Source organism: Rhizobium sp. H4 (assembly GCF_003013335.1).
Lineage (GTDB): Bacteria > Pseudomonadota > Alphaproteobacteria > Rhizobiales > Rhizobiaceae > Rhizobium > Rhizobium sophoriradicis.
Genome location: NZ_PSOW01000024.1, coordinates 1 through 57671, shown reverse-complemented (window position 1 = coordinate 57671; position 57671 = coordinate 1). Strand labels below are relative to the sequence as shown.

The following is a 57671-nucleotide window of genomic DNA, read 5'->3' as shown; positions in this document are numbered from 1 at the left end:
GTTCGGGAAAGATGCCTGCCGCGATCGTTGCCAGCCTGCCGGACTCGCCGGCGAAATTGCGCTCCACCATCTGTCGCCTGGCAAGCCGCCGGCCCTCTTCGGGATCAGCCGCCTCGCCGGCGAGGCCGCGATAGGCATCATCCAATATGCGCAGTCCGCCAGCGTCGATGAAGAGCTCGCTCAGCGCGGCGATGAATTCATATCCTGTCGTGCCGGCGACCGGCCAGCTCTCCGGCAGGACCTCGCCCGCCCCGAGGATCTTTTCCACGACGATATAGATATCGGCTCCGACCGCTGCCCTCAGTCTGTCGAGATAGGCCCTGGGTTCGGCGAGCCCGTCGACGTGGTCGATGCGCAGCCCCTGCACTTTGCCCTGGCGCACCAGCTCGAGCACCAGCCGATGCAGATCTTCGAACACCGGGGGATCTTCGACGCGGGTGCCGACCAGTCCGGTCACCTCGAAAAAACGGCGGTAGCTCAGATGCCGCGCCGCCTCCTTCCAATGGGTCAGGCGCCAATGCTGTTCCTCATGCAGGCTTTTGAGAAAGTCATGATCGGACGAGACGTCCTCGAGTTTTTGCCGGAGAATCGCCCGATCGCCGCCTTCGAAGAGGATATCGCGCAGCGCGCGGGCAAAATCCTCGCCCGACGTCACGGCCACCTCGGCCATTCGCATGGCGACCGGATCGTCGAGGCGGTTGGCGAGCGCGCCGTAGCTGGCGGGGTTCAGCGGCAACAAGGTCTGGAAGTAAGCCAAGGCGAAGTTGCCGTGCGTTTCGTCGAGCACAAGACGCAGTTCGCCTGCAGCCAGCGCCTCTTCGAAGTCCCGGCCGAGCTGCGGCAGGGTCAGCGGCTCGCGCCAATCGATGTCGAAGTGGCCGGCATAGGCGCTTTGCCGGCCGAATGTCAGCACGTCGCGCCACCAAGCGTTATCTGGCGAGGCGGCCATATGGTTCGGAACGATGTCGAGAACCAATCCCATGCCGGCGGCAGCAAGTCTTTCCGTCAGCCGGTTGAAGCCTGCCCGGCCGCCAAGTGCGGGGTCGATGTCGTTGGCGTCGGTGACGTCATAGCCATGGGTCGAACCGCTGACGGCGGTGAAGATGGGTGAGGCGTAAAGGTGGCTGATGCCGAGCGTCTTGAGATAGGGAATGAGGCCGCAGGCGCGATCGAAGGTCATGCCGTTGCGGAACTGTATCCGGTAGGTCGCGGTCGGAAATGTCATGAGGCCGTCTGACGTTGGAGGGAGACCCTTTTCAACGGTTGTGGCCGGGTTTTTGTTCCCTCATGGCGCCGCGTGTCTTGTGCGCTAATGCATGTCGTCCGGAAGTGTGCAGCGGTTCCGGGACAACGACATGCATCAAAACAAAGGGCTTTAGTCGATGAAGACGCCGACGCTCGCGGCTCGTCCGGCGGAGTCGATGACGGTCAGCTTCGAATAGCCGCCGCCGTCGGGCTGCCATTGCTGCGTGCGCCGACGCGAAAGGTCGGGCAGCGGCTTGCCGTTGGCAAGCCAGCGGAAGGGCGCGCGGCCACCCTGCAGCTTCAGCATCAACGGCGACAGATCGCCGCCTTTTGCTCCGAGATCGATGTGAGCGCCTTCGGGCGGATAGACAATCTGTGGTGCGGGTTCGCGCCCGGAGGCGACGAGCAGGCCGCTGGCATTCAGCGCAAAACGCCGCTGGCTGATCGGAAGCTCCGATTGGGCGATGCGCACAGCCCCGGCCGGAGGTCGCGGCAAGGGGGTCGTGGCGATGCCTGACTTGGCGAAAGCCTCGAACAGGATCGGTGCTGCGGTGCCATAGCCGGTCAGGCCGGGCACGGCGCTGTTGTCGGGCCGGCCAACCCAGACGCCGAGCACATAGCGTCCGTCATAGCCGACCGACCAGGCGTCGCGATAGCCGTAGCTGGTGCCGGTCTTGTAGGCGATGCCGCGCTGCGGTGCGCCGGCGGGAGGGATGACGCCGGAGAGAATATCGGCGACGTTCCAGACCGCCACCGGCTCGAGCAGCGGTTCGCCGTCGAGCTTGCCAGGTGTGCCGGTGATGCCGTCGCCGAGCCTTGCCGGCTGACCGCGATTGGCGAGCGCCGTATAGAGCTGCACCAGATCCTTCAGCGTGATGCCGACGCCGCCAAGACCGATCGCAAGCCCCGGCGTCTCGTTCGGCGGCAGGGCCGGACGCACTTCGGCGCGGCGGAAGCGTACCAGCAGCCGCGACGGCCCGACGGCGTCGAGCAGCTTGACGGCCGGAACATTCAAGGAGAGTTGCAAGGCCTCGCGCACGGTGACGTCGCCCTGGTAGCTCATGTCGAAATTGCGCGGCCGGTAGCCGAAGAAATCGGCCGGCCGGTCTTCGATGATCGTCTCCTGAGAGACGAGGCCCTGCTCGAAGGCAAGTCCGTAGATGAAGGGCTTCAGGGTCGAGCCGGGCGAGCGGTTGACGCGCGTCATGTCGATCCAGCCGGAGCGGCTGGCGTCGAAATAATCGGCCGAGCCGACCTCGCCGACGATCGCCCCGGTCTGGGCATCGGCCATCACCATGGCGAGCGAAAGCTTCGGCCCGAGCTTCATGGCCGCGGCCCGGGCGACCGCTTCCAGCCCTTGCTGCACCGGCTTCTTCAGGGTCGTCTGATGCTTGAGCACATCAGGCTGCTTGCGCAGCGCGGCTTCGGCCACATGGGCGGCCAATGCCGGCAGCTGCATGCGCCGCATGGGGATCGCGACAGCTTCGGCCCGCTCCGCCTCGCCATCGCCGACGGCCTCGGCCACCGCGGCGCGCTCGAGCACGCGCTTGCGCGCCTCTTGCGCCGCCTGGAGATTGCGGTCCGGCCGGCGCCGTTCCGGCAATTGCGGCAGGGCGACGAGCAGGGCGGCTTCGGCGACCGTCAGGCGGCGCGGCTCCTTGCCGAAATAGGCGAGGCTTGCGGCGCGCACGCCTTCCAGATTGCCGCCATAGGGCGCATGGGTGAGATAGAGATCGAGAATCTCTTCCTTCGACAGCCGCCGTTCGATCTGCACGGCGCGGGCGAGCTGCAGCAGTTTTGCCGCAAACGAACGTTCCGCTCGCGGCTCGATCAGCCGCGCCACCTGCATCGACAGCGTCGAGGCGCCGGAGACAATGCGGCCATTGCGGACGAATTGCAGGCTGGCCCGCCCGAGGGCCCAGACGTCGACGCCGCCGTGATCGTAAAAACGCTGATCCTCATAGGCAACAAGCATGCGCAGGAATTGCGGATCGACATCGGCGACTCCAGTCTTCAGCCGCCAGCGGCCTTCGGCCGTCGCGAAGGCGCGCAACAACTGCCCGTCGGCATCCAGCACTTCCGGGGAAAGCATATCCGCCTTGTCGAGCGGCGGCGGAAAGGCCTTGTCGGCGGCGTTGAGCGCGAAGAGGGCCGCGCCGGCAAGAAGAATGCCGGCGGCGGACCCGATCGCAAACTTGTGCCATCGTCTCATTGTTGCGCCGCTACGACCTCCATCTTGCCGGTCGCCGTGCGGGCCGAAAACTCCGGCCGATACATATCCTCGACGCTTACTGCCGGATGGTCGTAGGTGCCGGGGGTGACGGCGCGCACGACATAGGCGACGTTGAATTCACGATTGTCGCCGGCCGCACGGTTGAAAGCGGCGACGAAGCGGTCGTAGCGGAATTCGGTATGGGCGGCGGAGATTTCGCCGATCCAGTCGAAATTCGTCATCTGGGCGCTGTCGACGAGGTTCGGATTGTCGATCTCGAAACCGGCCGGCAGGAGATCGGTGATGACGATGCGCGACGGCCAGTCGTTGGTCTCGCGCACGTGGATGACGACGACATAGCGTTCGTTCTGCTTGGCCTCGCTGACATTCGCCTGCTCGCCGTCGAGCGTGTAATAGCTGCGCTCGATGAGGAAGCCGTCGCCGCCGGCCGGCAGCGGCACGGTCGGAGCGGCAACGGTGGTGACGATGGCCGAGACCGCGTCGTTCGTCTGGTTGGTCAGCGTCAGCGGATGGCCGGCGAGCGCCTCGCCGGTCATCCGGGCCATATAGGCGCCGGTGTGCGCCGCGCCGTTGACGTCGACCTTCAACCCGTCGTCACCGCCCTGGATGGCGCGGGCGGCCAGCAGCATCCAGGTTTCTTCCTGGGTGCTCTTGTATTTGCTGCGACCCCATTCCTTGGCAACGGCCTTGGCAAGATCCGGGATGACAGGCGGCACCGGCCGGCTTTCGGCGGCAAGCGCCAGGATCGCCGCGCCGTCGCGCAGGATCGTGCCGTAATCGGTACGCGACAGGTTCACGCGCGACACCATCGACTGCTGCGACATCTGCAGCGCGTCGAGGAAGATGTTCTTCGAGCGCTGGGCGTCGCCGTAAAGCGCCAATGCGGCGGCGATATGCGCCTTGGCGAGCGGCGTCGGGAAGTCGTTGATCATCGTATCGGCGTAATAACGCAGATCGCTGATCGCGGCCTTCTTGTTGCGGGCCAGCACATAGACGGCATAGGCGATCTGGTCGCCCTGGCCCTTGATGTCGGTGGTGTAGGAGAGGGTATTCTGCAGGTTTTCGAGCGCCTGCACGAAGGCCCTTTCCGGCACGTCATATTTCATTTCGCGGGCTCGCGTCAGGAAATCGGTGACGTAGGAATCGAGCCAGACGTCGCCCGAATCCGGCCCCCAGAGGCCGAAGCTGCCGGCCGAGGCCTGATAGGAGAGCACGCGGTAGATCGCGTCCTGCACGCGCTTGTGCACGTCGGCGTCGTTTTCGATGCCGGCCTGCTTCGCCACTTCGGCGAAGTAGAGCAGCGGCAGCGCCCGGCTGGTGGTTTGCTCGGCGCAGCCGAAGGGATAGCGGTCGAGCGTCATCAAGAGTGCCGGAATGTCGAAGGCGGCCGAACGGGTAACGTTGACGCTGATTGCCGCCCCGGGCAGCAAGCTGTCTGCAAGCAAGTTCTTGTCGACGGTGAGTTTTGCCCCCGGCTTCAGCGCCAGCACCCTCCGTTGGGTGATCGGCAGGGCTGCCGGGCGTACCGGCACGTCGACGGTCTGGTCGAGCGACAGGCCGGAGGCGTCGGAGAGGTTGATCGAGACGCTGCCTGCGCCCGGCTGCTTGCCGATGAGCGAAAGCGTCAGTTCCGTCTTTGCGCCGGCCGCGAGGCTGATCGTCTGCGCGGCCGAGGCCTGCTCGATGCCGACCGCCTCATCGCCGGTCAGCTGCAGTTTGAAGTCGCCGGCCGGCGCATCGGTATTGGCAATGTCGAGGCGCAGATCGGCCTTGTCGCCGGGGGCCAGGAATTTCGGCAGGCTCGCGGTGACGACGACGGGATCACGGATGATGACATCCTTGACGCCGTGGCCGACACCGGTCTTCGACCATGCCACAGCCATGACGCGCGCCGTACCGTTGAATTGCGGGATATCGAAGGAGACGTTGGCCTTGCCTTCGGCGTCGAGCTTCACCGGGCCGGAGAAGAAGGCAACGAGCTTCTGCGTCGGCGGGCTTGCCTGCAGCGCAATGGCGCCGCCGTCGCCGCCGGTCCTGAGCTTGCCGGTCGCACCCAGTGAACCGTCGATCAGCCGGCCATAGAGGTCGCGGATCTCAAGGCCGAGCTGGCGCTGGCCGAAATACCAGTTCTCCGGATTCGGCGGTTCGTAGCGCGTCAGGTTGAGAATGCCGACATCGACGGCGGCAACCGTGACATAGGCATCCTCATTGGCGCCCGCACCAGCCACCTGCAGGCCGATGTTCAACGGTCCGCGCGGCAGCATCTTTTCCGGTGTGTCGAGTTTGACCTGCAGAGCGCGCTGTTCGGGATCGACCTTCAGCCATTGGATGCCGATCGAGCGCATCGGCATGTGGCTGTCCTGCGCGTCGCCGGGACGGAAGAGGGTCGCGGTCACATAGGCGCCGGCGCCCCAGTCTGATGTGACGGGGATGTCGACCTCGCCGCCGCTCTCGCCGATCGTCGCATTCTGCACGGCGACGAGCTTTTCGGTTCCTGATGTTACCATCAACTCGCCGCCGTAGCGCGAGGTGACTTTCAGCTTGGCCGTCTCGCCGATCTTGTAGCTGTCCTTGTCGAGGGCGATTTCCAGCCCGTCCGGCGTTTCGGTCGAGGTCGAGGCGACGAACCAGCCGGCGTCGAATTCGACGCTCGAGGTCGGGCCGTCGGCATCCGGGCTTTCCACTTCGAGGCGATAACGGCCCCATGTTACCGGCACGGAGATCTTGCCGCCGTCCAGTGTCGCATCGACGCTGCCGTTGGAAATCTGCTCGGCGGTATAGACCGGCTCGTATTTCCACGCCGTTCCCTCGCGATACCATTGGTATTCGCGGTTGAGGCTGTAGAATTTCCAGCGCAGGCCCTTGCTCTCCTGCTTCTTGCCATCGGCGCTGACGCCGATCACCGTGAAGTTGGCGATCGAATTCTCGGGCAGTTCGTCGGAAAATTCCGGCTTGATGCCGATCGAAGCGCGCTCGTTCTTCACCGGAATGACAAGCGAGCGTTCGATGGCGCGTCCGCCCGCTTCCTGCATCCTGATATAGACGGTGGCGTTGAGCAGCTGCGTCGTCGCCGGCAGCTCGCCGACGGTGAGATCGGTCGAAGCTTGCCCGTTTTCGTCGAGCCCCGGCAGACCGTCGATCGGCAGGCGGGAATCTTCGCTCGCCTCTTCGTCGGCGAGACCGAACAGAAAGCCCTTATAGGCGGCGTTCTCACGCGTCGGTTTGACGACGACATCGCCTTCAAGCGTCAGGCCGGCGGCCGGGGCGCCATAGAGATACTTGCCCGAAATGGTGACATTCGCCGGCGTATCCGGGCCGATTTCCTTGGCCTCGGTCTTGATCTCCATGTCGGTGCGATCGGGCACGAAATCATCGACGAGGAAACTCTTGCTGGCGATCGCACTGCCCTTGGGATCGGTATAGATGTTCATCGTCCAGGTGCCGCGCATGGCGTTTTCCTGGGTGGCGAAATCGATGGAATAACCGCCGAGGTTGCTGGTCTGGCTGACGATCCGCCGGTCTTCGACGCCGTCCGGGCGGCTGAAAATGAAGGTGAGCGGCAGGTTTTCGATGGCGTTGCCGTCGGTGTCGCGGGCAAGCGCCTGGGCATGCACCGTTTCGCCGGCCCGGTAGATGCCGCGTTCGGTGAAGGTCAAGACGTCGATCGCGCCGGGTGCGGCGCGACCGGTGACGCCGCGGTCGGAGAGGTCGAAGCCGGCCCGGGTCATATCGAGGAAGACATAGTCCGACGTGCCGTTCCTGGCGGCGATGACGGCGGGCGTCAGCGCCGCCGTGCCGCGGATCAGGCCGGCGGTGAAAGTGGCGCGGCCGTTTTCGTCTGTTGTCGCGGTGCCGAGCACTTCATTGTTCTTGGCAAGCAGCTGCAATTCGACGCCTGACATCGGCTTGGCCGAGGCAAGCGAGCGGGCGAAGACGTTGAGCCCGTCCGTGCCGGCATAGGTGGTGATGCCGATATCGGAGACGAGGAACCATTGCGTCGCCTGCGAATTCCACTCCTGCGCCGGGCCGTTCGGCGCCGTTGCCGTCATGACGTAGATGCCGGGCTTGCGCTCCGGCAGCGCCTCGTCGACCGGGAAGCTGGTGACGATGTCCTTGTTCAGCTCGTTGGCGATCTCGATCGAGCCCTGCCAGACGAGTTCGCCGCTCTGGTCCTGGATGTTCTGGGCGCTGTAGCCGTCGAGCTGGCTGAGGAACTGCGAGTTCGTCAACAGCGGCGCAATGGCGCGATCGCCGATGCGGTAGAGCTTGAGGTTGGCCGACGTCATGTTGACCGAGACGATCGGGATGCCGCGGCGCGCCGTCGAGGGCAGCACGAAGCTGTCGCCGGTAAACCGCACCATCTGACTGCGGTCCTTGATATAGACGTCCACGGTGACAGGTGCGTCGAGGGTCTCGTCGACGGACGACGGCAGCCCGGTGCGGAAGGCGATCTTGTAGGTCTCGCCATGCGTCAGTCCTTCGACGCAGATCTGCTTGTCTTTGGTTTCCAGCGCCTTGGGGGCCGCGCCGTTGAGCGTCACAAAGGGCGTATAGTCGGTGGTCTTGACGAGCGCTTCGGAGAAGGTGGCGCAGGCGCGCGGCGTGGCGCTGTCGGCGTCGACCGTGTGTTCGGTGATGCGGAAGCCCTGCGTCGCCTTCAGCTGCAGATAGGCCGCCTGCACATCGTCGGAGGCAACGAGCGCCAGGCTCGCCTTGTAGGCGTAGAGGGCAGGGCGGTAATTGGCGTTTCGGTCCAGGGCGTCGGCGAGCACGGCGAGCGCCTCGGCGCGCTTAGGCTTGGTGCGGGTCAGCTCGTAGCCGTTCAGCGCGTCGAGCACGGCCTGGCCGCTCGTGCCGGTCTGGGCGCTGCCGAGCGTAGCGGCGGCGCGGGCGGTTTCGAGCCAGAGATCGGCATCCCCGGGCGTGATCGACAGTGCGCCATGAAAGGCGATCAGCGCGTCGGTCAGATTGTTGGCGGTCATGTCGAGACGGGCGCCGGCCGTCAGGCTGTCGACGCTCTGGCCCTGCTGGGCGTCGGTTAGGGCAAGATTGTCCCTGAAGTCGTGGGCCTGCTGGATCAGGTCGTCGGCCAGGAAGGTCAGCCGCGGCGCCGCGCCGATATCCGGCTCCTTCTGGGCGGCGGTCTCAACGATCTTGCCGGCGATGGCGCCGGGGAAGGCGTTCATCGTCTTGAAATCGGATTTCAGGAAGCACCATTTCACCTTGGGATTGTAAGTGAAGGCCTTGCAGCTCTTGTCGCCGATGCAGGAGGTCTTGCACTGATCGAGCGAGACGTTCTGCTCGGTGCGAAGATCGAAGCCGAAGAAATCGGCGTCCTTGATCGTCTGGATGTCACGCTTGGTTTCCGCAGCGGCGGCTGGAAAACTGACGGCGATCATCGACAAAAATGCGATGCTGGCGAAAGCGAAGAACGAGCGCACGGACATAGGTTCCCCCCAAAGGATACAGGCGATGCTGGCTCTGACTGGCCGCACTCTCCTCACTCCTCACGAGATTGTCAACTCAACTTGAGGGTTGTTTCACCTTCGCACAGGGGGCTTTCTTCGAGCTGTCACATCGGCGTGAGCAACCGCTTTGTGATTTGCCGCATTTGCAAGGGTGAGCAAGGATTTGGGCGACCCTTTGGAGGTAGCCCGATGTCCATCTCTTCCAACCGTCGGCGCCTCGCCACGTTCCTTGCCGTCGCGGCCGTTTTGCTCGGTGCGGATGTAGCCGCCGCTGCCGAAGAGGCGGTCGTGATCCCGCCGCCTGCTATCGACGAAGCCCCCGGTTCGGGCACGCAGACCGCCATTTTCGCCGGCGGCTGCTTCTGGGGCGTCCAGGGCGTCTTCCAGCATGTGAAGGGTGTCGAAAGCGCCGTCTCCGGTTATGCCGGCGGCACGGCCAAAACGGCGCAGTACGAAATCGTCAGCACCGGCTCGACAGGCCATGCCGAAGCCGTCGAGGTGAAGTTCGATCCGAAACAGGTCAGCTACGGCAGGTTGCTGCAGATTTTCTTCTCCGTGGCGCATAACCCGACGCAGCTGAACTTCCAGGGACCGGACCGGGGCACCCAATATCGCTCGGCGCTGTTCGTCCTCGATCCGCAGCAGCGCAAGGTCGCCGAGCGTTATATCGATCAGCTCGACAAGGCGCATGTCTTCCCGCGGCCGATCGTCACCAAAGTGTCTGAAACCACCGGCTTCTATCCTGCCGAAGCCTATCATCAGGATTTCCTGACGCTCAACCCGACCTATCCCTATATCGTCTATAACGACCTGCCGAAAATCGAGAACCTGAAGTCGCTGTTTCCCGCCGACTACCGCAGCCAGCCGGTCCTCGTCGGCAAGACCAGGGGCTGATTGACCCGTCAGGGCATGATGTCGATGGGTGTACGGTCGGGGACGCGAGCCCAGATATCGCGCATTTCCGCATTGGTGACGGCAATACAGCCATCGGTCCAATCCCAAAGGCGATGGGCTTCGCCAAGCAGGCCCCAGCCATTGGGCAGCCCGTGAATCATGATGTTGCCGCCGGGCGGAAAGCCGTTCACATTCGCCGCGCGCTGCTCTTCCGGCTTCGGATAGGAAATATGCAGGCTCAGATGCGCCATCGATTTCGGATTGCGCCAATCTATTTCGTAGCGCCCTTCAGGCGTCTTCTCGTCGCCTTCGCGTTGTTTGGGGCCTGCATCGGCAGCACTGCCCAGAGAAATTTGATAGGTCGCGATGGGAGCGTCGCCTTTAAGGAGAACCATGCGGCGTTCGGATTTATAAACGCGAATAAGATCGGCGCGCTGGTCCACCGGTGCGTCCGGAGGCGGCGAGCCTGAGCCGATGCTGGCCATCACCTTGGTATAGGCGAAAAGGCCAACGGCCACGATCGCCAGCACGACAACCTTGTTTCTCAAGCCGATCCTCAATCATCGAGCCAATGAATAATCATATCGTGTCATCGCGCCCTCAACTAGAGGTGCGCGCCCAAGATCGGCAATTGTTTTTTGCCTTGCCGGCGGCCTGTTAAGAATTCATCAACGTTAACAATATGTTAAATCAGGAAAATCGCGTTTCACTGCGGAACATATCTGCAAGTTCCTCGTTTCGACAATGAGCTTCGGGCAGGCACAGCGGCCGGAGCGGATCCTTCTTTCGAAGTATGTGCGTAACAAGGGGACGGTATCATGGCCACCAATGTCGTGCGGCGCTGGCAGCGAGATGATCTCATGAACCAGCGCGTCTTGATCGTCGAAGATGAATTCCTCATCGCACTCGATCTCGGCGCGACGGTGGAAGGCATGGGCATGCAGGTCGCCGGCTTGGCGAATGATCGCGAACAGGCGCTGCGGCTGGCGCCGTCGGCCGATATCGCCTTCGTCGACGTCAATCTTGCCGATGGCCCGACAGGTCCCGAGCTCGGCAGGCGGCTGGCGGAAGAGCATGGCATCGCCGTCGTGTTCATGACCGGCAATCCCGAGACCGTCGCCGACGGCGTCAAGGGCGCGGTCGGGGTCGTCCAGAAGCCGGTCATGCCTTCGGTTGTCGAACAGCTGGTGAAATATCTTGCCGCGCGCCGCGCCGGAATGTTCGCCGTCGTGCCGGCGCAGATGACGGTTTTTGGCTGATCAGCCGGATACGGCTGCCAGTTGCGGCTGAGCGCCGGACTTGTTCGCCGCCGGTCGGCCATAGGCCCTGAGAAAAGTACGAACGGCATTGCGGGCCGCCTTTTCCAGCTCCGCGTCGGTTGGTGTTCCCCCGAAAAGCGTCAACATCTGCAGGTCGGCATTGCCGAGCGCGACGAACTGCCGGGCGGCGACGTCGAAATCGTCGATGACGAGCGCTCCTTTTTGCGCCAGCCGCGCGAGAAGCGCGGAAAGCGCGGTGGTCAGCTTGCCGGGCCCCTGCTGGCGCCAGCTTTCGAAGAGATGCGGGTATCGCTCTCCCTCCGTCTGCACCAGCTTGCGCAGGAATTTTCCGTCCTGATTGCAGATGCAATTCTTGTTGAGGCGCACGACGAAGGCGGTCAGGTCGTCCTCCAGATTATCGGCGTCATCAGGGAAGGCCGACAAGACGGAGAAGAGCATGGCATTGGCGCGGTTCATCACGTCCTCGACGACGGCGACGAACAGCGTTTCCTTCTCGCGGTAATGATTGTAGATCGTCTGGCGGGAGACACAGGCGACGGCGGCGATCTCGTCGATGCTGGCTGCGGCGAAACCCTGTCGGCAGAAAACGTCGGCTGCGGCATCGAGGATTGACATGCGCTTGGCACATTGCCCGCGCTGGCTATGCCCCGTCATCCGGACTGCCGGTGTCATGCGATCTTTCATGAGAGCGAAGATAAGACGTCTTGACGTTTTAGACAATGGCGTCTAGTTTTACATCAGTGTCCAAATTTATTGACACTCCTGCTTCCCAGCTGAAGATGTGAGCTCCCAACTTCGTCTTCGCGCGAACAATCATCATTGAACCCTAAGAGCACTGCGGCGAAACGACGATCCGGCGTCTTTGCTGCGCTTTTATGAAAGATCACCATTATGACGGCTTCCTTCTTCCGCATTGCCCTCATTCTCGGCCTTTTATCGGCCATCGGCCCCTTTGCCATCGACATGTATCTGCCTGCGCTGCCTTCGATCGGCCAGGATCTTCATGCCGACAATAACGTCACCCAGCTGACCCTTCTCGCCTTCTTCATCTCCTTTGCGCTCTCCCAGCTCGTCTACGGTCCGATCTCGGACATGTGGGGCCGCAAGCTGCCGCTCTATCTCGGCATCGGCCTTTTCGCGCTCGCCTCGATCGGCTGTGCGCTTGCGACGGATATCGAGACGCTGATCGCCTTCCGTTTCATCCAGGGCATCGGCGGTGCGGCCGGCATGGTCATTCCGCGCGCCATCGTCCGCGACATGCATACCGGCGTTCAGGCGGCGCGCCTGATGTCGCTGCTCATGCTGGTCTTCTCGATCTCGCCGATCCTGGCGCCGCTGACCGGCAGCGCCGTCATCGAGTTTTACGGCTGGCGCGGCGTGTTCTGGGCCGTGACAATGGCGGCCTTGATCGGCCTCGTCCTGCTCTCCACCCAGCTTGACGAGACCCGCCCGGCCACTGAGCGCAGCGGCAGCGGTCTCGGGAGCGCCATGGCCGCCTACCGGCTGCTGCTTTCCGACCGCAATTTCCTGACGCTGACCTTCATCGGCGGCCTCGGCATTTCGAGCTTCCTCGTCTATCTCGCCAACTCGCCCTTCGTGCTGATCCAGCATTACGGGCTGACGCCGACGCAATACAGCTTCGCCTTCTCGATCAACGCTGTGTCCTTCTTCGCGGTATCGCAGGCGACGGGCTGGCTCGGCGAGCGTTTCGGCCTGGTGCGCGTCATGCGGCTTGCCGTCAGCGCTTTCGCGCTGGCCATGATCGTCATGGCCATAGTGATGGCCTCAGGCTTCAACCAGCTGCCGGTTATGGCGACCTTCCTGTTCATCGGCTACGGCTTCCTCGGCCTCGTCATCCCGACGAGCGCGGTGCTTGCCCTTGAGGATCACGGCGCAATCGCCGGCACCGCCTCGTCGCTGATGGGCACGCTGCATTTCGTCATCGCCGCCGTCGCCATGGTGATCTCGAGCCTGTTCTTCGACGGCACCGCCGTTCCGATGGCCGCCGGCATCGCCGTCTGCGCCTTCTTGGCCTTCGTGCTAACCCAGGCAACGATCGGCCGCCGTGCCGCCGTCGCCGCTGCCGAATAGTCAAAGACCAGCCGCACCCGATCACCCGGGTGCGGCCACTAATCTGGGTTGTGGCATCGGAGAAAATACCTCGCTTAATTGAACATTGGCGGCCGGCGCTATCTACGTGCGCTGGATCAAGGATGAGTGCGGCAGCATGATCGCGCCGATGTTCTTCCTGGCTGCCTGCCTTGCGGCCGGCGCCCTGCTGGTCTTCTTCGTGACGCGTCAGCTGTCGAGCCGGGAAGCTGCGGCGGCACCGAGCCGGATTTGAGGCGCCTCTTCAGGACGTCAGCGTGAAGGCGTCGCTTTCGCCGGGAACCAGCTCCATCGGCCAGATCCTGTTGCGGGCGCCCTGCGGATAGTGCTCGGCATAGGCCGGCATGGTGGCGAGCAGGGTTTCGCCGAGCTGGGCGCCGAGATCGCGCAGCGACATGCGGAAGGAGGTCAGCGTCGGCTGCAGGAAATGCGTGCGCGACTCCTCGCGGAAGCCGACGACGGCGAGGTCGCGGCCGGGCAGGATGCCGGCCTCGGCCAGCCTGCGGTAAAGTCCGATCGCCATCAGCTCGTGGATCAGGATGATCGCCGTCGGCCGGTCTTCGATCATCAGCAGTTCGTGGCCGGCCTGATAGCCGCCCTGTTCGCTCGACTTGACCCGGATGACCAGCGCCGGGTCGAAGGCAAGGCCGTGGCGCTGCAGCGCCTGGCGGTAGCTGTCGAGGAAGATGTAGCCGAGATTGATGTCGGAGGAGGGGGCCGCCACCGCAATCCGCCGATGGCCCTTGGCGACGAGCCGGTCGACGCCGCGTGCCGCCACGCCTTCGAAATCGAGGTCCATCCAGGTATAGCTGCCGCCGGACGCGCTCCGGCCGAGCGCCACGAAGGGGATGCGGGCCTTTTCCAGAAGCTCGATGCGCCGGTCGGTGCGCCGTGTCGCCGAGATGATCAGCGCATCGACGAGGCGTCGCGCCACCATGCGCTTCAGATATTCGTGCGGATCCTCGTCGTCGGGGCAGGGCAGCATGACCAGATCGAGCTTGTGGCGGGAAAAGACGCTCTGCAGCCCGTCGGTGACGCCGAGGAAGAAGTCGTCGCTGTTTTCGACCGTCTCGCGGCTGACCTCGAGCATCAGCCCGATGACATTGGTCATGCCCTGGCGCAGGCTGCGGCCCGACTGGTTGGCGACGTAGCCAAGCTCTTCGGCGGCGGCGAGCACCCGCCGGCGCGTTTCCTCATTGACGTCGGGCTTGCCGTTCAGCGCGCGGGACACGGTTCCGATCGAAATGTCGAGATGCTCGGCGAGCTGGCGAATTCCCTTCATCTCTGGCGATCTTCCTCCCTTGCAGCGCCGCGCGTCATCGCCCTTCTTGCCACAGGACGGCGTCTGCGAAAAGCCGTGGGGGAAGAGGTTGCGGTCTGAAGCTCTGGCGGATGACGAGTTCGGGAATGACGCGTTCGTAAGCCGGCGGCGAATCCGGGTTTTCCAGCCGCCGTTCCAACAGCGCGACGGCGCGTTGCGCCATGATCAGCGGGTCCTGGCGGAAGGTGGTCAGCTGATAGCTCAGCCAGGCGGATTCCGGCACGTCGTCGAAGCCGATGACGGCGACATCCTCGGGGATGCGCAGCTGCGCTTCCCGGCGCAGGACATCCATCAGCCCGAAGGCGATCTGGTCATTGGCGCAGAAGACGGCGTCGGGCTTTGTTTTTTCCGCAAGCAGCGCGCGCCCGGCGGTGACACCGCCGTCATAATCGGAATCGCCGCCGCGGGCGAGGGTGACGGGTGCACCAAGCGTCTCCGCCGCCGAAAGGAAGGCGCTTTCGCGTTCGACGATCGCAGGCGTTCCCGTATTGGAGCCGATGACCGCCAGCCGCCGCCGGCCGCTGTCGTAAAACGCCGTCGCCGCCTTGCGTGAGGCTTCGGAGTTGCCGGCGCGCACGTGGTCGGCGCCGGGCTCCGACCGGCCGATGACGACGAGCGGCTGGCCGTTTCGCTGTGCGAGATCGAGGAAGCTTGCCGGCGGCGAACCGGAGAGAATGATGATGGCCTCGGCGCGGTGACCGATCAGCATCTTCTGGGCTGCGAGCAGTTCCTCTTCCGTCTGACCGGTGTTGATGAGGATCGGAATGCTGCCGCGCCGAATCAGCGATTTGGCAAGGGCTGCGGCGAGATGTGCGCGAAAGCCGACTTCCGGCCGGGTCGCGACGATGCCGACGAGGCGGCTCTGATTGGCGAGCACGCCGCGCGCGAGATCATTGACGTGGTAGCCGAGTTCGTCAGCCGCCCGCAGCACCTTTTCGCGCGTGGTCGGGGCGACGCTTGCGCCCGGCGTGAAGGTGCGCGAGACCGCCGAGCGTGAGACGCCCGCCAATTGCGCCACCTGCTCGGCGCTGACGAAGCGCATGCGTTCTTTTTTCGGCGCTTTGCCGGCATTCACGGGACCATCGTTCATCGGCCCTCAGCTATTGCGCGTCTCTGACAGGCAGATGACAGACGGCGGTGCGGCGGGCGGAATTTTTGCTGAGAAAAACCGAGGCTGCAGGATTTTGGGAGATGGCGGCTCGCCCCTCATCCGCCTGCCGGCACCTTCTCCCCGCTCGCGGGGCGAAGGGGTCAAGCTGCGAGCTTTCCGTTCCCCACAGACCTCTCACAGGGCACGTCCCCTCGCCCCGCTTTACGGGGAGAGGGTTAGGGTGAGGGGCAAATCGCAGTAAAGCGGCGATACATCGGATCAAAACCGCTGCAAAAACTTCAGGTCTACTCGCAGACCCGTACGGTTTCAGTATGATAGCCGCCGTCATAGCGGTTGCGGACGTCACGGTCCTCATACCAGCATCTCGGAGCCGGCTCGACATAACGAGGACCATCGACATAGCGCGGGCCTTCATCAACGTAACGCGGGCCGCCATTGGCGATTGCGCCGCCAATCAGGCCGCCGACGACACCTGCGGCTACGCCGCCGGCGATGATGCGGCCGGTATCGTCGTGATGACGGTCACGCGCGGCAGCGGGCTGAATGGCGGATCCAACAAGGGCCGTCGCGATCAACAGGCTGCTAATAATTCTCTTCATGACATTCTCCTCAGTGGCACTCGCCCTCCGGATAAAAGAGAAATGCGGCATCAAATCGTTGGTTCGTTCAAACTTTGCGACAGGCGTTAATGCATCATCCCATATCAGGTCGCCGACTCCGTCGCCGTCGTCTCCTCCAGCACATCTTCGGGAATATCGTCGAAAGAGGCATAGTTGAGGTTGTAGAGCCTGGAATACAGCTTGCCGTTCTTCATCAGCTGGCGATGGTCGCCGCTCTCGATAATTTCGCCGTTCTGCAGCACGATGATGCGGTCGGCCTCGCGGATCGTTGCCAGGCGATGAGCGATGACCAGGCCGGTGCGGTTTTCCAAGAGCTTCACCAGCGCCTTCTGGATCAGCATCTCCGTATAGCTGTCGATATTGGCCGTCGCCTCGTCGAGCACCAGGATCTTCGCGTCCGCCACCAGCGCACGGGCAAAGCTCAAAAGCTGGCGCTGGCCGAGCGAAAGATTGCCGCCGCGCTCCCCGAGAATGCTGTCGTAGCCATCGGGCAGGCGCATGATGAAATCATGGGCGCCGACGGCCTTCGCCGCCTCGATCACCTGTTCGCGCGTCGCCTCAAGCTTGTGGTAACGGATGTTTTCGAAGACGGTGCCGGTGAACAGGAAAGGCTCCTGCAGCACCATGGCGATCTGCGCCCCGAGCGAATCCTGCGTCAGGTCACGCACATCGTGGCCGCCGACCAGCACCTGGCCCTGCTGCACGTCGTAGAAGCGGTGGATCAGCGACATGCAGCTGGATTTTCCGGAGCCCGTCGGCCCGACCAGCGCCACGGTCTCCCCGGGATTGACCTTGAAGCTCACATGTTTCAGCACCGGATGCTTCGGATTGTAGCCGAAGACGACATCCTTGAATTCCACCGAGCCGTCCATGTCGCGCGACAGGGTCTTGGCGTCGGGCGCGTCCTTGATGTCAACAGGCACGTCGAGCACTTCGGTCAGCCGCTGACCCGACGCCATGGCCCGCTGCATCACCGAATATTGCAGGGTCAGCGACCGGATCGGGTCGAAGAAACGCTGGATGTAGAACAGGAAAGCCACGAGCACGCCGACGTCGAGCGCCTGGTTGAGAACGCGGGCGCCGCCGACGACGATAACGAGCGCCATTGCCACACCGGTCAGGCTGTCGACGATCGGCACCATCACCTGCGCATAACGCGCCGCCGTCAAATGCGTCCTGAGGTTGGCATGCGCCTTGTCGTCGTAGAGCGTGAAGTTGACGCCCTGCCTGTCCATGCTCTGGACGGCGCGCACGCCGTGGATGGCTTCGGCGAGCGCGCCGTTCGCCACCGAATTGGTCTCGTGCGCAGCCATGAAGGACTTGCGGGCGAGCGGCAGCCAGAACAGCCGGACGATGAACAGCACCGGCAGCACCGAAAGCGTCAGCAGCCCCAGCTTGAAATCGAGATAGAGCATCACGAAAACGATGCCGAAGAGCAGCACGATGTCGCCGACCGAGAGCACCGAGGTTTCGAGGAATTCCTGCATCGAGTTGACGTCGCCCTGCAGGCGCGACATCAACCGCCCCACTTCGGTCTTGTCCATGAAGGAGAGCGAGACGCGCTGGAGATGCGAAAACATTGCCTTGCGGATGTCGAAGAGCACCTCTTCCGCGACATTGCCGACCAGCGTCTCCTGCGCGTAGCTCGCCGCATAATTGACAAGGATGGCGATGGCGAAGGCGGCGATCGCCGACATCAGCGCCGAAGCATTGCCGCCCGGCGACATGCCGTGGTCGATGGCGTAACGGATGATCAGCGGGATCAGCAATTGCATCGTCGTGAAGGTCAGGACCGCAACGATCGCCCAGAGGACCTGGGTGCGGTAGGGATGGACGAAAGCCCAGATGCGCTTGACGATGTTGCCGTCGAAGGCCTTGCCGAACATCTCCTCCTCGACGCGGTGCGAACCGACCACGGCCCGCGGCGGGCGGCGGCCATCCTCGCGAACGTCGGGACGCTCGGTTTCCAGTTCCTCGGCCATCACATTCCTCCTGCGGCCTCACATCGGGTGGCCCGCACATCAATTGCTTGTCCACTTCTCCCCAGCGGGGAGAAGGTGCCCGAAGGGCGGATGAGCTACACGGCACGCCCTCATTTGCCCTTGGCTTCCGCTCAGCGCACTCGTCGCTATCGCTCCTCGCCCCCTCATCGCCTCGCTCTGCTCGCACTTCTCCCCGACGGGGAGAAGTGGGGCGTTACGCACTCAGCACTTCATCGCCCGGCCGTACCTGCAGGTCGTAGAGCGCCTTGTACCGCCCGCCGAGCGCAAGCAGCGCCTGATGGGTGCCCCGCTCGACGATCCTTCCGTCTTCGACGAACAGGATCTGGTCGGCATGCATCAGTGAGCTCAGGCGATGGGCGACGATGATCGTCACGCGATCGGCGGCATAGCGGCGCATGGCGCTGCGGATGCGCTGTTCGGTGGCGGCATCGATCGCTGCGGTGGAATCGTCGAACACCATCACCGCCGGCTTCAGCATCAGGGCGCGGGCGATCGAAAGACGCTGCCGCTGACCGCCGGACAGCGACACGCCACGCTCGCCGACGACGGTGCCGTAACCGGTGGGCAGGCCGAGCACGTAATTGTGCAGCTGGGCGCTTTCGCTGGCGCGTTCGATACGGCTTTCCTTGGCCCAGGGGTCGCCATAGGCGATGTTGTTTTCGATCGTCGTCGTGAACAGGAAGGAATCCTGCTGCACGACGGCAACGGCGCGGCGCAGCGACTGCAAAGTCGCCTTGCGGATATCCTGGCCGTCGATGGTAATCCTGCCGCCGCTGACGTCGTAGAAGCGCGGAATCAGATGGGCGATCGTCGACTTGCCGCTGCCGGGAGGGCCGACGATGCCGATCGTCTGGCCGCGCTGGGCTTCGAAAGAGACATCGTGCAGCACGGTGCGCTTTTCCGAGCCGGGATAGGCGAAGCTGACATTCTCGAAGCGCAGCACGCCGTCGGTCACAGCCAGCTCCCTGGCATCCGGCGCGTCCTTGATTGCGATGTCGAGGTCGAGCAGGTTGAAGAGCCGGGTGCCGCAGGTGGAGGCGCGGGCAAAGGCATTGACCATCAGGCCGAGCTGGCGCACCGGCATCTGCAGGATGGTCATGAAGGTCAGGAACGAGGCGAGTGTGCCAACGGTGATCTCGCCCGACATGACTTTGCCGCCGCCGATCCAGAGCACCAGGCCCATTGCCGCGAAGAAGGAGAAGGTCATGGCGCTGGTATTGGTGACGCGGATGCCGACGCGCTGATGGGCGAGCGCCAGCGCGTTCTTCGAGGCTGCCTCGAATTTCGTCAACTCGTGCTCCTGCGCGGCAAAGGCGCGCACGACGCGGATGCCGCCGAGATTCTCCTCCATGATGCGGGTCAGCACCGACAGTCGTTCCTGCAGGTCGAGCCAGGTGGCGCGCAGCTTGAGCTGCGTCACCGACGAGCGCCAGCCGACGAAGGGCACGAAGGAGAGCGCCAGAAGCCCGAGCACGACATCGGTCGACAGCAGCATATAGGCGCCGATTCCGATCAGGATCGTGAGCAGGATCATGCGGACCAGCGCGGTGGAAAAATACATGCGCACCCCTTCGAGATCGAGCATGCCGACGGTGATCAGATCGCCGGAATGGACCGTGTCGTGAAAGCTGAAGGAGAGACGCTGGATTTTTTCGTAGCAGGCCAGGCGCAGCTCGTAGCCCATGTGGTGGCCGACGGCTTCGCTGTAGTAGTTCTGCACCATGGTGAAGAGGCCGCGCAGCACGCTGGCGCCGAGCAGGAGCAGCGCCGTCGTCAGCAGCGCGTCCTGCGCCGCCTGGCCCGCCGTACCGCCGCCCATCGCCATCTGCGTGTGGTCGACGGCCTCGCCGAGAAGGCGGGGGATCATCAGCTGGAAGGTCGAGGCGACGAGCGTGGCGCCGATCGCAAAACCGGCCTGCCAGGGGTGGCGGAAGGCCATCACGGTGATGCGCACCAGTGTATAGAGGCCTCGGCCCCAGCCTGCCGCAGTTGCAAGCGCCATCGAAGCCGAAGGCTTCGTCGCGCGGGTTGACGCTTCGCTGCTCACGGTATTTTTTCCAATAGATGTTTGCTCGGACGCTGGCCCGAAAAGACGGCAAATCCATGAAGGGATTGAAAGCACCGTCAGTTTTGCCGATTCCAATTGGCGGTTCAAGTAAAGAATTCACCAACTGGTTATTTTTGCGTGAGGCCGCCTCGCATGCCCTGAACGATGTCGGCCTCACCTCCCGGCCAATCGCCTATTGGGTTGGAGAGGCGATGGGCTCCACCAATTTCGTCGATCTCGCCAAGGTGCCGAAGCTGGCACGAAAAGCAATATTTGGGCGAGGGCAGCTGAGACCGCGTTGCTCCGGAGTGCTCAAGTTCTCCTATTATTCAATAGCTTGCCCCAAGAGACAACAAAACTCTTGCCAGGCGCGCCATTTGGCGCTTTCATACACGACAAGATTGATAGACTAATGGCGAGGGTGATTATTCCTCTCGTTCTGGGTTCGCCTGATCGAACCCCGATGCTGCGGCAGCTGTCGTGAATGGCCGCATGACCCTCATCAACGCGTGACCCGATGTTCATGCGTTGAAACCTCGATCGACCCCAGGGTGCTGATGAAGCCGCAAAGGAGTTGCGATGACGGTTCAGGGACTTTTTTCCGGAAGGGCCAATGCGGCGGCGCAGATATCAGTCGTCCCGCGCGTTGCAATCGTCGGGCGCGGCTTCTCCGGCATGATGACGGCCATCGCGCTGATGAAGACGGTGCGCGCACCCTTCCACCTGCAGCTGTTCGATCCGAATTCGTCGGTCAGCGGCGGCCAGGCACTGGCCTCTGCCCGCGCCTCGACGATCCTCAATACCCGCGTGCGCGATCTCTCGGTCGCAGTCGGCGACAGCGATGATTTCAACGACTGGCTCTGTAGCAACGCCGCCTTCCGCGCTGCCGTGCCGGCTGCCATTCCGGGTTTCCGGCAGATCTTCGTGCCGAAGGAAATCTTCAGCGATTACGTCTACCAGCGCTTTTCCGAAGCGCTGGCGGCGCGCCGGGACATCACCGTTCAGGTCTGCAACGATCCTGTCGTGGCGATCCGCCGAAGCCACGGCAACCGCTTACTGCTCGAAAGCGCCAATCCGGCCAATCCGCTGTTCGATACGGTGATCCTCGCCACCGGCTACGGCCTCAGCGATCCGCATGCTGAGGAGCCGGATGTTTCGCCGATCCGCGCCCAGCGCCTTGTCGCGCGGCCGCATGCCGTGCTGCTCGGCAGCGGCATCCGCGTCGTCGATCAATTGCTGCAGCTTCGCGATTCCGGCTATGCCGGCCAGGTGACGATCATTTCCCGGCACGGGTTTCTGCCGCAGAGCCATACACCGAATTCCGCCGATCCGGTGTTTCCGGCCGAAGCGCTGCCGGAGGGCCTGCCCGACATCATGCGCTTCATCCGCCGGGCCTGTCGCGAGGCGGAAGAGCAAGGGCGAAGCTGGCAATCAGTGATGAACGGCCTGAGGAAGCATGCCCGCTCGCTCTGGCGCTCTCTGCCGGCCCGCGACAAACATCAATTCAATCGGCATTTGCGAGCGATCTACGACAGCCATCGCAACCGCTTGCCGGAGGCCATGCACCTGCGACTGCAGCGCGAGCTTGCCAAAGGCCGTACCGTGCTGCGCCGCGGCCGGGCCGGCCGCCGGGGCCTGAGCGGCCTGTTTTTCACACCGGCGGGATCCTCTGCCGAAGAGGTCCTCCATGCCGAGCGGATCATCGATTGCCGCTGCCAGGCGCCGGATCTTTCCACGCCGCTGATGGAGAGCCTGTTTTCCTCAGGCCTCGCCATGCCGGACGAACTGTCGCTCGGGCTGGCGGTCACTGCGCGCGGCGAGCCCTTCCTAGAGGACGGTTCGACGGTTGTCGGGCTCTTTGCCGTCGGCCCGCTCGGCCTCGGCAGCCTGCCCGATATCGATCTGGTGCCCGAAATCGTCTCACAGGCCTATGCGGCGGCCGAACGGATCGGCGAGCGCTTCTATCCGCAGGTCAGGGCCGTCTGAAAAAGTGTGATCTTTTCGGAACCATCTCCGCCCCGTCGCGTTAACAGCGCTGGTGACCAAGAGGGGCAGATGGAAGTGCTGGATCGACATGTTACGTCTCTTAGCGAAGAGGGACGCTTTCGTCTTCTGGTCGATGCCATCACCGACTACGCCATCTACATGCTGAGCCCCGAAGGCATCGTCACCAGCTGGAATACCGGCGCTCAGCGCTTCAAAGGCTACAAGCCTTCGGAAATTCTCGGCGAGCATTTTTCCCGTTTTTATGTCGAAGAGGATCGCGCGGCCGGGATTCCCGAGCGCGCGCTTGCCACGGCACTCGAGCAGGGACGGTTCGAGGGGGAGGGCTGGCGCCAGCGCAAGGACGGCAGCCGCTTCTGGGCGCATGTCGTCATCGATCCGATTCGCCGCCCCTCCGGCGAGCTCATCGGCTTTGCCAAGATCACCCGCGATCTGACCGAACGCAGGGCAGCCGAAAACGCGATCCGTCAGAGTGAGGAACAGTTCCGCCGGCTTGTCCAGGGCGTCTCTGACTACGCGATCTACATGCTCGATCCCAATGGCAATGTCAGCAGCTGGAATTCCGGCGCCGAGCGGATCAAGGGCTATCGGCCGGATGAAATCATCGGCCGGCATTTCTCGACCTTCTATACGCCGGAGGACCGCGCCGACGGCCTGCCGGAGACGGCGCTCCGCATCGCCCGCGCCGAGGGCCGGTTCGAGCGGGAAGGCTGGCGTGTCCGCAAGGACGGCACCCGCTTCTGGGCCAGCATCGTCGTCGACGTCATCCGCGGCGATGACGGCGAGGTGCTCGGTTTTGCCAAGATCACCCGCGATATCACCGAGAAGATGGAGACGCAGCGGGCGCTGGAGCAGGCGCGCGAAGAGCTTTTCCAATCGCAGAAGATGGAGGCGATCGGTCAGCTGACCGGCGGTATCGCCCATGATTTCAACAATCTGCTGATGGCCGTGCTCGGCAGCCTGGAGATCCTGAAGAAACGCATGCCGCAGGATCTGTCGCTGACATCGCTGGTCGACAACGCAATGCAGGGCGCCCAGCGCGGTGCTGCCTTGACACAGCGCATGCTGGCCTTCTCCCGCCGGCAGGAATTGCACATGGAGCCGATCGACGTCTCCGGCCTGGTGCGTGGGATGATGGATATTCTGAGCCGTTCGCTCGGCCCCCTCACCACGATCGAGACTTCCTATCCCGTCCGGCTGCCGACCATCCTCACCGATCCGAACCAGCTGGAAATGGCGATCCTCAACCTCGTCGTCAACGCGCGCGACGCAATGCCGTCGGGCGGCCGCATCGTGCTGCGCGCCTCCGAGGAATCGATAGCCGCGGGCAAGGGGCCACTGTCGGCCGGCCGCTATGTCAGGATCGCCATAATCGATGAAGGCGAGGGGATGGATACAAAGACGCTGGAGCAGGCCGTCACGCCGTTCTTCACCACCAAGGGTGTCGGCAAGGGCACCGGTCTCGGCCTTTCGATGGTACAAGGTCTTGCCACACAATCCGGCGGCCGGCTCATCCTGAAAAGCCGCCCCGGCGAAGGAACGACCGCGGAATTATGGTTCCCGATCGCAGCCGTCGAGCAGCGGGTCGTGGCAACGGCCGACGTGCCGCAACCGGATAGCGATGCACAGCGCCGGCTGCGGATCGTCGCCGTCGATGACGACGGCCTGGTCCTGATGAACACGACGCTGATGCTGGAGGATCTCGGCCACACCGTTTTCGAGGCGATGGCCGGTCCCGAGGCGCTCGACATCCTGCGCAAGGAGCCGGTCGATCTGGTCATCTGCGATCACGCCATGCCGCGCATGACCGGGGCGCAGCTCGCCGAGGCGATCCGCAGCGAGTGGCCCGAGATGCCGATCATCCTCGCCACCGGTTACGCCGATCTGCCCGACGGCGCCGGCGCCGCCAATCTGCCCCGGCTCGGCAAACCCTTCTCGCAGGCGCAGCTCGCCGATGCGATCAGCCGGATCGCTTCTCAATGACCGGAGCGGCTGGCGGTGCCGGGTTACCGGATGCACTCGGTCAGCGAAGTTTCACGAGCCTTGGCGTTACGCCCGAAGCTTCTCGTCACCATCATCCTGAATGACCGTGCGGCCGGTTTTCTCCCGGAGGTCGGCCGCCGGGGCTGAAGCTGCGCCGCCGAGGAGGCGCTTCTCGGTCTCTTGCAGGTCAAGGATCGCCCGTTCGATCCGCTCAGCCGGAGCCTGGCGCGAGACCAGACGCCACCGTTGATGCTGCCACAAGGTGACGAGCAGCCGCCGGCTCGGGACTTCTATCGTTTCATGCAGGAACCATGCTCCGCCGATCGCAACGAAAAGCGCTGCCGCGATCAGCGCCGGCTCAGGCAGCAGCGCTTCAAAACTCCGATGGACAAGGAACATGATGGGGACGTGGAAAAGATAGAGCGAGAAGCTGATCGTGCCGAGAAACCTGAGCGGTGCAGCGGCGAAGAAATGGCCTGCGATGGGCGGTTGTCGCGCGACCAGTGCGACGATGACGGCGGCGGCGGCCGCGCTTTGCAAACCCCAAAATTCAGGCGAGAAATTCGGCAGGACATGCCTGTAGGTAAAGAACACCGCCAGCAGCAACAGCGTGAAAATTCCCATGAGGTCGGATGGCGTCCATCTTTCCAAATGAGAATGCATCCCACCGGCAAGTGCGCCGAAGAGAAAGTAGGGGAGCTTGGACAGGAGCATGATTCCGGGCCCCGGCAATTCGAGCAGGCCGTCTACGGCGACAACAATGGCGAAGCCTGCGATCAGGCCGCTATAGCGGTGCGGCCGGGCCAGGCAGAGCCACAGGATCGGGAACAGCAGATAGAACTGAATTTCGGGTGGGATAGACCAGAAAACGCCGCTCGAGCCGAGAAGAAACACATGGCGCACAAAGTCCATACCGCCGGCGATCGGCTGAAGGAAGTTCAGACTCGGCATGCCGGACAGCATCGCCACGAGCAGGACGGCAACCAGATAGACCGGATAGATGCGGGCAAAGCGGCTCACCAGGAAATCCAGGACGTTTTCCCGGGTCACCGGCCGTGAACCGTAGAGATGGGCCATCAGGAAGCCGCTGAGGGCAAAGAACAAGCCGACGGCTTCGCTGCCCACAGTCACCAGATGCAAGGTCGTGCTTGGAAAGATAAGGCCGATATGGGCTTGCACGACCAGCAGCGCGGCAATGCCGCGCAGGCCATCGAGACTGGGGATGTAATCCGGCCGGCTCATGTGCAGCTTTTTTCTGTTCGGTTCCGGCAAGCAGTAGCCGACATCGCTTTAGAAGATATTAATCCGCCGCGCTGAAGCCACGGCGGCGCAACTGCTTGCCGGAACTCGTATTATTCGCGGCCGCCTCTTCCGATCTCGCCGCGGAGGATGAATACCAGCAGTGCCAGCGCCATCGCCGCCAGCGCGTACCAGGTGATCGCATAGACGAGATGGTTGTTGGGGAAATGGATGACCGTCAGGCCGCCGACGGGCAGACCGCCGGGATTGGCGGTCGCGTCGGCGTCGATGAAATAGGGCGCGACCGCACCGACGCCGCGCTTCTGTGCGATTGCCGCGACATCGCGCGAATACCAACGGTCGGCGCCGACATCGTTGGATTGCAGCAGCGATCCCTTCGGCTCTGTCATCCGCATCAGCCCGGTGATTTCGACGGGTCCCGCCAGCTGGCCTTCGCGGCGCGTGGCCGGGTCGCGCCTGTCGGTCGGCACGAAACCGCGGTTGATGAGGATGGCGGTGCCGTCGGCAAGCATCAGCGGCGTCATTACCCAATAACCCGGGCCGAGCGCCGTCGAGGCATAGACCAGCGTCTCTTTGTCGTTGGCGAGCGTACCGGCGACGCTCACCCGGCGATATTCGTCATCGCCGGCATTGACCTTGTCCCAATCGGCCCGTGCCGGGGCTGGCACGGCTGCGGCATGCACACGCTGGTCGACGCGGACGATGAGATCGCGCTTCCAGGCGAGCCGCTGCACCTGCCAGGTGCCGAGGGCTGCGAGCGCTGCCGCAATGAGCGCCAGGCAGACGGCAAAGCCGACGCGTTTTACAGGCGAACGCCGTTTTTCCGCTTTTTCGGGGGGAGCTTCGCTCATGGCGTGAATCGCTTCGGGCGGCGGTGCCGCCGCCCTTTCGATGCCGTCACGGCATGTTCTTCATCATCTCGGGGCTCATCGGCATCATGTTGGTGTTGAGATGATGCATGACCCAGAGGGAGCCGGAGAGCGCGATGGCGACGATGATGATGGTGAAGATCAGCGCCATCATCGTCCAGCCGCCCTCGCTGCGGGGGTTCATGTGCAGGAAGAAGACCATATGGACGACGATCTGGATCGCCCCGATGGCCATCACCAGCACCGCCGTCACCGCCGCGCTTTCGAAGACGCCTGCCATGACCAGCCAGAAGGGAATGGCGGTCAGGATGACGGAGAGCGCGAAGCCCGTCATATAGCTGCGGAAGGTGCCGTGGCCGGCCTGATGGCCGTGGCTGTGGCCGTGATGCGCCTCGTGGGCATCCTCATGTGCGGGTGCTTGCGAACTCATCCGAGAACTCCCAAGAGATAGACGAAGGAAAAGACGCCGATCCAGACGACGTCGAGGAAGTGCCAGAACATCGAGAGGCACATCAGTCGGCGGCGGTTGGCCTCGATCAAGCCGTGCATCGACACCTGCACCATCAGCGTGATCAGCCAGATGATGCCGAAGGTGACGTGCAGGCCGTGCGTTCCGACCAGCGTGAAGAAGGAGGAGAGGAAGGCGCTGCGCGTCGGCCCGGCGCCCTCGTGGATCAGGTGGATGAACTCGTAGAGCTCGAGCCCGATGAAGGCGGCGCCGAACAGGCCGGTGACCCCAAGCCAGAACAGCGTTTCCGCCTTGGCGTTCCGCTCCATCTGCAGCATGGCGAAGCCATAGGTGATCGAGGAGAGCAGCAGCATCGACGTGTTGAGGGCAACGATCGGCAGATCGAAGAGATCGGCCGGCGACGGCCCCGCGGCATAATTGCGGCCGAGCACGCCGTGCGTTGCAAACAGCACCGCGAAGATCAGGCAGTCGCTCATCAGATAGAGCCAGAAGCCGAGATTGGTGCTGTTCTCCGGATGATGATCTTCCGTCAGGTAGAATTCGGGCTTTTCGGCCGTATCGACAGTGTGATCGCTCATGGTCGTTACACCTGCTCGGCAAGCAGAGTGGTGCGCTTGCCTTCCGTTTCGATGACGTCTTCTGCGGGGATGTAGAAGTCGCGTTTGTAGTTGAACGTATGGCCGATCGCCACGACGATCAGGGCGACGAAGGAGACGACGACCAGCCACCACATGTACCAGATCAGGCCGAAGGCGAGTGCGACGCTGATGGCCGACAGGATCGCGCCGGTGCCGGTATTCTTCGGCATGTGGATCGGCTTGAAGCCGCCGAGCGGACGCTCGTAGCCGCGCCTCTTCATGTCGTACCAGCTGTCATGATCGTGGACGACGGGCGTGAAGGCGAAGTTGTAGTCCGGCGGCGGCGAAGCGGTCGACCATTCCAGCGTGCGGCCGTCCCAGGGATCGCCGCCGTCGTCGCGCAGTTCCTCGCGCTTCATGAAGCTGACGACGATCTGGATCAGGAAGGCGGCGATGCCGAGCGCGATCAGGCCGACGCCGAAAGCGGCGATGATGAACCAGATCTGCAGCGACGGGTCCTCGAACTGGCTCATGCGGCGCGTGACGCCCATCAGGCCGAGCACATAGAGCGGCATGAAGGCGAACCAGAAGCCGATCTGCCAGAACCAGAAGCTCATCTTGCCCCAGAAGGGATCGAGCTTGAAGCCGAAGGCCTTCGGGAACCAGTAGTTCACGCCGGCGAACATGCCGAAGAGCACGCCGCCGATGATGACGTTGTGGAAATGAGCGATGAGGAAGAGCGAATTGTGCAGCACGAAATCGGCAGGAGGGACCGCAAGCATGACGCCCGTCATGCCGCCGATGACGAAGGTCACCATGAAGCCGACCGTCCACAGCATCGGCACCTCGTAGCGGATGCGGCCGCGATACATGGTGAAGAGCCAGTTGAAGATCTTCGCCCCTGTCGGGATCGAGATGATCATCGTGGTGATGCCGAAGAAGGAGTTGACGGATGCACCCGAGCCCATGGTGAAGAAGTGGTGCAGCCAGACGATGTAGGACAGGATCATGATCACGCAGGTGGCGTAGACCATGGAGGCGTAGCCGAAGAGGCGTTTGCCGGAGAAGGTGGCGACGACTTCGGAGAAGATGCCGAAGGCCGGCAGCACCAGGATGTAGACCTCCGGATGGCCCCAGATCCAGATGAGGTTGATGTACATCATCGGATTGCCGCCGAGGTCGTTGGTGAAGAAGTTCGTTCCGGCGTAGCGGTCGAGCGACAACAGCACGAGCGTTGCCGTCAGGATCGGGAAGGAGGCGACGATCAGCACGTTGGTGCAGAGTGCCGTCCAGGTGAAGACCGGCATCTTCATGAAGGTCATGCCCGGCGCGCGCATCTTGACGATGGTGGCGATCAGGTTGATGCCGGAGAGCGTCGTGCCGACACCGGCCACTTGCAGGCCCCAGATATAATAGTCGACGCCGACGCCCGGACTATAGGCCGCGCCCGACAGCGGCGGGTAGGCGAGCCAGCCGGTCTGGGCGAATTCGCCGATGAACAGCGACAGCATGATGACGATCGCGCCGGCGGTGGTCATCCAGAAGGAGAAATTGTTCAAGAAGGGGAACGACACGTCGCGCGCGCCGATCTGCAGCGGCACCACGAAGTTCATCAGGCCGGTGACGAAGGGCATCGCCACGAAGAAGATCATGATGACGCCGTGGGCAGTGAAGATCTGATCGTAATGGTGCGGCGGCAGGTAGCCTTCGGATCCGTTGAAGGCGATCGCCTGCTGGATGCGCATCAGGATCGCATCGGAGAAGCCGCGCAACAGCATGATCACGGCCAGGATCACATACATGATGCCGATCTTCTTGTGATCGACGCTGCAGATCCAGTCGTGCCAGAGCGGGCCCCAGAACTTGAAATAGGTGATGGCGCCGAGCACGGCGAGACCGCCGATGACGACGCCGATGAAGGTCACGACCAGGATCGGCTCGTGATAGGGGATGGCGTCGAGGGTCAACCGGCCGAAGATGAACTTCAGGAGGTCAGGATTGGAAAACATGGAACAACCCGTTCATTATGTCTTGCGACGCAAAGCGCCAGGTTAATTGTTGTTGTTGAGCTGCGCAGGCGCCGGATCGGTGCCGTTGCTCATGCCGGGCATGGAATGGCCGTCGTGCTGCATGCTGTTGCCATCAGTGCTTCTGTCTGGCTCGCTGCTTGCCGGAGCCCCCGTTGCCGGCACGGTGGCGGCAGGCGCCACGACGCCTTCGCCGGCATGGCGATTGTCATATTGCAGCTTCTCGCGATTCTCGGCGCTTTCCTTGCCGCCGCCGCCCATCATGTCGATGTGCATCATCTCGTTCATGCACATCTTGCCTGGCGTGGCGCACATGTTGAGGATGGCGGCGTAGAGATCGGCATCGGCGCCGGCATAATAACGCACCGGCTCCTTCTCGCTCGGCTTCTCGAGCTTCAGATAGGCGTCGCGGTTGAGCATCGTGCCCTGCTGCTTGACCTTGGCCACCCAGGCATCGAAGCCTTCGTGGGTAAGGCCATGGAACTTGAAGCGCATGTGCGAGAAGCCGGCGCCGCTGTAATTGGCCGAGAAGCCTTCATACTCGCCTTCTTTGTTGATGACGGCGTGCAGCTTCGTCTCCATGCCGGGCATGGCGTAGATCTGGCCGGCCAGGGCCGGGATGTAGAAGGAGTTCATCACTGAGGAAGCGGTGATCTTGAAATTGATCGGTTGATCCACCGGCGCGGCCATCTCGTTGACGGTGGCAATGCCGAGTTCGGGATAGAAGAACAGCCACTTCCAGTCGAGCGCCACGACTTCGACGGTCAGCGGCTTGGTATCGGCCGGAATGGCGCGCTCCGCATCGAGGCGGTCGAGCGGGCGGTAGGGATCGAGCTTGTGCGTGGAAATCCAGGTGACGGCACCGAGCGCAATGATGATCGCCAGCGGCGCTGCCCAGATGACGATTTCGAGGCGGGTCGAATGATGCCACTCCGGCGCGTAGGTCGCGGCCGTGTTGGAGCGGCGGTAGCGCCAAGCGAAGAGCAGCGTCAGGAAGATCACCGGAACGATGATCAGAAGCATCAGCACCGTCGAGACGATGATCAGATCGCGCTGTTGCGCGGCGATGTCGCCGGAGGGCGCCATGACCACCATGTTGCATCCTGCCAGGAAAAGCAGCGGCAAGACGGATAGAAGGCGGGAAAACTTCATGAGTTTTGGCACGTCTCTAAGCTCTTGTTGTTTCGTTTGGTCCGCGACTAAAGCACTGAAACGGATCGCGACATGAGGCGGAAGGTCGCAGTGCAGCAAACATGGCGCACTGCGGCAAAAAACTTTGGGCGCTAGTACTTTGAAATCCTGATGAAGTTAAGAAGGATTTTAGGCGTGCGCATGTCTCAGGCCAATATATCCGCAACAGTCGGTCAGGCCAGCATTTGCAGGGGAAAATCACCGTCCGGATCACGCAAAATTTTCGGTCCCCGCTTCATTTGAGCCTTGATGATGAACTATTTCAGTCTTACGGACTTGATAAGCCTGCGGGTTTGATCAAGATCACGCTTAAGGCGCCTTGCCGGAAGCGCCTTAACGAGGAGGCGTTTATGGCAACAACATCGCATTACGGACCGTCGTCGTCATCGCTGGAACGCGACGCGCGGCGCATTCACGACGACAAGCCGGTGTCACCGGGCAGCATCGCCATCGGCGTGGTGATTGGCCGCATGTCGGAATTCTTCGATTTCTTCGTCTACGGCCTCGCCTCGGTCCTGGTCTTTCCGCAGCTCGTCTTTCCCTTCGCGCCCGACAGGCTGACCGGCACACTCTATTCCTTCGCCATCTTCTCGCTCGCTTTCCTTGCCCGCCCCGTCGGCTCCGTCGTCTTCATGACCATCGACCGGATGTATGGGCGCGGCACGAAGCTGACGATCGCGCTCTTCCTGCTCGGCGGCTCGACCGCCTCGATCGCCTTCCTCCCGGGTTACGAGGTGATCGGCGTCTGGTCGATCGCGCTCCTGGCGCTCTTCCGTCTCGGCCAGGGCTTTGCGCTCGGCGGCGCCTGGGACGGTCTGGCCTCGCTGCTGGCGCTCAACGCGCCGGCCAATCACCGCGGCTGGTATGCGATGATCCCGCAGCTCGGCGCGCCGATCGGCTTTGCCCTGGCAAGCACGCTGTTCGGTTATTTCGTCGCCAATCTTTCCAGCGAAGACTTTCTTTCCTGGGGCTGGCGTTATCCCTTCTTCGTCGCCTTCGCGATCAATGTCGTGGCCCTCTTTGCCCGGCTGCGCCTGGTGATGACCAAGGAATTCGGCACGCTGCTCGAACAGCACGAGCTGGAGGCAGCACCGATCCTCGAGGTGTTGCGCGTTCACGGCCGCGACATCCTGATCGGCGCCTTCGTGCCGCTCGCGAGCTTCGCCATGTTCCACCTCGTCACCATCTTCCCGCTCGGCTGGATGAGCCTTTACGGCAACCAGCCGATCGGCACCTTCATGGTGGTGCAGGTGGTCGGCGCCATGGTCGGCGTTGTCGCGATCATCGCCTCGGGCCTGATCGCCGACCGCATCGGCCGGCGCGCCCAGCTTGCCATCTGCGCCGTTATCATCGCCGTCTTCAGCTTTATCGGGCCGACCCTGATCGCATCCGGCAATAACGGCCACGACGCTTTCGTCATCATCGGCTTCGGCGTGCTCGGCCTGTCCTTCGGCCAGGCGACCGGTTCGATCTCCTCGCGTTTCGGCCGGGGCTATCGTTATACCGGCGCTGCCTTCACCTCGGACCTCGCCTGGCTGGTCGGCGCCGGCTTCGCACCGCTGGTGGCGCTCAGCCTCTCCAGCCGCTTCGGCCTGACCTTCGTCGGCTACTACCTGCTCTCCGGCGCCATCTGCACGCTGGCCGCATTGGCCTTCAGCAAGGCGCTGGAACAGCGCGAATAGGTGGGGCGTCGCGGCCCGCCCCTCATCCGCCTGCCGGCACCTTCTCCCCGTAAACGGGGCGAAGGGGATATGCCGCGACCTTTCCGTCCCTCGCCAACCTCTCGCAGGGCACGTCCCCTCTCCCCGTCAAAATGGGGAGAGGGTTAGGATAAGGGGCAGCCATCGGCGCAATCCCAATTATTGAATGCATTGCAATCTATAATCAAATGCATATCCTGTCGGCCAGAACGAGGATATGCCATGACCGCGGAAACCATCGATCATTCGACCCTTTCCCGCCTTGTCGAGGCCGGCGCGGTCGATGCCGCGCATGTCGTCGGCAAAACCGGCGGCTGGTCGCTCGTCATCCGCTACGGCAAATCAGAGCGTCCGCTCGCCGCCCAACGCAGCCGGCAGGTGCGCCTGTTCAAGCGCATGGATACCTTGGTTTCCTATCTCAAGGATGTCGGCATCTCCCAATTCGATGTCGATGCGGCCGATTACGCTCCCGAGACGGCGTCGCGTCCGGATCGGTCCGCAGCGCTGCGCCGCACCCATCAGGCGGCGGAATATGACAAATGGTTCCGCCAACAGGTCGAAGAAGCGATCCGGGAGGCCGATGATCCGAACGCGGTCTGGATCCCACACGAAGTCGTCGAGGAAGAGATGGCGCGTGAACGGGCGGAGCTGCTGGCGCGACTTAAGAGCGAGACCAAGTGAAGTTCGTCTGGCATGCGAAAGCTGCATCCGATCGCAAGAAAGCAATTCAGTTTATTGCCGACCAGAATATCGCCGCTGCGATAAGCCAGCTTGATGAGATCGAGCGTCAGACCGGTCTGCTCATCGATCAGCCGGAGATAGGCCGGCCCGGACGAATTGATGGAACGCGTGAACTGGTCATTTCACGCACATCTTTTATCGTGATCTATCGGATTCGCCATAAGATCAAACAGGTGGAAATTCTGCGCTTCGTCCACGGCGCGCAGAAATGGCCGCCGAAGACTTGATCTGAACCTACGGGCGGAACCAGGAGCATGAAACGGTCATGCCAAGATAGCGCAGCCACCTTGTCCGTCAGGCTAAGCTTCATTATCGCTCATTGAAGATATCAATCCTTGGGAACGTCGAATGCTTATCGCCAGTTCAGGGTGGATGCCCTCCATCCGCGAAATCGACGAACAGACGGCCATTTGCGCGATAGGCGACGTTCATGGATGCGCGGATCTTCTGAAAGAGATGCATGCAGCTATTGCGCGGGAATTTGACCTCATCTCTCCGAGTGCTGCCTATTGCGTCCACCTGGGTGATTTGATCGACCGTGGCCCGGAAAGCGTGCGGGCGCTCAGCTTGGCTATGCAGGGCATTCCCGGCGCCACCAACTGCACCCTGATCGGGAATCATGAAGATCGATTACTTCAGCTGCTTCGCACGCCTGACGTCAAGATGATGGACCGATGGCTGACGCATGGTGGTACCGAATTCTTCGAGGAGCTCGGCGTCGATCCCCGCGGCAGATGGGAAGACAGAGTGTCGGAGCTTCTAGGCGGCGATATAATTGAATGGCTGCATTCGTTACCTCTGAAGCTGCAGCTTGGAAAGTTGCTTTTCGTCCATGCGGGCATAGATGTTGAGATTCCGATAGATCATCAGACTGCGGAAACGCTTGCGTGGATTCGGGAGCCGTGGCTATCGTCGACGGGGCCGTATGAAAACGGGCTGGCTGTCATACATGGTCACACACCCATCGCTGAGGTCGTTCTCAGCAACCAGCACAGGATCAACCTGGACAGCGGGGCCTGCGAAACAGGTGTTTTGAGCGCGCTTTTGATCCATGGCGGCCGAATGAAGCTGTTACAGACCCGTAAGTGAACGCGCGCAAAACCCTCCGGAATGCATGATGTCGACAGCCCGTTCGGTCTTCGTATGTCCAGTGAAGCAATGGTTCGGCGACTTTACTGCGCCATCTGCGGCTGCTTGGCCGCCCGCGCCGCGGTCAGTTCCGCGGTGGTGTGGTTCAAGCGGTCGGCGAGCACGCGCATGATTTCGACGGCCATTTCGGGAAAGTCGCTGAGCAGCTTCAGGAAGTGCTCCTTGCTGATGCGCAGCACTTCGAGCGGCGAGGTGGCGCGTACCGTTGCCGTGCGCGAGACGTCGCAGAGGATGGCGATTTCGCCGACGATGGAATTGAGCTCGACGTCGGCGACCTTGATCTCGCCGGCCGGGGAGGAGACGATGATGTCGGCGCTGCCGGAGAGAATGACATAGGCGGCGTCGCCGACATCACCCTGATGGAAGAGATCCTGACCGGCTTTGTAGGTCATGCGGTCGGAGGTGAAGGCCAAAAGCTTGAGCTTTGCCGGCGCTATCCTCGAAAAGATCGGCACCCGTCGCAGCATTTCGACTTCGTCTCTCAACAGCATGAGCGTTTCAATCCCCTGGCGCAGGGTTCTTCAAACCAGACGCCTTAAATTCCCGGCATTCCCTAGGGAACGCCTACCATCGCCGCTCCCATAGAATATTACGATAACAGTTCCTTGAACATACCGTTTTTCTCGGAAAGTTCCGGATAGTTCCCGGCCTCGGCCAGGCCGCCGCGGTCGAAGAGCAGGATCCGGTCGAACATCTCGGCGAGCCGCGCATTGGAAAGCACCCAGACGATCGCCGGCCGCTCGCCTTCCTTGTGCAGGTCTTCGATGATGTTGCGGGTGATCTGGTCCTGGACGCGCTGATCGAGCGCCGACAGCGGCCGGTTGAAGATGAAATAGTCCGAACGCTTCAGCAGTGCGCGGGCCAGGTTCAGCTTCTGCCGCTGCACCATGGTCAGGCGTTTGCCGCCCGAGCCGACGTCGAATTCGAGCCCGATCGACAGCACATCGTCATAAAGGTCGAGGGCATCGAAGAGTTCGCCCATGATGGCACGGATGCGGTCGGAGGCGTCGGCTTGCTGATAGGCGATGCGGCCGAACAGCACATTGTCCATCAGGCTGGCCGACGGCGTGAAACGTTCGGCGTCGTAACGCTCGATCAGCTCGGCGAGATCGGCCGGAATATGGGCGTGGAACTGCTTGCGGGCGCTGACGATCTTGTCCATCAGCTCGTCGGTCAGCAAACCGAAGCGATGCCGCGGCTCGATATAGGCGAAGCTCAGGCGGATGATGGCCGAGCGTTCCTCGGGGGTGGCATCCTCGAAGCGGCGGCTCTGCAGCTTTTGCAGCAGCGCCTGGTAGGTCGGAATATCGTCCGCCGTCATGAAGGTCAGCTGCTGGAAGAAAGGATGATCCGGCGGCAGGTCATGGAAGAGCTCGACGGCGTTCTCGGCGATCTCGAGGCCCATGGCGTAGAGATCGGTGCTGAGGCCCGTCTCACGGAAGAGCTGCTGGAAATAGGGATGGGCGGCCAGCCTGCGGTTGGTCATCAGCGGCCGCTTCATGGTGCCGAAGAGCAGGTTTTCGCCGACTGTCGCCTGGGCATTGTAGGTATCGAAATCGAAAGGCACGACGATACCGTCGAGCCCCTCATCACGCAGCCGGTCCCGGAGCGAGGCACGCAGCGCCACGACATGGTCGCTGACGGCCACATGCACGTCGGTGTTGACGTTGGAGCGCAGCGCCAGATCGAGAATGTCCTGCGAGATCAGCACGGCGTCGAGCACCGGGCGGATCGCTTTCAACAGATCCTCCGGTCCGTTGGCGCCGGCCGCCTTGTAGTCCACCCAGTCGCTGTTGAGGTCGAGCGTCGGATTGCCGGCCTTCACCGCCTCGGCCGAATGCCACTTATACTCGAGCGCCTCCTTCTCGTCGTAGACGGGATCGGTCATCGGCGCGTGCTTGAGGCCGTAGAGCAGATTGCTGGCGAGCGAGCCATGGAAGAAGAAGGTGTCGGCCGAGGCGTAGGAGATGCGCCGGCCGGTGATCGATTCCGGCAGCTCCAGCAGGTCGCGGCCGTCGATGGTGATGCGGCCGGAATCGGGCCATATCATCCGGCCGAGCGCTTCGGCGAAGGCTTCCGCGCCGCTGCCGTTCGGGCCGACGATCGCCACCGTCTCGTTCGGCTTGATCTCGGCCGAGACGTGGTCGACGAGGCGGGCGCCGCTGTCGTCGGAAAGCGTCAGGTTGGTGACGACGAGGGCGCTCGTCAACGCGCCGACGGGGGCGGTGGCCAGTTCCTGAATACGGCTGTCGATCAGCGGCTCGACGTTGAACTGTTCGTAGACCTGCTGGTACTTCACCTGCACGTCCTGGCGCATCTGGTCCCAGTCGATCAGTTCCTTCAGCGGCCCGGGCAGATCCTTGTAGGCTGATATGACGGCGACGAGCTGACCGATGTCGAGGCGGCCCTGCAGCGCCAGATAGCCGCCGATCGCGTAGAACAGGAAAGGCGTGACCTGGGCGAGGAAGTTGTTGATGAACTTCACCAGGAATTTCCACTGGTAAAGGTCGTAGCGGATCGAGAAGATGCGGCCGAGCCGCGAGGCGATGTCGGCGCGTTCGAGGTTGGAGGTGTCGTTGCCGTGGATCGTGCCGATGCCCTCGACGATTTCTCCGACGCGGCCGGACAGCTCGCGCGCCGTCAGCTGCCGCTGGCGGCCAAGCTCCAGCAGGCGTTTCCTCATGCGCGGAATGACGACCGCCTGAACGCCGACGATGCCGGCGGCGATCATGCCGAGCCAGAAATTCTGCACGATGATGAAGGCGAGGGCGGTGATCGCTTGACCGCCGAGAAGAGCGGGCGAGACGAAGGCGTCGCCGGTGAAGCCGCCCATCGGCTCCACCTCGTCCTTGATCATGGTGGCGATCTCGGCCGATTTCACCCGCTTGAAATGCGCAGGCGGGAAACGCAGGACCCGGTCGATCAGCTCGAAGCGGATGCGCCGCAGCATGCGTTCGCCGAGCCGGCCCTTATAGGTGTTGATATAGAATTTGAAGAGGCCGTTCAGCACCACCAACGCCAGGAACACCAGGCTGAGAGCCATCAGCATCTGGAAACGATTGAGCTCTACGCCCTGGAAGAATTCGACATGGCCGATCAGCGGAATGTCGTAGGCGATATGCATGAATCTCTGAGTTGCGCCAGGCCCTTCGAAGCCGTCGCCCTGGATCGGTCCGTTGACGATCTGCTTCGGTAGGTCGAATGACAGGAAATAAGGCACCATCGAGGCGGCGACGACAGCCAGAATCCACAGCTGCTGCAGCCGCGTGTTCTTCCAGATGTAGCGGGCAAGGCTTTTTTCCATGGCTAACCGTCAGCTTGCTGGGAAATTCCGAAGGCGCGATCCGGGCGCCGGAACGGGAGAAATCCTTGAGAACGAACCATGCAGCCGGACCGCCGATATCGCAATGAAAACAAGGCGAAGCCACCGGCTGCAGAAAGGCCGATTCTCGCCGGACTTTTGCTTATATCACAGGAATTTTGAATTAGGCGAGCTATTCGCAATCATCGAGCGAATGATGCCGGCGGTTTTCTCCGCACCGTCGAGATCGAGCGATACCTGTTCCCGCCGAGGTGCTGCGAGCGCCTTTTCGACGGCCTGTTTCACAAGGGCAGAGGTCAGCCCGTTTTCCGGCAGGATGTCGGCGAGGCCAAGCGCCTGCAGCCGTTCGGCGCGCACCGTCTGCTCGGTCTCGCCGCCGGCGACGAAGGGGATGAGGATCGCCCGACACTGACTGCGCATGAGGTCGCCGACCGTGTTGTAGCCGGCCTGCGAGATCGAGACCCTGGCGGCGCGCAGCAGCGAGGGAAAATCCTTGCGGAAGCGCACCAGCGTCACGTTTGCGGCCGTCTCCCGCGACAGCGCGGTGAAATCAGCCTCCGGCAGGTTGGGCCCCGCGATCAGCAGCCAGCGAAGATTGTCCGGCATGAGCGCTGCCGCCGCTTTCGCCGCGCCGATCAGTTCGGCGCCGACGGCGCCGCCGCCCGCTGAGGCGATGATATCGAATGTTTCGGTCGGTTCGGGCGCCGGCGGCGGGGTGACGAGCCCGGTATAACGTACCCTGTCGGCAATCGCTGCCGTCAACGGGAAGGTGTCCTCGAGCTTGATGAAGGCGGGATCGCCATGGACGAGCACGGCGTCGAAATGATCACTGACCAGGGCTGCGGTTTCCGCATCGCGGCCGGCCTTGCGGTTTTCCTGCAGGATGTCGCGTACCGAACTCAGCAGTTTTGGCCGCGGTTCGGCCGTTTCGACCGCCGCGAGCAGCGGCAGCAGTTCGAAGCGCATCTGCCGGCGGCCGAAGGGGAAGGCTTCGATGATGACGACATCGGGCCTTGCGGCATGAAAGGCCTCGAGCAGCAGGTCGCGGCGGGCATGGAGGAAATCCTCGCCGGCGGGGCGGCCTCCGGCATCGGCGAGGCCGGAAAAGCCGGCATTGCTGGCGACGACCGCCGGCAGTGCCACGGTCTTGACGCCCTCGCCTGGAAAGCCCGGTACCGGCAAGCCGCCGGTCACCACGGTGACGTCGAATCCGTCTTTGACGAGGGCATTGGCGATGCGGCTGGCGCGGGCAATGTGGCCGATGCCGAGCAGGTGCTGGACGTAGAAGAAGATGCGCGGTGCAGTCATGACGCCTTCTGCCATTCGGCCTCGAACAGGCCGCTGAGCTGTCTGATGCTGGAGTGATAGTCGAACTCGTTGCGCACCCGACTTTCGGCGGCGTCGCCGAGGCGCTTGCGAAGCGCCGGGTCGCGGATCACCGCTTCCAGGGCTTTCGCCAGCAGCGCCGGATCTTCCGGCGGCACGACGAGGCCGTTTTCGCCGTCCTTCAGAAGTTCCGGCACGCCGGAGACTTCGGTCGAAACGCAGACCAGCCGCTGGCTCGAGGCTTCGACGAGCACGTTCGGCAGGCCGTCGCGGTCGCCATTGGCGGCGATCCGGCAGGCCAGCGCGAAGAGGTCGGCGCGGCGGTAGTGATCAAGCACGTCTTCCTGCGCCAGGGCGCCCTTCCAGACGATGCGGTCGGACAGGCCGAGCTCGGCGGCCAGCGCCTTTAGCTTCGCCAGTGCCTCGCCGCCGCCGATATGTTCCATGCGCCAATGCAGATCGGCGGGCAGCAGGGCGAGTGCGCGCAGCAGCACGTCGTAACCCTTCTTTTCAACGGCGCGGCCGACGCTCAAGATGAGGGCCGGATCGTCGGGATCGGTGCCGGTGCGGTTCGAGCGATCGCCGGCAAAATGGCCGAAGCGGGCGAGATCGAGACCGTGATAACTCAAGTGCACCGCATCCTTGCGGGATGTCAGCGTGCGCATGTGCTCGTAGCCCGCCCGGGTGCAGGTGACGGTCCAGCGGGCGCTGTTCAGTTTTTCGGTGAGCTCCCAGTCGGGCGACGTCCATATGTCCTTGGCATGCGCCGAACAGCTCCAGGGCGTGCCCGTCAGCATGCTCGCATATTCCGTCACCGAGGCCGGCGTGTGGATGAAATGGGCATGCAGCCACTCGCCTCCATCAGGCCATTCACGCCCCAGCACCAGCGCCTGGCCGAGGCGGCGGAAGCGGTTGCGCGAGAGGTCGCGTGGCAGATCGGCCAAAAAACGTTTGATCAGCGTGGTGAAGCCGGGTTTGGAGAAACCGGCGATAAGACCTTTCAGCACCCGGATTGGCTCCTCGTGCAGATATTCCGGCAGGTAGACGACGCGCGCCCTGATTTCGTCATGGACGGGATGGCGCTTCTTGTCGGTCGGCCGGCGCATCGAAATCAGCGTCAGGTCGAAGCCGGCTTTTTCCAGGCCGAGCAGCTCCTGGGCGATGAAGGTTTCCGAAAGGCGGGGATAGCCTTTCAGCACGACGAGAATCTTGCGGCGTGGCGGCAAGGCTTGGTCCTATTCCGCGCCGACGAGGGCGAGGTGGCTGGCGCGGCCGTCGATCCACCGGCCGACGGTCTGCGAGATGTGGTCGAGCCCTTCGAGATGCATATTACTGCCGCTCTTCGACGGGGGCAGGCGGGAGGGTAGGCGCTTCAGCGCCTCAGCCATGATGGTGGGATCGACCGATTGTTCCGGCAGCAGCATGTCGACGAGGCCGAGCTCGCTCGCCCGCTTGGCGCGCAGCAGCTGTTCCTGGCGCGGTTTGACGCGCGGCACGATGAGGGCCGGCTTGTCGAAGGAGAGGATCTCGCAATAGGTGTTGTAGCCGCCCATGGCGACGACGCCGGTGGCGCCGTCGATCAGCTCTTCCATATGGTTATCGAACTCGATCACCTCGATGTAGGGAATGGCTTCGCCCTTCTGCACCAGCTTAGCGCGTTCGGCGGCAGGCATATAGGGCCCGAGCACAACGAGCGCCTTCTGCGTCAGCGTCGGATCGGCCTCATAGGCATTCATCACGTCGTGGACGAGATCGGAACCATCGCCGCCGCCGCCTGTGGTCACGAGGAGGTAATTGTCCTTGCGGGCGTGGATCGAGGTCTTGCCCTTGGAGACACTGCGCTGCAGGAAGCCGACGAAATCCATCTTCCGGCGCAGGCTGGCCGGGACGTCGAGACCGATCAGCGGGTCGTAAAAATCAGGCGGGCCGTAGACCCAGACGCTGTCGTAATATTGGTCGATCTTCTGCATGATGCCGTTTCTTTTCCACTCGGCATCGAGCAGATGCGGCGCGTCCATCACCTCGCGCAGCCCGAGCACCAGCACGGTGCCGCGGGCCTTGAGATAGGCGAGCGTATCCTCGACCTCGCCCTTCAGTCCCATCGGCTCCTTGTCGACGATGAAAATATCGGGCTGGAAGGTCTCGGCGGTGTGGCGGATGCTCGATTCGCGCATCTTCAGCGTCTCGTGCAGGTCGATATGGCTGGCGAGCGAGGTATATTCGCCGTTGCGCAGCTTGATGACGCTCGGGATTTTCACGAAGTCGACGCGGGCGCGGTAGTCGAAGGCGCCGGCGATCGTCGCGCCCGAGATGATCAGGATATTGAGGCCGCGATAATCCTCGACCAACGCATGGGCGATGGCGCGACAGCGGCGCAGGTGGCCGAGGCCGAAGGTGTCGTGGCTGTACATGAGGATGCGAGCATCTTCGAGACGTCTGGCCATGGGTGTTCCCTCCGGGGTGAACAACATGCGTTAGTACCCCCACCGTCCGGAGGCCACGAGGCGGGGGCGGTGCCGTGCGGCGCCGCCGGGTTTCCTGCTATTTGTAGGGATCTGCCGCATCACGCAAGCCGTCTCCCAGAAAGTTGAACGCCAAAATGACAAGAACAACAGGAATGATCGGAAAGAGCAGCCAAGGATAGAAGGCGATGACGCTGACGCTTTTTGCCTCGGTCAGCAGAATGCCCCAACTGGTGATCGGCGGGCGAAGGCCGAGGCCGAGGAAGGAGAGCGCGGTCTCGCCGAGGATCATGCCGGGAATCGAAATCGTCGCGGAGGCGATGAGATGCGACATGAAGCCCGGCACCAGATGGCGGCCGATGATGCGCGGCGTGCTGGCGCCCATGAGCTGGGCTGCCTGGACGTAATCCTCCTCGCGCAGCGCCAGGAGTTTCGAGCGCACGGCACGCGCGAGCCCAGTCCAGTCGATGATGCCGAGGATCACGGTGATGCCGAAATAGATGACGATCGGGCTCCAGGTCACCGGCATGATGGCGGCGAGCGCCATCCACAGCGGCAGGCTCGGCAGCGATTGCAGCACCTCGATCAGGCGCTGGACGATGAGATCGAAGATGCCGCCCCAATAGCCGGCAAGACCGCCGATGACGATGCCGAGCACGAAGCTGATCGCGATGCCGATCAGGCCGATCGTCAGCGAGATCCGCGCGCCGTAGAGGATGCGCGAGAGCACGTCGCGGCCGAGCCGGTCGGTGCCGAGCAGGAACATCTGGCCGCCGATCGACGGGCAGACCAGATGAAAGTTCGAGGCGACGAGACCCCAGAATTTATAGGAATCGCCGCGGCAGAAAAAGCGGATCGGCTGCACGTCGTTCGGCCGGTCGGTATAGACACGGTGCAGCGTATCGAGATCGAGCGTCATGCTGCGGCCGTAGACGAAGGGGCCGACGAACTCTCCCTTGTCGAAGAAGTGGACGCGCTGCGGCGGCGCATGGATGAAATCGACGTTGCGGGTGTGCAGGCCGTAAGGCGCCAGGAACTCGACGATCAGGATCATCAGGTACACGACGGCGAGAAAGATGCCGGAGATCAAGGCCAGCTTGTGCTGCTTGAACTTCCACCACATCAACTTCTTCTGCGAGGCGAGATGAATGCGCGATTGCGCCGCCGTCATGGTCTCGGTCGCGAGCGGGTCGAATGGCGCGGTCGAGACGTAATGCGGCAGCGGCGCGCCGGGTGCGGGAAGGGGCGACATTATTTGGTGCTCCTGCCTTGCAGACGGATGCGGGGATCGAGGAAGCCGAGGGCGATATCGGAAATCAGCACGCCGATGACGTTGAGGAAGGCGAGGAACATCAGGAACGAGCCGGCGAGATACATGTCCTGGCTCTGCAGCGCTTTGATCAGCATCGGCCCGGTTGTTTCCAGCGACAGCACGATCGCGACGATCTCCGCACCGGAGATGATCGACGGCAGGATAGAGCCGATATCGGCGACGAAGAAGTTGAGCGCCATGCGCAGCGGATATTTGACCAGCGCCCGCATCGGATGCAGACCCTTGGCGCGCGCCGTCGTCACATATTGCTTCTGCATCTCGTCGAGCAGGTTTGCGCGTAAGCGACGGATCATGCCGGCCGTGCCAGCCGTGCCGACGATGATGACGGGGATCCACAGATGGGAGAGGATCGAGCGCGCCTTCTCCCAGCTCATCGGAGCCGAGATATATTGCTGGTCCATCAGATGGCCGATAGAGATGCCAAACCAGATATTGGCGAAATACATCAGGATCAGCGCCAGCATGAAGTTCGGAATGGCGATGCCGAGCAGGCCGAGGAAGGTCAGGCCGTAATCACCCCAGCTGTACTGGTGCGTGGCCGAATAAATGCCGATCGGAAAGGCGATCAGCCAGGTGAGCAGGATCGTCGTGAAGGAGACGAGAATGGTCAGCCACAGGCGGTCACCGACGACGTCGGACACCGGCAGCTGGTATTCGAAGGAATAGCCGAAATCGCCGTGCAGCATGCCGCCGACCCAGTAGAAATAGCGCACGATCTCCGGCTTGTCGAAGCCGTATTGCTGGCGCATCTCCTCGATTTCCTGGAGATTGGCGGTCTCGCCGGAAGCGCGCAGCTCGGCGATCTGGCTCTCGAAGAAGTCGCCGGGCGGCAGTTCGATAATGGTGAAGACCAGCGCCGAAATGACGAAGAGCGTCGGTACCATGGCGGCGATGCGCCAGAGAATGTATCTGAGCACGCCTCAGGCCTCCTTGTACCAGAATGCATCCGGCATGTAGATGCCGAGATAGGAGGTGGGGTCGAAGCCGTAGAGGGCTTTCTCCGGCAGGTTCTGCAGCTTGGCGGCGCGAAGGATCGGCTGCAGCGTGCTGTTGATCAGGCCGATCGAAAACACCTGCTGCGTATAGAGCGACAGCATCTTGTGCCAGATCGCCTGGCGCTCCTCGAACTTCGCCGTCGAGCCCCATTGTTTGAGCAGATCGATCAGTTCGGCCGCCTCCGGCAGGTCGGGCGCGACACCCTCCTGGCCGGCGGAGAGATAGTGCATGCCCCAGAGCGGCCACTGCAGCTGATCGTCGAGCGTCGGCGCCAGCCCCGAGGGCGACATGTCGGCCGTCGGCACGCCATTGTCGAGACCGTACCAGATCGACATCATGATCGTGCCGCTCATGGCGCGGTTGCGGAAGACGTCGCGCTGCGAAGTGCGGGTATAGAGCGCAAGGCCGATATTGGCCCAGTGATCGTGCACCAGCTCCAGCACGTCGGTATCGAGATTGCTTTCGCCGGCGGTCTCGACGGTAATCTCGGCGCGCCGTCCGTCCGGCAGCAGCCTGATGCCGTCGCCGCCGCGCCTGGTCAGACCGAGTTCGTCGAGCAGGCGGTTGGCCTCGTCGGGATCGAACTTGACGAAGGCGTCGGCATATTCCTGCTTGAACAGTGGGCTGTCTGGCAGCACGGTATCGGCGCTCGGCGTGCCCAGGCCGTAGAAGGCGACCATGTTGATCTCGTGCCGGTCGATCGCCAGCGACAGAGCCCGGCGCAGACGCACGTCGCGGAACAGGCCGCGCCAAACCTCGTCGGCGCAGTTGAGGTTCGGCAAGAGCGTGATGCGCGAGCCGCGCGCCACCTTCCAGAGATTGACCTTCACCGGAAAGCGCTTTTCGGCCTCCTTCAGGAAGGTGTAGTCGTTGAAATCGATGCCGGTCGCCTGCAGGTCGGCTTCGCCGGCACCCGCCTTGGCGGCGATAATCGACGAGGAGGAGACGTTGAGGACGAAACGGTCGAGATAGGGCAGCTGCCGGCCGGTCTCGTCGACCCGGTGGAAGAACGGGTTGCGCTCGAAGACGAACTGGTCGGCCGGCAGCGCCGTCGTGTTGCGCCAGGGATCGAGCGTCGGCAGGTTGGGATTTTCCGGCCGGTAGGAGCGCGCCATCTTGATGTGCAGATCCTGCCACTTCTTGACGCGGCTGGTCTTCATCATCTGTTCCATCTTCGCCTCGTCGGGCTGGAACTTCTTATGGAATTGCTTGAGGTAATGCCCCGGCCCGAAGATGACGAGCGGCTGGGGACCTGCCAGCGTCGGCAGGAACATCGGATTGGGTTTTTCCCAGGTGTAACGCACCGTCAGCGCATCGAGCATTTCGAAGCGCGGCAGACTGCCGTGCGGGCGAAGCTCGAGCGCGCCGCCGCCCGGCGTCAGCTTGTCGTTCAGGATGACGTCTTCCCACCAGTAGCGGAAATCGTCGGCGGTGAACGGCGCCCCATCGGACCATTTATGGCCTTCGCGCAGCGTGAAGGTGAAGACCGTGTCGTCCTCCGCGCGGAAATCGGCGAGAATGTCAGGCTGGAACTGCAGGTGCTTGTCGTAGCCGACCAGGCGGGAATAGCCGTAGATCGTCATGAAGCGGATGTCGCGCTGGCTGCCGATGATGGTGCGCACCGTGCCGCCATAGGCGCCGGGTTCGAGCCCCATCTCCTTCAGGTTGACGATGCGCGGGCGCAGTGGAATACGCTCAGCCATACCAGGCAGGCTGCCTGCGGCCAGCCGCTCCTTGAGAAATTCCGGCTCGACTATCTGCTCGGCGCGAAGCACCGCCGGTGCGATCGCAGCCCCGACAAGGCCGCCGAGAAAGGTGCGACGCGTTACCATCAGCGCAACTCCTTGGCCGTAGCGCCCTTGCGGGCGCGCACCAGATGGCCGTCGCCGAGATCGGCATAGGCAAGCTCGGAAGCGTCGTCATGCTCGGCGGTGAAGGTTTTCCCCCAGTTCTGCTTGTCGGCGGCGCCGTTTTCGCGCAGCGCCTTGAAATCGAGCGGCCGGTCGAGATCGGGGAAGGGGACGGCGGCGAGCAGCGATTTCGTATAGGGATGCACCGGATCGCGCAGGATGATTTCGCGCGGCGCGATCTCGACGATGCGGCCCTTGCACATGACAGCGATGCGGTCGGCCATGTAATCGACGACGGCGAGGTTGTGCGAGATGAAGAGATAGGTCAGCCCCAGTTCCTTCTGCAGGTCCTTCAACAGGTTGAGGATCTGCGCCTGGACGGAGACATCAAGCGCCGAGACCGGCTCGTCGAGGATGACGAGTTTCGGCCCGAGGGCAAGCGCGCGGGCGATGCCGATGCGCTGGCGCTGGCCGCCGGAGAAGCTGTGCGGGTAACGGCTGAGGTAGCGCTTGTCGAGACCGATCGCCGCCATCAATCCTTCGACCTTGCGCTTGCGCTCGTCGCTGTCGCCGCGATCATGGATCTCGAGTGGTTCGCTTAGGATGTTGCGCACCGTCATGCGCGGCGAAAGCGAGGAAACCGGATCCTGGAACACCATCTGGATCTTGGTGCGCATGTCCTGCAGCTCGTCGCCTTTGACCGCGAGGACGTCGATGACCTCCTTGCCGTCGTTGAACACGACCGCGCCGCTGTCGGGTGTGACGGCGCGCATCAGGATCTTGCTGAGCGTCGTCTTGCCGCAGCCGGATTCGCCGACCAGGCCCAGACATTCGCCGCGGCGGATATCGAAGCTGACATCGTCGACGGCGCGCAGCACGGTGGCCTCGTGCTTGCCGAGAAAACTGCGCTTGCGCGTCTTGTAGGTCTTGCAGAGATTGCTGACGGACAACAGCGTGCCCGGCGTCTCCGCCTGCAGCGGCTTCTTCTTGCCGACGAGAGTCTCGAGATTGACCGGCACGTCGCGCAGCGCCTTCAGCCGCTCGCCCGGTTTCATGTCGAAATGCGGAACGGCGGCCATCAGCGCCTTGAGATAGGGGTGCTGCGGATTGCGGAAGATCGCCTCGACCGGCCCGGCTTCCATGATCTCGCCGTGATAGATCACGACCACCTCGTCGGCCATGTTGGCGACGATGCCGAGATCGTGGGTGATGAGCAGCATCGCCATGCCGAGCTTGGCCTGCAGGTCACGCAGCAATTCGAGGATCTGCGCCTGGATCGTCACGTCGAGCGCCGTCGTCGGCTCGTCGGCGATCAAGAGCGCCGGCTTGCAGATCAGCGCCATGGCGATCATTGCGCGCTGGCGCATGCCGCCGGACAATTCGAACGGATACATGTCGTAGGTGCGGTGCGGATTGGAAAAGCCGACGAGACCGAGCATTTCCTCGGTCTTCTCACGCGCCTCCTGCTTGTCGGCTTCGGTATGGATCAAGAGCGCTTCGCTGATCTGGTTGCCGACCGTGTGCAGCGGCGAGAGCGAAGTCATCGGCTCCTGGAAGATCGTCGCCATGCGTCGGCCGCGCAGGTCGCGCATTTCCTCGCTGTCTCGCGACAAGGAGAGGATATCGGTCGTGCTGCCGTCGAGCGGATCGGTGAAGAGGATGCTGCCCGATGCCTTGGCCGGATTGGGCAGGATGCCCATGATTGCCTGGCTGATCACCGATTTGCCCGAGCCGGATTCACCGACAAGAGCGGTGACCTTGCCCGGAAGGATGCGGAGATTGGCTTCCTTTACGACGCGCAGGCGGTCGCCGAAAACCGAGAACGAGATGTCGAGATTCTCAATACGCAACAAATCGGCAGCGGACGCCATACCAATGAAATTCCCCAGTCTTCTATGTTCCCGTTAAGGCAACACTATCGTACCGCAAACGGGGTGTCTAGCTGATGACAATCAAGGGGATATCGCCGCCTTTCGCCGCGGTCGTCCGGACGAAACACGCAGTTTTATCGGTGCCGATCTGGCGTTTTACTGGATGAACTTCTCCATGCTGGTGCGCTTGACCTGTTTCTTCGCGTCCTGGTGCAGCAGAATGACCTGCTCGGCTTCGGAAAGTCCGTTCTGCACGGCCTCGCGGAAATGTTCGTCGACATGGATCTCCGGGGCCGGCGCGCGCGGCTGCAGCACCGTCACCTTCTGGCGGATGCCGCGCAGCTTCTCTTCGCCGAGCCGCGTCCATTCGCCGCCGCAATAACCGGCGAAGGCCTGGCTGGCGACGACCTCGCGGCCGTATTTCTTGGTCAGGATCTGAAGACGCTGCACCTCGTTGACCGCCGATCCGAAGGCGGAGAAGGTCAGGCGGTCCTTCAGGCCGACATTGCCGAACATGACGTTGCCGACATGCAGGCCGATGCCGTAGCCGATCTTGCTGAGACCCTTCTGCTCGCGTTCGCCGTTGAGCTCGGCGACCCGCGCCTGGGCCTGGTGAACGGCCGACAGCGCTGCCTCGCAGGCAATCTTCGACGGATCCTTGTGGCGCCCGCAGGGATAGACGGCCAGGAAGCCGTCGCCGAGGAAGCTCAATATTTCGCCGCCATTGCGGTTGAAAGGAGCGGCGATCGCGTCGAAGAACTGGTTCAGCGTGTCGATATAGGCCTGACGGCCCTCTTTTTCGGCATACATGGTGGATTCACGCATGTCGCCCATGACGAGGGCGGCGCGGATCGTCTCGCCGTCGCCGCGGCGGATCTGGCCGTTCAGCACCCGCTTGCCGGCGTCGCCGCCGAGATAGGTGGTCAGCATATTGTTGGCGAGCTTGCCGAGCACCGCCATCTTGGCGGCGACCGCCAGATGGTTCTGCATTCGCAGCAGCGCATCGATCATGTCGTCGGAAAAGCCGTTATTGTGGTCGGTCGACCACGAGCCCATCATGCCCTGCACAGAGCCGTCGCTGAAGGGCTGCACGAAGGCGAGGTAGTCGGTGATCTTGTCCTTGCGCAGATCCTCGAAGATCGGGAATTCGGCCGGTCCGTCCTGCGACAGTCGGCGGCGGATGTGCTGCAGGTTGTTGTCGAGCAGGTAATAATAGGGGCTCTGCAGGAAGCGGTCCGGCTTCTGCCCGGCCGGCATGCGGAAGCCTTCGATGGTGACGCCGCTGGCGCGCCGCCAGGTGAAGCTCAGCGCATCGTAGAGCGGGTGCAGCATCGAAAAGGTCAGGTGCACGCGCGCGATCGGCAGGCCGGCGGAGGCCATCCTTTCGCAGAAGCCGCTGACGATGGTTTCGAGATCGTTGCCCGCCAGTGAAGAATTCGTCAGCCATTCGGCGACGCGGTCCAACAGGATGGAGGACACGCTGGATTCGATCGTGCTCATTCTCGGTATGATCCTCATAAAGCACGCCATCCCCAAGAGGCAAAAATCCCTCGGCCGGCACATTTACATGCACAGGTCACAAGGAAATCAGGATGTACGAGCGGTAATATTGTGTCAACGATCTGCCGAGAGCCCGGCAGCGGCGTCCCTCAGTTCCCCTAACGGGGGACCGGACGGGTGGTCCTTTCACGTGGTTCATTATCAAAAGTCAAAATAGGGATGCTGCATATGCGAAACAATGGGAGCGGGATTCTTTTGTGCTCCAAAGTTGCATCGGATGACCCAGCCGGCACATTTCGGCCACGCCCGGCTAAAGGCTTTTTCAGGTCTGTCAGCGAGAACTGCCCCTCATCCGCCTGCCGGCACCTTCTCCCCGCTTGCGGGGCGAAGGAGGATAGCCGCAACCTCTCCATTCTTCGCCAGCGTCTCGCAGGGCACGTCCCCTCGCCCAGTGTTTACGGGGAGAGGGTTAGGGTGAGGGGCAAATCTGACGCCGAATCGGCATTTCTGTCGGGGGAAAGCGGAAGATCGGCGCCCGGGTTTAATTCGCCGCCATCATGCATTAGATCAGCGTTCTGAATTTCTCCGTTTGAAAGATCCCGCCTTGGCCACTTCCACCTTCGATACGCTTTTGCAGAAGATCGAAACCCGCGCGGCGCGCGCCGGCGTCATAGGCCTCGGCTATGTCGGCCTGCCGTTGGCGATCGCCGTGGCGCGCAGCGGCTTTGCGGTCACCGGCTTCGACATCGACCCTTCCAAGATGGTGGCGCTCGAGGCCCGCCGCTCCTATATCGATGCCGTCAGCGATGCAGCCCTTGCCGCCGAGATCGATGCCGGGCGCTTCCAGGCGACGACCGATTTCGCCGGTCTGGCGGCCTGCGACGTCATCATCATCTGCGTGCCGACGCCGCTCACCAAACATCGCGATCCCGATCTGTCCTTCGTCGAGGCGACGTCGCGCTCGATCGCCGCGCATCTGCGCCCCGGCCAGCTCGTCGTGCTGGAATCGACCACCTATCCCGGCACCACCGACGATATCGTCAAGGTCATTCTTGACGGCACCGGCCTGAAATCCGGCGCGGATTTCTTCGTGGGCTTCTCGCCGGAGCGCGAGGATCCCGGCAACCAGCATTATCACACCGCCACCATCCCGAAGGTCGTTGCCGGCGACGGGCCCGAGGCGCTGTCCCTGATGAAGGCGTTCTATGGTGCGGCGGTATCGACGGTCGTGCCTGTTTCCTCGAATGCGACGGCCGAGGCGGTGAAGCTCACCGAAAACATCTTCCGTTCGGTCAATATCGCCCTGGTCAACGAATTGAAGACCGTGTATGCGGCGATGGGCATCGATGTCTGGGAAGTGATCGAGGCGGCCAAGACCAAGCCCTTCGGCTACATGCCCTTCTACCCCGGCCCCGGTCTCGGCGGCCATTGCATCCCGATCGACCCATTCTATCTCACCTGGAAATCGCGCGAATACGAGCTGCCGACCCGCTTCATCGAGCTTGCCGGCGAGATCAATTCGGCGATGCCGCGTTATGTCGTCGGCAAGCTCGCCGAAGCGCTCGACATCCGCGCCGGCAAGGCGCTGAGCCGCAGCCGGGTGCTGGTACTCGGGCTCGCCTACAAGAAGAACGTCGCCGATATAAGAGAAAGCCCGTCGCTGCGGCTGATCGAGATCATCGAAGAACGCGGCGGACGGGCCGACTATCACGACCCCTTCGTCGCCGAGATCCCGCCGACGCGCGAATACCAGGCGCTGAAGGGCCGCCGGTCGGTGGCGCTGATGCCGGACGCTGTCGCCGACTACGATGCGGTGCTGGTGGCGACCGACCATGACAGCGTGGATTATGCGGCGATCGCGAAAAGCGCGGCGCTGATCATCGACACCCGCAATGTCTTCAACCGGCTCGGCCTTTCGGCCGATCACGTCATCAAGGCGTGACGGCAACGCCGGAGAGCTCCTTGCCGGTCATCCGGCTGGCGGCCACCGCATAACCCCCGGACGCGCCATCGATGAAATGCATATGGTCGCGCGAAATCGGCGTCGGCACGAAGCAGGTCATCAGCGCCGAAGCCTGCCGATGCAGGCCATAGCGGGCGATGCCCTTTGCCTGCGCCGCTTCCAGCAGCGTCTCGATGCGTTTCAGGTGCTCGGCATCGACATCGACCGTCATCTTCAGCCCGTCGTCGAATTTGCGGAAATCGGAATTGCCGGCGACGTCGCCCTTGTAGCGGCGGGCATCGAAGCGGCCGAGCGGGATGTCGAGCTTGTAGCAGAGAACGGTGATGGCGAGCTGAAGGAAGATGATCAGCTTCTGCCGAAGACGTTTGCCGGCCGGCGCCGTGGCCCTGGCCTCGCGATTGATTCCCTTTAGCGAGAAGGCGAATTTCGGGCCGCCGGCCGGCACCGGGTGGCTGCCGCGGTTCTGCTCGGCGGTGATGGCGACGATGCCGTTGACGAGGTCGCGGAATTCTTCGCCCGGCCGGCCTTCGCCGGGCACGGCGATGATTGAGACGATCTCGCCATTCTCGGCCTCGATGGGGCTCCAGCGGCAGGAGAGGCCGGTGAGATCGGGCCGCGTGCCCGAGGCGGCGCGCTCGACGCCGTAACGGCCCTGCTTCATCTGCCGTTCCGCCCAGCTGGTGCCGCCGCCCCAGAACATCGCATAGGTGACATAAGGGCTTGCCGAATAACGCGCGACACGCACGTCGAGACCCTCTGCGCGGGTATCGGCAACCGGCACGATGGCGATGCGCAGCATCAGACCGAGATCCTCCTCGACCCAGACCTGCACGGCGGCAAGCGCATCGCGCGCCGCCTTTTCCAGCGAACCCGGAAGCGCGATCAGCGCCCCGTCGCCGCCGAAGACGAAGGGATAGTCGCCCTTGCCGACGGCGTTCAACACCGCCGAAATGACGCTGGCGCCCGCCATGTTGACGTCCTTGTACCGGCCGCCGGCGATCGCCTGGGTCGAGCCGACAATATCGGCAAGCGCCAGCACCCAGCCATCGGGCAGCGGCCGGTAGTTGGCGGCATCGGTCACGCCCTCGAAGGCGCTGAAGAGCGGCACGGCGGCAAAGAAGTCTTCGTCGGTCACGGTTTCCATGTCATCGACCTTAGCACAGACCCATATTGCCACTGCAACGCCAATTCCCATTTACGGCAATCGACTTGGCAAGGTTTCAGTGTTAGCACGCGCTCACGATTTTCATGACGGATACGGATTTAGATGAGCCGCCTCGACAGCTTCATTCGCCGGTTGACGGCCCAGCGCGATATTTTGAACGCGATCACCGATCTCGTTGCAGAAATCGACGGCCCGGTGCTGGAATTCGGCCTCGGCAACGGCCGCACCTATGATCATCTGCGCGAGAATTTTCCCGGCCGCCGCATCATCGCCTTCGACTGGGAAGTCCGCTCCTATTCGGCCTCGACCCCGGAGCCGCAAGATATGGTGACCGGCAATATCCGCGACTCCGGCCAGGCCTTCCTCGGCATCGGCGCAGCGCTCGCCCATGCCGATATCGGCACCGGCCATGACGAGATCGACGCGGTGACGCTGACCTGGCTGCCGCAACTGATCGCCGGCGTGCTCGCTCATAACGGCGTCGCCGTCAGCGGCCTGCCGCTGGAGCATCCCGAGCTTGTGGCGCTGCCGCTGCCGGAGGGGATCAAAGAAGGGCGGTATTTTCTCTATCGCAGGACGTAAGCGATTGGGCGGGGACCGCGGCATCGGCCGCTGTCGCGATTTGCAGTGGCAGTTATTCCTCTTTGGAGGATTTAATCCCTCACGAGGCGCAGGAATAAGCCGCTGCCGAGCGGGCTTCCAGTTTTGCCTCGAACTCGTCAGCGATTTGCTTGAGAGTCACACTGCCCAGCCGCCTCAGCAGCAGCGCCTCGGCCTCCTGCATCGCATCTGCCAGCGCGCTATTGACGGCCTGCTCCACCAGACATTGCGGCTGGTCGCCGGCGGGGCCGATGGCGAAGAGGTGAGGCTCGCCAAGGGCGTTGTAGACGTCGAGCAGGGTGATCTCAGACAAGGGACGCGCCAAGGTCCAGCCGCCGCCGTGGCCCTTTTCGGAGCTGACATAACCCCGTTCGCGAAGGCCGGCCATGGTGCGGCGGACGACGACGGGATTGGTGTTCAACATCTTTGATATCATTTCGGAGGTCGCCGAATGCTCGTGCCGATCCATGTGGATCAGCACGTGCAGCATGCGGGAAAGGCGGCTGTCGTTGCGCATTGTTCCATCCTGTCGAGCGGGTAATTATCGCAGGCCATCTGTAACAACACAAGTGACATGACGCTTGACTGGGTTATTTCATGTAACTTATGTTGATTCATGAAAATGAAACACCGGAGGAGTGACAGCATGTCTTACGAAGTCATCGTCATCGGCGGCAATTTTGCCGGCCTGTCGGCTGCCATGCAGCTTGCCCGGGCGCGGCGGCGGGTTCTGCTCGTCGATGCGGGCATGCCGCGAAACCGATTTTCGCAGGCCGCGCACGGTTTTCTCGGTCAGGACGGCCGGGCACCGGCGGCGATCATGGAGGAGGGGAAGAGACAGCTTTCGCTTTATCCGAACATCACGTTGCGCGACGGCAGGGTCGTCCACGCGCAGAAGCAGGATGACCAATTTATCGTCGGCATCGAAGGCGGCGGCGAAGAACTCGCTGACCGACTCATTCTCGCAACCGGCGTCCGCGACACGCTGCCTGAGATTGCCGGCCTCGGAGACCGCTGGGGGCGCTCGGTGCTGCACTGCCCCTATTGCCATGGTTATGAAGTGAGTGGCGGCGAGCTTGGCGTCCTTGCAAACCATCCCCACTCGGCGCATTCGGCCGTGATGATCCCTGACTGGGGCGCGACCACCTTTTTCACCCAGGCGCGGTTCGAGCCTGACGAAGAGCAGCTCGCGAAGCTGCGCGCCCGCGGCGTCCGCATAGAACGCAGCCCGATCGTCGAATTGCTGGGTGATAGTCCGAAACTCGAGGCAGTGCGCCTCGCCGATGGCCGCATCGCGCCGCTCGACGCCATCTTCGTCGCGCCGAAAACGGCGATGGCAAGCCCCATTGCCGAACAAATCGGCTGCGCCTTCGACGACGGTATGTTCGGTCCGGTCATCCGCACCGGCGAAAACAAGGAGACCAGCGTCAAGGGCGTCTTCGCCGCCGGCGATGCCGCAAGCTCCATGCACAGCGGCACGCTTGCCTCGGCCGCGGGGGTGCTCGCCGGCGTGCATTGCCATCAGTCGCTGGTGATGCAGCCTGCCGGATAGGCGCCAAGATGTTGAGCAGAGGCTTCACGAGGGTGATGGGGCGTTTGCGAAAACGAATATCGCCAGTTTTCGCGATCAGACATTTAGCCGTCACTCTCCCCAATCAATTCCCATATATCCACCTTCTCCGCCCGGCCCTTCACCTGCGCCAGGCCGAGCGACCGAAACACGAAACGGTCGCCGACGGCGTTATGGATGGCGGCGCTGACCAGGATCGACGTACCGAATTCCTTGTTCAATCCCTCCAGGCGCGAGGCGACATTGATCGTATCGCCCATGGCCGTGTATTGCTGGCGCGAAATCGCCCCGAAACTGCCGACGACGGCCGGGCCTGTGTGCAGGCCAAATCGCGTGATGAGGACAGGACGGCCGTTCACTCTGTTCTCCTCGTTAAGGCCGTCGATTGCCGCCTTCATCGCGAGCGCGCAGCGGCAGCCGTTTTCGGCATGTTCGGCATCCGCAACGGGGGCGTTCCACATGACGAAAATGGAATCGCCGAGATATTGCACGACCGTCCCGCCGTGGCGCTCGGCAATGATGTTCAGCAGCTCGAAATAGGCCGATAGCGTATCGACGACGTTTTCCGGAGAATTGAGCTCGGATATGGTGGTGAAGTCCCTGATATCGGTGAACAGCACGGTCACATCCTGCCGTTTGGCTTTGACGACCGCTCGCCCCTCGGGGCTGATGATGCGCCGAACCACTTCACGCGGAACGTAGAGGGCAAACTGGCTGATGGCATGCCGGCTTGCCGAGAGCGCGCCGGCCAGCGAATTGATCTCCGTTATCCAGGAATGCGAGACGGGCGTCTCGCCGAGATCGAGATCGCCGATCCGCCGCGCCTCGTCGGCGAGCCGATAGAGAGAGCGGCTGACCATGCGGGAAAGCACCACCGATGCGCCGACTCCGGCGATCAACAGAGCGCCAGCAATCAGGAGATTGCGCACGAGCAGCCGATGGGCTTCCTCCACGAGGTCTGCGAGCGGCGCGACGATCACGGCCGTGCTGTCCTTAAACAGGCCTGAGACACTGACAGGGGCGATTTGCGCCAGGTGGCTTTCGCCGTCGATATCGAGCCGCGCCAAGCCGCCGCTTGCGAAGGCGGGATCTCGCCTGAGCCTGGCCACGGCTTCCAGGCTCGTGTCGAAACTGTTTGCCGTCGCGGCGAAGGCGCCTGATGTTCTCGCCCATAATCCGATGACCCTGCTCATGATCTGGGCGTCGGAATGGGCGACGAGGTTGCCGCCGCCATCGATGATGTAGGCTCGCGCATGCGGAGAAATCCCCTGCGCATTCAGCAGGCGGCCGATCGTCTGCAGGTGAATGTTGATGCCGACGACCACCCGGCCATCATCCTTCATCGGCGCCGCGATCGTCAGCGTCGGTATATTGAGCGTTCCGGTCACATAAGGCCCGACGGAAACCGGCACACCGTCCTGGACGACGGATTGGTACCAGGGCCGTTGCCGCGGATCGAAGGATAGGTAGTCGATGTCCCGCTCGCCGATCGGTCTTGCCTGGCTATCGAGAAAGCGAAGCGTCGATATAATATTCGCGCCTTGTCTCTCCGCGATCGTTCTGATCGCGAAAGCCGTGCCATCGGGCACCGCCAGCGCCTGACGCACATCCTTTCTGGCGGTGTTAATGACCTGCAGATAAGAACCATCGGGATAGCCGGTGTAAACGCTCGTCGCCTCGGGGACGTTTCGCAACACCTCGAGAAAGACTTCCTGCTTTGCCATAATATCCTGAGACGGCGGGGAAGTGAGCTGGGGCAGGGTCGATACCAGCGCCACCGCCTCGGTGCCGCCGTGAAGCGCAGCTTTGTATCCCTCGATAAGCCGTAAGCTCATCTCGCGCATCTGCTGCGCGCCGGCGTTCACCGCAGCAGCGCTTCCCTGCCGGAATGCCAACCAGATGATTGGCATCGACGTGCAAAGCAGCGACGCGACGACCAGGACGCCGAGATGCACTCTGAGCGGTTTGGACCAGCGCACGAGATTCCCCTCGAAATGCGGATACGTCTCAGCGCACCTATCGTCCCGATGCTCGTCCAGCTGTGCGAATGAGCGTTCCGAACGAAGTCAGCTAACTGCTTTTTTCGAGCTTGCACAAGGCGTTCAATACTCCTGCCGTCACGGTTAGCTTGACTGCGTCTTTGACTCACTACGTGAAACATGCATTTTTCTTGCAATCTTTACGTTTGAATTATAGCGCTTCCATCGGAGTACTATAAAGGTAAGCCAGTGTCGGATCTTGCGACGCTTGGACAAGTGGGAAACTGGGGAATTCAAATGGGATTTACTGAAGCTGTTCGGACAGTCTTGAAGCAAAAATACGCGACCTTTTCCGGCAGGGCGTCCAGGTCGGAATATTGGTGGTTCATGCTATTCTGCGTGCTGGCGCTGTTCCCACTTGCAATACTGGCCATTGTGCTCGCCTACGCCACCAGTGGTGGTGGCGCCCCATCGCCGGCTCATTATACCGTGGTCATCTGGTTGTTGTTCACAATCGCAGTTTTTTTGCCGTCCATATCCCTACAGATCCGCCGCTTCCATGATCGCAATATTTCCGGTTGGTGGTATCTCGCGCTGTTCATCCTGAGCTTTATTCCCTATGCCGCTTTCGTCACATTCCCGGTAACGATTGTCATCTCCCTGCTTCCGGGCACGGAAGGTCCGAACAAGTTCGGTCCGGATCCGCTGCGTCCCGAGGCGCAAGCAGAGGTCTTTGCCTAGAGCATTGGTTTGCAATGATGCCGCACCCGAAGATGCGAGGGGCAGGCTTCAGTCACGGCAGCATGTCGATTGAGGCGGCGATCCGAGGCGAGGGCGTGGCGCTCGGCCGCAGCGCGCTGGTCGCGAAGACCTGATCGCCGGCCGCCTTGTGGCGCTCTTTCCGCGAACGAAGATGGAGGTGGAATGGGGATACGACCTTGTCTACCGCATCGGCAATCAAGACGACCCGAAGGTGCGGGCCTTGCGGAACTGGATCGCCGACGAGGTGCGTGACTTCACCGCCGCCAATTTTTGGATTGACCCGCTGTTGCCATGAAGCTGCCGGCTGTGCACAATGCCAGGCTCGCTGCGAACGGCCGGGGTGGGGCGTCCTGGTTCGGCTAATAAAAAGCGTGCCGTGCGGCCCCTCATCCGACCCTTCGGGCCACCTTCTCCCCGCTGGGGAGAAGAGAGAACAAGGCGCACCGACACTGCCCAAACGAACTCTCCTGCGTAAAGGCACTCCATTCAATGGTGTCGATGACGGAGCCGCATTCTCCCTCTTCTCCCCAGCGGGGACTGTTGCATAACCGGCGTTGCAGCTTGGGTCAGGCGATTGCCGTCATCTGTGCTTGCCCCGCTTCGGTGTGTGGCGGGGTGATGGTGGCTGAATTTGATGATTTGGCAGGCAGCTGGACGGAGTCCGCCCCTT

Annotated in this window: 43 protein-coding genes and 2 pseudogenes (1 of these 45 running past the window's edge); 16 read left to right on the top strand and 29 right to left on the bottom strand. The window is 62.7% G+C overall.

The features are described from left to right. The 3 genes from treY to C4N04_RS28470 all read right to left on the bottom strand — a co-directional run. Positions 1 to 1225, bottom strand: partial view of a malto-oligosyltrehalose synthase gene (treY, locus tag C4N04_RS28480; protein WP_106797585.1) — the start only. Its footprint begins 1382 nt before the window's first position; the window shows 1225 of its 2607 coding nt (coding positions 1–1225); its start codon is at positions 1223 to 1225; its stop codon lies off the left edge, out of view. Between the two features lie 150 nt (positions 1226 to 1375). Further along, positions 1376 to 3457 (bottom strand): penicillin-binding protein 1C, encoded by a 2082-nt coding sequence (gene pbpC, locus C4N04_RS28475; protein ID WP_106797584.1) that lies wholly within the window; start codon positions 3455 to 3457, stop codon positions 1376 to 1378. Continuing rightward, complete coding sequence (locus C4N04_RS28470; protein ID WP_106797583.1) at positions 3454 to 8925, bottom strand: alpha-2-macroglobulin family protein; 5472 nt, start codon at positions 8923 to 8925, stop codon at positions 3454 to 3456. The genes pbpC and C4N04_RS28470 overlap by 4 nt, the downstream gene beginning before the upstream one ends. Positions 8926 to 9135: 210 nt before the next feature. Here C4N04_RS28470 and msrA point away from each other — a divergent pair, with 210 nt between their 5' ends. After that, positions 9136 to 9840 (top strand): peptide-methionine (S)-S-oxide reductase MsrA, encoded by a 705-nt coding sequence (gene msrA / locus C4N04_RS28465; protein ID WP_077989533.1) that lies wholly within the window; start codon positions 9136 to 9138, stop codon positions 9838 to 9840. Between the two features lie 8 nt (positions 9841 to 9848). Here msrA and C4N04_RS28460 read toward each other — a convergent pair whose 3' ends face one another. Then, a complete protein-coding gene (locus C4N04_RS28460; protein ID WP_040140827.1) occupies positions 9849 to 10388 on the bottom strand; it encodes a L,D-transpeptidase family protein in 540 nt (179 codons plus the stop codon). 270 nt (positions 10389 to 10658) lie between these two features. On the opposite strand from C4N04_RS28460, the gene C4N04_RS28455 reads away from it, so the two are divergent. Continuing rightward, positions 10659 to 11099 carry a response regulator gene (locus C4N04_RS28455; RefSeq protein ID WP_077989532.1) on the top strand — a complete coding sequence of 147 codons (441 nt, stop codon included), beginning with the start codon at positions 10659 to 10661 and terminating at the stop codon, positions 11097 to 11099. Here the strand turns inward: C4N04_RS28455 and C4N04_RS28450 are convergent, their stop codons facing one another. Beyond that, positions 11100 to 11840, bottom strand: a complete 741-nt coding sequence (locus C4N04_RS28450; RefSeq protein WP_077989531.1) for a TetR/AcrR family transcriptional regulator — start codon at positions 11838 to 11840, stop codon at positions 11100 to 11102. Between the two features lie 171 nt (positions 11841 to 12011). Here C4N04_RS28450 and C4N04_RS28445 point away from each other — a divergent pair, with 171 nt between their 5' ends. Both C4N04_RS28445 and C4N04_RS28440 read left to right on the top strand, forming a co-directional pair. Beyond that, positions 12012 to 13211: a multidrug effflux MFS transporter gene (locus tag C4N04_RS28445; RefSeq protein ID WP_077989530.1), complete on the top strand. Its 1200-nt coding sequence runs from the start codon at positions 12012 to 12014 to the stop codon at positions 13209 to 13211. A 106-nt stretch (positions 13212 to 13317) separates the two neighbouring features. Next, a pseudogene (locus C4N04_RS28440) lies at positions 13318 to 13464 on the top strand (MFS transporter); the annotation flags it as partial. 9 nt (positions 13465 to 13473) lie between these two features. Here the strand turns inward: C4N04_RS28440 and C4N04_RS28435 are convergent. The 5 genes from C4N04_RS28435 to C4N04_RS28410 all read right to left on the bottom strand — a co-directional run bounded on the left by C4N04_RS28435 (position 13474) and on the right by C4N04_RS28410 (position 20439). Beyond that, entirely contained in the window at positions 13474 to 14511 is a 1038-nt protein-coding gene (locus C4N04_RS28435; protein ID WP_009993615.1) for a LacI family DNA-binding transcriptional regulator, read from the bottom strand. A gap of 34 nt (positions 14512 to 14545) precedes the next feature. Beyond that, a complete protein-coding gene (locus C4N04_RS28430) occupies positions 14546 to 15640 on the bottom strand; it encodes a LacI family DNA-binding transcriptional regulator (RefSeq protein ID WP_077989529.1) in 1095 nt (364 codons plus the stop codon). 305 nt (positions 15641 to 15945) lie between these two features. Then, positions 15946 to 16260 carry a hypothetical protein gene (locus C4N04_RS28420; RefSeq protein WP_040111288.1) on the bottom strand — a complete coding sequence of 105 codons (315 nt, stop codon included), beginning with the start codon at positions 16258 to 16260 and terminating at the stop codon, positions 15946 to 15948. A gap of 104 nt (positions 16261 to 16364) precedes the next feature. Continuing rightward, on the bottom strand, positions 16365 to 18263 hold the full coding sequence (locus C4N04_RS28415) for an ABC transporter ATP-binding protein (protein ID WP_077989527.1): 1899 nt from the start codon (positions 18261 to 18263) through the stop codon (positions 16365 to 16367). 214 nt (positions 18264 to 18477) lie between these two features. Beyond that, positions 18478 to 20439, bottom strand: a complete 1962-nt coding sequence (locus tag C4N04_RS28410) for an ABC transporter ATP-binding protein (protein ID WP_183738203.1) — start codon at positions 20437 to 20439, stop codon at positions 18478 to 18480. Between the two features lie 47 nt (positions 20440 to 20486). Between C4N04_RS28410 and C4N04_RS28405 the strand changes: the two are divergent. The 3 genes and pseudogenes from C4N04_RS28405 to C4N04_RS28395 all read left to right on the top strand — a co-directional run. Continuing rightward, a pseudogene (locus tag C4N04_RS28405) lies at positions 20487 to 20588 on the top strand (NADPH-dependent oxidoreductase); the annotation flags it as partial. Positions 20589 to 20910: 322 nt separating this feature from the next. Further along, positions 20911 to 22317 carry an FAD/NAD(P)-binding protein gene (locus tag C4N04_RS28400; RefSeq protein WP_106797581.1) on the top strand — a complete coding sequence of 469 codons (1407 nt, stop codon included), beginning with the start codon at positions 20911 to 20913 and terminating at the stop codon, positions 22315 to 22317. A gap of 69 nt (positions 22318 to 22386) precedes the next feature. After that, complete coding sequence (locus tag C4N04_RS28395; RefSeq protein WP_106797580.1) at positions 22387 to 24318, top strand: PAS domain-containing sensor histidine kinase; 1932 nt, start codon at positions 22387 to 22389, stop codon at positions 24316 to 24318. 66 nt (positions 24319 to 24384) lie between these two features. Here the strand turns inward: C4N04_RS28395 and C4N04_RS28390 are convergent, their stop codons facing one another. The 6 genes from C4N04_RS28390 to cyoA form a co-directional block, all read right to left on the bottom strand. Beyond that, entirely contained in the window at positions 24385 to 25560 is a 1176-nt protein-coding gene (locus tag C4N04_RS28390) for an acyltransferase (RefSeq protein ID WP_106797579.1), read from the bottom strand. Positions 25561 to 25670: 110 nt separating this feature from the next. Beyond that, on the bottom strand, positions 25671 to 26429 hold the full coding sequence (locus C4N04_RS28385) for an SURF1 family protein (protein WP_106797578.1): 759 nt from the start codon (positions 26427 to 26429) through the stop codon (positions 25671 to 25673). A gap of 46 nt (positions 26430 to 26475) precedes the next feature. Then, positions 26476 to 26877 carry a cytochrome o ubiquinol oxidase subunit IV gene (gene cyoD / locus C4N04_RS28380; RefSeq protein WP_040140845.1) on the bottom strand — a complete coding sequence of 134 codons (402 nt, stop codon included), beginning with the start codon at positions 26875 to 26877 and terminating at the stop codon, positions 26476 to 26478. Continuing rightward, positions 26874 to 27494, bottom strand: coding sequence for a cytochrome o ubiquinol oxidase subunit III (cyoC, locus tag C4N04_RS28375; RefSeq protein WP_040111296.1), 621 nt, complete (start codon positions 27492 to 27494; stop codon positions 26874 to 26876). The genes cyoD and cyoC overlap by 4 nt, the downstream gene beginning before the upstream one ends. A gap of 5 nt (positions 27495 to 27499) precedes the next feature. Beyond that, the gene (gene cyoB / locus C4N04_RS28370; protein WP_106797577.1) at positions 27500 to 29503 is read right to left on the bottom strand and encodes a cytochrome o ubiquinol oxidase subunit I; all 2004 of its coding nucleotides are present in this window, start codon (positions 29501 to 29503) and stop codon (positions 27500 to 27502) included. Between the two features lie 42 nt (positions 29504 to 29545). Further along, a complete protein-coding gene (cyoA, locus tag C4N04_RS28365) occupies positions 29546 to 30685 on the bottom strand; it encodes a ubiquinol oxidase subunit II (RefSeq protein WP_106797576.1) in 1140 nt (379 codons plus the stop codon). A 377-nt stretch (positions 30686 to 31062) separates the two neighbouring features. Here cyoA and C4N04_RS28360 point away from each other — a divergent pair, with 377 nt between their 5' ends. From C4N04_RS28360 to C4N04_RS28345, 4 genes are all read left to right on the top strand, one after another. Then, positions 31063 to 32394, top strand: coding sequence for an MFS transporter (locus C4N04_RS28360; RefSeq protein ID WP_040141405.1), 1332 nt, complete (start codon positions 31063 to 31065; stop codon positions 32392 to 32394). 240 nt (positions 32395 to 32634) lie between these two features. Next, complete coding sequence (locus tag C4N04_RS28355) at positions 32635 to 33093, top strand: hypothetical protein (RefSeq protein WP_106797575.1); 459 nt, start codon at positions 32635 to 32637, stop codon at positions 33091 to 33093. After that, positions 33090 to 33380, top strand: coding sequence for a type II toxin-antitoxin system RelE/ParE family toxin (locus C4N04_RS28350; protein WP_106797574.1), 291 nt, complete (start codon positions 33090 to 33092; stop codon positions 33378 to 33380). The genes C4N04_RS28355 and C4N04_RS28350 overlap by 4 nt, the downstream gene beginning before the upstream one ends. A gap of 121 nt (positions 33381 to 33501) precedes the next feature. Continuing rightward, positions 33502 to 34242, top strand: coding sequence for a metallophosphoesterase (locus C4N04_RS28345; protein ID WP_052272637.1), 741 nt, complete (start codon positions 33502 to 33504; stop codon positions 34240 to 34242). 83 nt (positions 34243 to 34325) lie between these two features. Here C4N04_RS28345 and C4N04_RS28340 read toward each other — a convergent pair whose 3' ends face one another. The 10 genes from C4N04_RS28340 to C4N04_RS28295 form a co-directional block, all read right to left on the bottom strand. Next, positions 34326 to 34793, bottom strand: coding sequence for a cyclic nucleotide-binding domain-containing protein (locus C4N04_RS28340; RefSeq protein WP_004679746.1), 468 nt, complete (start codon positions 34791 to 34793; stop codon positions 34326 to 34328). 98 nt (positions 34794 to 34891) lie between these two features. Next, complete coding sequence (locus tag C4N04_RS28335) at positions 34892 to 37606, bottom strand: ABC transporter ATP-binding protein (RefSeq protein WP_077989517.1); 2715 nt, start codon at positions 37604 to 37606, stop codon at positions 34892 to 34894. Positions 37607 to 37771: 165 nt separating this feature from the next. After that, positions 37772 to 38932 carry a glycosyltransferase gene (locus tag C4N04_RS28330; RefSeq protein ID WP_077989758.1) on the bottom strand — a complete coding sequence of 387 codons (1161 nt, stop codon included), beginning with the start codon at positions 38930 to 38932 and terminating at the stop codon, positions 37772 to 37774. Continuing rightward, positions 38929 to 40176 (bottom strand): glycosyltransferase family 4 protein, encoded by a 1248-nt coding sequence (locus tag C4N04_RS28325; protein ID WP_106797573.1) that lies wholly within the window; start codon positions 40174 to 40176, stop codon positions 38929 to 38931. Before C4N04_RS28325 ends, C4N04_RS28330 begins: the two co-directional genes overlap by 4 nt. 9 nt (positions 40177 to 40185) lie before the next feature. Beyond that, entirely contained in the window at positions 40186 to 41394 is a 1209-nt protein-coding gene (locus tag C4N04_RS28320) for a glycosyltransferase family protein (protein ID WP_077989515.1), read from the bottom strand. A 97-nt stretch (positions 41395 to 41491) separates the two neighbouring features. Then, positions 41492 to 42664 (bottom strand): ABC transporter permease, encoded by a 1173-nt coding sequence (locus C4N04_RS28315; RefSeq protein WP_040140856.1) that lies wholly within the window; start codon positions 42662 to 42664, stop codon positions 41492 to 41494. Further along, positions 42664 to 43662, bottom strand: a complete 999-nt coding sequence (locus C4N04_RS28310; RefSeq protein ID WP_040111305.1) for an ABC transporter permease — start codon at positions 43660 to 43662, stop codon at positions 42664 to 42666. The genes C4N04_RS28315 and C4N04_RS28310 overlap by 1 nt, the downstream gene beginning before the upstream one ends. 3 nt (positions 43663 to 43665) lie before the next feature. Further along, entirely contained in the window at positions 43666 to 45573 is a 1908-nt protein-coding gene (locus tag C4N04_RS28305) for an ABC transporter substrate-binding protein (RefSeq protein ID WP_106797572.1), read from the bottom strand. Continuing rightward, a complete protein-coding gene (locus C4N04_RS28300) occupies positions 45573 to 47462 on the bottom strand; it encodes an ABC transporter ATP-binding protein (protein WP_040111307.1) in 1890 nt (629 codons plus the stop codon). The genes C4N04_RS28305 and C4N04_RS28300 overlap by 1 nt, the downstream gene beginning before the upstream one ends. A 156-nt stretch (positions 47463 to 47618) precedes the next feature. Beyond that, on the bottom strand, positions 47619 to 48962 hold the full coding sequence (locus C4N04_RS28295; RefSeq protein WP_040140862.1) for an adenylate/guanylate cyclase domain-containing protein: 1344 nt from the start codon (positions 48960 to 48962) through the stop codon (positions 47619 to 47621). Between the two features lie 604 nt (positions 48963 to 49566). Between C4N04_RS28295 and C4N04_RS28285 the strand changes: the two genes are divergently transcribed. Beyond that, on the top strand, positions 49567 to 50904 hold the full coding sequence (locus C4N04_RS28285) for a nucleotide sugar dehydrogenase (RefSeq protein ID WP_106797570.1): 1338 nt from the start codon (positions 49567 to 49569) through the stop codon (positions 50902 to 50904). Here C4N04_RS28285 and C4N04_RS28280 read toward each other — a convergent pair. Continuing rightward, a complete protein-coding gene (locus C4N04_RS28280; RefSeq protein WP_106797569.1) occupies positions 50894 to 52069 on the bottom strand; it encodes a DUF3095 domain-containing protein in 1176 nt (391 codons plus the stop codon). The two genes, C4N04_RS28285 and C4N04_RS28280, sit on opposite strands and share 11 nt — an antisense overlap. 123 nt (positions 52070 to 52192) lie before the next feature. Here C4N04_RS28280 and C4N04_RS28275 point away from each other — a divergent pair, with 123 nt between their 5' ends. Then, positions 52193 to 52672, top strand: a complete 480-nt coding sequence (locus C4N04_RS28275; RefSeq protein ID WP_077989511.1) for a class I SAM-dependent methyltransferase — start codon at positions 52193 to 52195, stop codon at positions 52670 to 52672. A gap of 79 nt (positions 52673 to 52751) precedes the next feature. Here C4N04_RS28275 and C4N04_RS28270 read toward each other — a convergent pair whose 3' ends face one another. Next, entirely contained in the window at positions 52752 to 53207 is a 456-nt protein-coding gene (locus tag C4N04_RS28270) for an Rrf2 family transcriptional regulator (RefSeq protein WP_077989510.1), read from the bottom strand. Positions 53208 to 53336: 129 nt separating this feature from the next. Here C4N04_RS28270 and C4N04_RS28265 point away from each other — a divergent pair, with 129 nt between their 5' ends. After that, positions 53337 to 54242 (top strand): NAD(P)/FAD-dependent oxidoreductase, encoded by a 906-nt coding sequence (locus tag C4N04_RS28265; protein WP_106797568.1) that lies wholly within the window; start codon positions 53337 to 53339, stop codon positions 54240 to 54242. Between the two features lie 83 nt (positions 54243 to 54325). Here C4N04_RS28265 and C4N04_RS28260 read toward each other — a convergent pair whose 3' ends face one another. Next, the gene (locus C4N04_RS28260) at positions 54326 to 56239 is read right to left on the bottom strand and encodes an adenylate/guanylate cyclase domain-containing protein (RefSeq protein ID WP_106797567.1); all 1914 of its coding nucleotides are present in this window, start codon (positions 56237 to 56239) and stop codon (positions 54326 to 54328) included. Positions 56240 to 56536: 297 nt separating this feature from the next. On the opposite strand from C4N04_RS28260, the gene C4N04_RS28255 reads away from it, so the two are divergent. Together C4N04_RS28255 and C4N04_RS32615 are read left to right on the top strand one after the other, a co-directional pair. Further along, positions 56537 to 56980: a DUF805 domain-containing protein gene (locus C4N04_RS28255; protein ID WP_106797566.1), complete on the top strand. Its 444-nt coding sequence runs from the start codon at positions 56537 to 56539 to the stop codon at positions 56978 to 56980. Between the two features lie 178 nt (positions 56981 to 57158). After that, the gene (locus C4N04_RS32615) at positions 57159 to 57296 is read left to right on the top strand and encodes a hypothetical protein (protein WP_348628316.1); all 138 of its coding nucleotides are present in this window, start codon (positions 57159 to 57161) and stop codon (positions 57294 to 57296) included. Positions 57297 to 57671 lie beyond the last annotated feature (375 nt).

Bases quoted from the DNA above. Each gene is read 5' to 3' on its own strand.
- pbpC (WP_106797584.1), bottom strand. From the start codon at position 3,457: ATGAGACGATGGCACAAGTTTGCGATCGGGTCCGCCGCCGGCATTCTT.
- C4N04_RS28470 (WP_106797583.1), bottom strand. From the start codon at position 8,925: ATGTCCGTGCGCTCGTTCTTCGCTTTCGCCAGCATCGCATTTTTGTCG.
- msrA (WP_077989533.1), top strand. From the start codon at position 9,136: ATGTCCATCTCTTCCAACCGTCGGCGCCTCGCCACGTTCCTTGCCGTC.
- C4N04_RS28455 (WP_077989532.1), top strand. From the start codon at position 10,659: ATGGCCACCAATGTCGTGCGGCGCTGGCAGCGAGATGATCTCATGAAC.
- C4N04_RS28445 (WP_077989530.1), top strand. From the start codon at position 12,012: ATGACGGCTTCCTTCTTCCGCATTGCCCTCATTCTCGGCCTTTTATCG.
- C4N04_RS28435 (WP_009993615.1), bottom strand. From the start codon at position 14,511: ATGAAGGGAATTCGCCAGCTCGCCGAGCATCTCGACATTTCGATCGGA.
- C4N04_RS28430 (WP_077989529.1), bottom strand. From the start codon at position 15,640: ATGAACGATGGTCCCGTGAATGCCGGCAAAGCGCCGAAAAAAGAACGC.
- C4N04_RS28420 (WP_040111288.1), bottom strand. From the start codon at position 16,260: ATGAAGAGAATTATTAGCAGCCTGTTGATCGCGACGGCCCTTGTTGGA.
- C4N04_RS28415 (WP_077989527.1), bottom strand. From the start codon at position 18,263: ATGGCCGAGGAACTGGAAACCGAGCGTCCCGACGTTCGCGAGGATGGC.
- C4N04_RS28400 (WP_106797581.1), top strand. From the start codon at position 20,911: ATGACGGTTCAGGGACTTTTTTCCGGAAGGGCCAATGCGGCGGCGCAG.
- C4N04_RS28395 (WP_106797580.1), top strand. From the start codon at position 22,387: ATGGAAGTGCTGGATCGACATGTTACGTCTCTTAGCGAAGAGGGACGC.
- C4N04_RS28390 (WP_106797579.1), bottom strand. From the start codon at position 25,560: ATGAGCCGGCCGGATTACATCCCCAGTCTCGATGGCCTGCGCGGCATT.
- C4N04_RS28385 (WP_106797578.1), bottom strand. From the start codon at position 26,429: ATGAGCGAAGCTCCCCCCGAAAAAGCGGAAAAACGGCGTTCGCCTGTA.
- cyoD (WP_040140845.1), bottom strand. From the start codon at position 26,877: ATGAGTTCGCAAGCACCCGCACATGAGGATGCCCACGAGGCGCATCAC.
- cyoC (WP_040111296.1), bottom strand. From the start codon at position 27,494: ATGAGCGATCACACTGTCGATACGGCCGAAAAGCCCGAATTCTACCTG.
- cyoB (WP_106797577.1), bottom strand. From the start codon at position 29,503: ATGTTTTCCAATCCTGACCTCCTGAAGTTCATCTTCGGCCGGTTGACC.
- C4N04_RS28360 (WP_040141405.1), top strand. From the start codon at position 31,063: ATGGCAACAACATCGCATTACGGACCGTCGTCGTCATCGCTGGAACGC.
- C4N04_RS28355 (WP_106797575.1), top strand. From the start codon at position 32,635: ATGACCGCGGAAACCATCGATCATTCGACCCTTTCCCGCCTTGTCGAG.
- C4N04_RS28345 (WP_052272637.1), top strand. From the start codon at position 33,502: ATGCTTATCGCCAGTTCAGGGTGGATGCCCTCCATCCGCGAAATCGAC.
- C4N04_RS28340 (WP_004679746.1), bottom strand. From the start codon at position 34,793: ATGCTGTTGAGAGACGAAGTCGAAATGCTGCGACGGGTGCCGATCTTT.
- C4N04_RS28335 (WP_077989517.1), bottom strand. From the start codon at position 37,606: ATGGAAAAAAGCCTTGCCCGCTACATCTGGAAGAACACGCGGCTGCAG.
- C4N04_RS28330 (WP_077989758.1), bottom strand. From the start codon at position 38,932: ATGACTGCACCGCGCATCTTCTTCTACGTCCAGCACCTGCTCGGCATC.
- C4N04_RS28320 (WP_077989515.1), bottom strand. From the start codon at position 41,394: ATGGCCAGACGTCTCGAAGATGCTCGCATCCTCATGTACAGCCACGAC.
- C4N04_RS28315 (WP_040140856.1), bottom strand. From the start codon at position 42,664: ATGTCGCCCCTTCCCGCACCCGGCGCGCCGCTGCCGCATTACGTCTCG.
- C4N04_RS28305 (WP_106797572.1), bottom strand. From the start codon at position 45,573: ATGGTAACGCGTCGCACCTTTCTCGGCGGCCTTGTCGGGGCTGCGATC.
- C4N04_RS28300 (WP_040111307.1), bottom strand. From the start codon at position 47,462: ATGGCGTCCGCTGCCGATTTGTTGCGTATTGAGAATCTCGACATCTCG.
- C4N04_RS28295 (WP_040140862.1), bottom strand. From the start codon at position 48,962: ATGAGCACGATCGAATCCAGCGTGTCCTCCATCCTGTTGGACCGCGTC.
- C4N04_RS28280 (WP_106797569.1), bottom strand. From the start codon at position 52,069: ATGGAAACCGTGACCGACGAAGACTTCTTTGCCGCCGTGCCGCTCTTC.
- C4N04_RS28275 (WP_077989511.1), top strand. From the start codon at position 52,193: ATGAGCCGCCTCGACAGCTTCATTCGCCGGTTGACGGCCCAGCGCGAT.
- C4N04_RS28270 (WP_077989510.1), bottom strand. From the start codon at position 53,207: ATGCGCAACGACAGCCGCCTTTCCCGCATGCTGCACGTGCTGATCCAC.
- C4N04_RS28265 (WP_106797568.1), top strand. From the start codon at position 53,337: ATGTCTTACGAAGTCATCGTCATCGGCGGCAATTTTGCCGGCCTGTCG.
- C4N04_RS28255 (WP_106797566.1), top strand. From the start codon at position 56,537: ATGGGATTTACTGAAGCTGTTCGGACAGTCTTGAAGCAAAAATACGCG.